Annotated in this window: 61 protein-coding genes and 1 riboswitch (1 of these 62 running past the window's edge); of the genes, 40 read left to right on the top strand and 21 right to left on the bottom strand. The window is 41.2% G+C overall.

Annotated features, from left to right (window positions below; translation table 11 throughout):
- From ACFPZG_RS13330 to ACFPZG_RS13290, 9 genes are all read left to right on the top strand, one after another.
- A protein-coding gene (locus ACFPZG_RS13330) for a YecA family protein (RefSeq protein ID WP_317940967.1) crosses the window boundary here: on the top strand, positions 1-825 show its 3' portion. The gene continues 165 nt to the left of window position 1, outside the view; the window shows 825 of its 990 coding nt (coding positions 166-990); the start codon falls outside the window, past its left edge; the stop codon is at positions 823-825.
- Positions 826-934: 109 nt separating this feature from the next.
- Positions 935-1,417, top strand: a complete 483-nt coding sequence (locus ACFPZG_RS13325) for an NUDIX hydrolase (protein ID WP_317940966.1) — start codon at positions 935-937, stop codon at positions 1,415-1,417.
- A 312-nt stretch (positions 1,418-1,729) separates the two neighbouring features.
- Entirely contained in the window at positions 1,730-2,803 is a 1,074-nt protein-coding gene (locus ACFPZG_RS13320) for a metallophosphoesterase (protein ID WP_317940965.1), read from the top strand.
- 145 nt (positions 2,804-2,948) lie between these two features.
- Positions 2,949-3,629: a VanZ family protein gene (locus ACFPZG_RS13315; RefSeq protein WP_381427586.1), complete on the top strand. Its 681-nt coding sequence runs from the start codon at positions 2,949-2,951 to the stop codon at positions 3,627-3,629.
- Positions 3,630-3,848: 219 nt separating this feature from the next.
- Positions 3,849-4,928, top strand: coding sequence for a ribosome small subunit-dependent GTPase A (gene rsgA / locus ACFPZG_RS13310; RefSeq protein ID WP_283734584.1), 1,080 nt, complete (start codon positions 3,849-3,851; stop codon positions 4,926-4,928).
- 191 nt (positions 4,929-5,119) lie between these two features.
- Positions 5,120-6,019 (top strand): ABC transporter ATP-binding protein, encoded by a 900-nt coding sequence (locus tag ACFPZG_RS13305; protein WP_317940963.1) that lies wholly within the window; start codon positions 5,120-5,122, stop codon positions 6,017-6,019.
- Positions 6,020-6,757: an ABC transporter permease gene (locus ACFPZG_RS13300; protein ID WP_317940962.1), complete on the top strand. Its 738-nt coding sequence runs from the start codon at positions 6,020-6,022 to the stop codon at positions 6,755-6,757. It abuts the gene before it with no gap.
- A 2-nt stretch (positions 6,758-6,759) separates the two neighbouring features.
- On the top strand, positions 6,760-7,878 hold the full coding sequence (locus tag ACFPZG_RS13295; RefSeq protein ID WP_283734049.1) for a sensor histidine kinase: 1,119 nt from the start codon (positions 6,760-6,762) through the stop codon (positions 7,876-7,878).
- Positions 7,875-8,477 (top strand): response regulator transcription factor, encoded by a 603-nt coding sequence (locus ACFPZG_RS13290; protein ID WP_283734050.1) that lies wholly within the window; start codon positions 7,875-7,877, stop codon positions 8,475-8,477. Before ACFPZG_RS13295 ends, ACFPZG_RS13290 begins: the two co-directional genes overlap by 4 nt.
- Before the next feature lie 251 nt (positions 8,478-8,728).
- On the opposite strand, the gene ACFPZG_RS13285 is transcribed toward ACFPZG_RS13290, so the two are convergent.
- Positions 8,729-8,932 carry a hypothetical protein gene (locus ACFPZG_RS13285; protein WP_283734051.1) on the bottom strand — a complete coding sequence of 68 codons (204 nt, stop codon included), beginning with the start codon at positions 8,930-8,932 and terminating at the stop codon, positions 8,729-8,731.
- A gap of 81 nt (positions 8,933-9,013) precedes the next feature.
- Positions 9,014-9,121, bottom strand: coding sequence for a hypothetical protein (locus ACFPZG_RS13280; protein WP_381427636.1), 108 nt, complete (start codon positions 9,119-9,121; stop codon positions 9,014-9,016).
- Between the two features lie 205 nt (positions 9,122-9,326).
- Between ACFPZG_RS13280 and ACFPZG_RS13275 the strand changes: the two genes are divergently transcribed.
- Together ACFPZG_RS13275 and ACFPZG_RS13270 are read left to right on the top strand one after the other, a co-directional pair.
- Entirely contained in the window at positions 9,327-10,127 is an 801-nt protein-coding gene (locus tag ACFPZG_RS13275; protein WP_317940960.1) for a 3D domain-containing protein, read from the top strand.
- Positions 10,128-10,252: 125 nt separating this feature from the next.
- Positions 10,253-11,104, top strand: coding sequence for an STAS domain-containing protein (locus ACFPZG_RS13270; protein WP_317940959.1), 852 nt, complete (start codon positions 10,253-10,255; stop codon positions 11,102-11,104).
- Positions 11,105-11,145: 41 nt separating this feature from the next.
- Here ACFPZG_RS13270 and ACFPZG_RS13265 read toward each other — a convergent pair whose 3' ends face one another.
- Positions 11,146-11,892 carry an arylamine N-acetyltransferase family protein gene (locus ACFPZG_RS13265; RefSeq protein ID WP_283734057.1) on the bottom strand — a complete coding sequence of 249 codons (747 nt, stop codon included), beginning with the start codon at positions 11,890-11,892 and terminating at the stop codon, positions 11,146-11,148.
- Between the two features lie 202 nt (positions 11,893-12,094).
- Here ACFPZG_RS13265 and ACFPZG_RS13260 point away from each other — a divergent pair, with 202 nt between their 5' ends.
- The 6 genes from ACFPZG_RS13260 to ACFPZG_RS13235 all read left to right on the top strand — a co-directional run bounded on the left by ACFPZG_RS13260 (position 12,095) and on the right by ACFPZG_RS13235 (position 18,253).
- Positions 12,095-12,928 carry a glycerophosphodiester phosphodiesterase gene (locus ACFPZG_RS13260; RefSeq protein ID WP_283734058.1) on the top strand — a complete coding sequence of 278 codons (834 nt, stop codon included), beginning with the start codon at positions 12,095-12,097 and terminating at the stop codon, positions 12,926-12,928.
- A gap of 179 nt (positions 12,929-13,107) precedes the next feature.
- Positions 13,108-13,806: an RluA family pseudouridine synthase gene (locus tag ACFPZG_RS13255; protein ID WP_317940958.1), complete on the top strand. Its 699-nt coding sequence runs from the start codon at positions 13,108-13,110 to the stop codon at positions 13,804-13,806.
- An 82-nt stretch (positions 13,807-13,888) separates the two neighbouring features.
- Positions 13,889-15,103: a carboxylate--amine ligase gene (locus ACFPZG_RS13250; RefSeq protein ID WP_317940957.1), complete on the top strand. Its 1,215-nt coding sequence runs from the start codon at positions 13,889-13,891 to the stop codon at positions 15,101-15,103.
- A 309-nt stretch (positions 15,104-15,412) separates the two neighbouring features.
- Complete coding sequence (gene fbpA, locus ACFPZG_RS13245) at positions 15,413-15,547, top strand: Fur-regulated basic protein FbpA (RefSeq protein WP_283734061.1); 135 nt, start codon at positions 15,413-15,415, stop codon at positions 15,545-15,547.
- Positions 15,548-15,565: 18 nt separating this feature from the next.
- Entirely contained in the window at positions 15,566-17,020 is a 1,455-nt protein-coding gene (locus ACFPZG_RS13240; RefSeq protein WP_317940956.1) for an amidase family protein, read from the top strand.
- Positions 17,021-17,086: 66 nt separating this feature from the next.
- Positions 17,087-18,253 (top strand): DEAD/DEAH box helicase, encoded by a 1,167-nt coding sequence (locus ACFPZG_RS13235; protein ID WP_283734062.1) that lies wholly within the window; start codon positions 17,087-17,089, stop codon positions 18,251-18,253.
- A 54-nt stretch (positions 18,254-18,307) separates the two neighbouring features.
- Here ACFPZG_RS13235 and map read toward each other — a convergent pair whose 3' ends face one another.
- Together map and ACFPZG_RS13225 are read right to left on the bottom strand one after the other, a co-directional pair.
- The gene (gene map / locus ACFPZG_RS13230; protein ID WP_283734063.1) at positions 18,308-19,054 is read right to left on the bottom strand and encodes a type I methionyl aminopeptidase; all 747 of its coding nucleotides are present in this window, start codon (positions 19,052-19,054) and stop codon (positions 18,308-18,310) included.
- A gap of 83 nt (positions 19,055-19,137) precedes the next feature.
- Positions 19,138-19,479, bottom strand: coding sequence for a DUF4870 domain-containing protein (locus tag ACFPZG_RS13225; protein ID WP_283734064.1), 342 nt, complete (start codon positions 19,477-19,479; stop codon positions 19,138-19,140).
- Between the two features lie 89 nt (positions 19,480-19,568).
- Positions 19,569-19,670, top strand: a riboswitch (TPP riboswitch).
- A 211-nt stretch (positions 19,671-19,881) separates the two neighbouring features.
- On the opposite strand from ACFPZG_RS13225, the gene thiT reads away from it, so the two are divergent.
- A complete protein-coding gene (thiT, locus tag ACFPZG_RS13220; protein ID WP_317940955.1) occupies positions 19,882-20,442 on the top strand; it encodes an energy-coupled thiamine transporter ThiT in 561 nt (186 codons plus the stop codon).
- A 24-nt stretch (positions 20,443-20,466) separates the two neighbouring features.
- Here thiT and ACFPZG_RS13215 read toward each other — a convergent pair whose 3' ends face one another.
- Positions 20,467-21,216, bottom strand: coding sequence for a tryptophan-rich sensory protein (locus ACFPZG_RS13215; RefSeq protein WP_317940954.1), 750 nt, complete (start codon positions 21,214-21,216; stop codon positions 20,467-20,469).
- 162 nt (positions 21,217-21,378) lie between these two features.
- On the opposite strand from ACFPZG_RS13215, the gene ACFPZG_RS13210 reads away from it, so the two are divergent.
- Both ACFPZG_RS13210 and ACFPZG_RS13205 read left to right on the top strand, forming a co-directional pair.
- Positions 21,379-23,184 (top strand): M3 family oligoendopeptidase, encoded by a 1,806-nt coding sequence (locus tag ACFPZG_RS13210; RefSeq protein WP_283734067.1) that lies wholly within the window; start codon positions 21,379-21,381, stop codon positions 23,182-23,184.
- A gap of 7 nt (positions 23,185-23,191) precedes the next feature.
- Positions 23,192-23,737 (top strand): GNAT family N-acetyltransferase, encoded by a 546-nt coding sequence (locus ACFPZG_RS13205; protein WP_283734068.1) that lies wholly within the window; start codon positions 23,192-23,194, stop codon positions 23,735-23,737.
- A gap of 175 nt (positions 23,738-23,912) precedes the next feature.
- Here ACFPZG_RS13205 and ACFPZG_RS13200 read toward each other — a convergent pair whose 3' ends face one another.
- The 3 genes from ACFPZG_RS13200 to ACFPZG_RS13190 form a co-directional block, all read right to left on the bottom strand.
- Positions 23,913-24,488, bottom strand: a complete 576-nt coding sequence (locus ACFPZG_RS13200) for a beta-class carbonic anhydrase (RefSeq protein ID WP_283734069.1) — start codon at positions 24,486-24,488, stop codon at positions 23,913-23,915.
- A gap of 80 nt (positions 24,489-24,568) precedes the next feature.
- Positions 24,569-24,706, bottom strand: coding sequence for a hypothetical protein (locus tag ACFPZG_RS13195; RefSeq protein ID WP_283734070.1), 138 nt, complete (start codon positions 24,704-24,706; stop codon positions 24,569-24,571).
- Positions 24,707-24,811: 105 nt separating this feature from the next.
- Positions 24,812-26,044: an aminopeptidase gene (locus tag ACFPZG_RS13190; protein WP_317940952.1), complete on the bottom strand. Its 1,233-nt coding sequence runs from the start codon at positions 26,042-26,044 to the stop codon at positions 24,812-24,814.
- Positions 26,045-26,237: 193 nt separating this feature from the next.
- On the opposite strand from ACFPZG_RS13190, the gene motA reads away from it, so the two are divergent.
- Together motA and motB are read left to right on the top strand one after the other, a co-directional pair.
- Entirely contained in the window at positions 26,238-27,053 is an 816-nt protein-coding gene (gene motA, locus ACFPZG_RS13185) for a flagellar motor stator protein MotA (RefSeq protein WP_317940951.1), read from the top strand.
- Positions 27,037-27,795, top strand: coding sequence for a flagellar motor protein MotB (motB, locus tag ACFPZG_RS13180; protein ID WP_317940950.1), 759 nt, complete (start codon positions 27,037-27,039; stop codon positions 27,793-27,795). The genes motA and motB overlap by 17 nt, the downstream gene beginning before the upstream one ends.
- Before the next feature lie 214 nt (positions 27,796-28,009).
- Here the strand turns inward: motB and ACFPZG_RS13175 are convergent, their stop codons facing one another.
- Complete coding sequence (locus ACFPZG_RS13175; RefSeq protein ID WP_283734071.1) at positions 28,010-28,234, bottom strand: DUF1128 domain-containing protein; 225 nt, start codon at positions 28,232-28,234, stop codon at positions 28,010-28,012.
- A gap of 42 nt (positions 28,235-28,276) precedes the next feature.
- Positions 28,277-29,659, bottom strand: a complete 1,383-nt coding sequence (locus ACFPZG_RS13170) for an alanine/glycine:cation symporter family protein (RefSeq protein WP_317940949.1) — start codon at positions 29,657-29,659, stop codon at positions 28,277-28,279.
- A 224-nt stretch (positions 29,660-29,883) separates the two neighbouring features.
- Here ACFPZG_RS13170 and ACFPZG_RS13165 point away from each other — a divergent pair, with 224 nt between their 5' ends.
- Positions 29,884-30,276 (top strand): YtxH domain-containing protein, encoded by a 393-nt coding sequence (locus ACFPZG_RS13165; RefSeq protein ID WP_381427569.1) that lies wholly within the window; start codon positions 29,884-29,886, stop codon positions 30,274-30,276.
- Between the two features lie 23 nt (positions 30,277-30,299).
- Positions 30,300-31,316 carry a YihY/virulence factor BrkB family protein gene (locus ACFPZG_RS13160; protein WP_317940948.1) on the top strand — a complete coding sequence of 339 codons (1,017 nt, stop codon included), beginning with the start codon at positions 30,300-30,302 and terminating at the stop codon, positions 31,314-31,316.
- Between the two features lie 351 nt (positions 31,317-31,667).
- Here the strand turns inward: ACFPZG_RS13160 and ACFPZG_RS13155 are convergent, their stop codons facing one another.
- The 5 genes from ACFPZG_RS13155 to ACFPZG_RS13135 all read right to left on the bottom strand — a co-directional run bounded on the left by ACFPZG_RS13155 (position 31,668) and on the right by ACFPZG_RS13135 (position 37,232).
- On the bottom strand, positions 31,668-32,105 hold the full coding sequence (locus ACFPZG_RS13155) for a hypothetical protein (RefSeq protein WP_283734073.1): 438 nt from the start codon (positions 32,103-32,105) through the stop codon (positions 31,668-31,670).
- A 518-nt stretch (positions 32,106-32,623) separates the two neighbouring features.
- Positions 32,624-34,528 (bottom strand): heavy metal translocating P-type ATPase, encoded by a 1,905-nt coding sequence (locus tag ACFPZG_RS13150; protein ID WP_317940946.1) that lies wholly within the window; start codon positions 34,526-34,528, stop codon positions 32,624-32,626.
- Between the two features lie 229 nt (positions 34,529-34,757).
- The gene (locus ACFPZG_RS13145) at positions 34,758-36,320 is read right to left on the bottom strand and encodes a fumarate hydratase (protein ID WP_283734075.1); all 1,563 of its coding nucleotides are present in this window, start codon (positions 36,318-36,320) and stop codon (positions 34,758-34,760) included.
- 20 nt (positions 36,321-36,340) lie between these two features.
- Positions 36,341-36,514, bottom strand: coding sequence for an SE1561 family protein (locus ACFPZG_RS13140; RefSeq protein WP_283734076.1), 174 nt, complete (start codon positions 36,512-36,514; stop codon positions 36,341-36,343).
- A 331-nt stretch (positions 36,515-36,845) separates the two neighbouring features.
- Entirely contained in the window at positions 36,846-37,232 is a 387-nt protein-coding gene (locus ACFPZG_RS13135; RefSeq protein WP_283734077.1) for an OsmC family protein, read from the bottom strand.
- Positions 37,233-37,297: 65 nt separating this feature from the next.
- Here ACFPZG_RS13135 and ACFPZG_RS13130 point away from each other — a divergent pair, with 65 nt between their 5' ends.
- Positions 37,298-38,473, top strand: a complete 1,176-nt coding sequence (locus tag ACFPZG_RS13130; protein ID WP_283734078.1) for an MFS transporter — start codon at positions 37,298-37,300, stop codon at positions 38,471-38,473.
- Between the two features lie 15 nt (positions 38,474-38,488).
- Here the strand turns inward: ACFPZG_RS13130 and ACFPZG_RS13125 are convergent, their stop codons facing one another.
- Positions 38,489-39,292, bottom strand: coding sequence for a polysaccharide deacetylase family protein (locus ACFPZG_RS13125; protein ID WP_283734079.1), 804 nt, complete (start codon positions 39,290-39,292; stop codon positions 38,489-38,491).
- Between the two features lie 94 nt (positions 39,293-39,386).
- Here ACFPZG_RS13125 and recX point away from each other — a divergent pair, with 94 nt between their 5' ends.
- Both recX and ACFPZG_RS13115 read left to right on the top strand, forming a co-directional pair.
- On the top strand, positions 39,387-40,202 hold the full coding sequence (recX, locus tag ACFPZG_RS13120) for a recombination regulator RecX (protein ID WP_317940945.1): 816 nt from the start codon (positions 39,387-39,389) through the stop codon (positions 40,200-40,202).
- A complete protein-coding gene (locus tag ACFPZG_RS13115) occupies positions 40,189-40,521 on the top strand; it encodes a YfhH family protein (RefSeq protein ID WP_283734080.1) in 333 nt (110 codons plus the stop codon). Before recX ends, ACFPZG_RS13115 begins: the two co-directional genes overlap by 14 nt.
- 32 nt (positions 40,522-40,553) lie before the next feature.
- On the opposite strand, the gene ACFPZG_RS13110 is transcribed toward ACFPZG_RS13115, so the two are convergent.
- Positions 40,554-41,537: a metal-dependent hydrolase gene (locus tag ACFPZG_RS13110; RefSeq protein ID WP_317940944.1), complete on the bottom strand. Its 984-nt coding sequence runs from the start codon at positions 41,535-41,537 to the stop codon at positions 40,554-40,556.
- 101 nt (positions 41,538-41,638) lie between these two features.
- On the opposite strand from ACFPZG_RS13110, the gene mutY reads away from it, so the two are divergent.
- The 9 genes from mutY to nikC all read left to right on the top strand — a co-directional run bounded on the left by mutY (position 41,639) and on the right by nikC (position 51,230).
- Complete coding sequence (gene mutY / locus ACFPZG_RS13105) at positions 41,639-42,721, top strand: A/G-specific adenine glycosylase (protein ID WP_381427562.1); 1,083 nt, start codon at positions 41,639-41,641, stop codon at positions 42,719-42,721.
- Between the two features lie 36 nt (positions 42,722-42,757).
- The gene (locus ACFPZG_RS13100) at positions 42,758-42,958 is read left to right on the top strand and encodes a gamma-type small acid-soluble spore protein (protein ID WP_283734081.1); all 201 of its coding nucleotides are present in this window, start codon (positions 42,758-42,760) and stop codon (positions 42,956-42,958) included.
- Between the two features lie 157 nt (positions 42,959-43,115).
- Complete coding sequence (gene ntdP, locus ACFPZG_RS13095) at positions 43,116-43,664, top strand: nucleoside tri-diphosphate phosphatase (RefSeq protein ID WP_283734082.1); 549 nt, start codon at positions 43,116-43,118, stop codon at positions 43,662-43,664.
- A 63-nt stretch (positions 43,665-43,727) separates the two neighbouring features.
- The gene (locus tag ACFPZG_RS13090; protein ID WP_317940942.1) at positions 43,728-45,473 is read left to right on the top strand and encodes an ABC transporter ATP-binding protein; all 1,746 of its coding nucleotides are present in this window, start codon (positions 43,728-43,730) and stop codon (positions 45,471-45,473) included.
- A gap of 142 nt (positions 45,474-45,615) precedes the next feature.
- Positions 45,616-46,638: an ABC transporter ATP-binding protein gene (locus tag ACFPZG_RS13085; RefSeq protein WP_317940941.1), complete on the top strand. Its 1,023-nt coding sequence runs from the start codon at positions 45,616-45,618 to the stop codon at positions 46,636-46,638.
- Positions 46,610-47,623 (top strand): ABC transporter ATP-binding protein, encoded by a 1,014-nt coding sequence (locus tag ACFPZG_RS13080; protein WP_317940940.1) that lies wholly within the window; start codon positions 46,610-46,612, stop codon positions 47,621-47,623. Before ACFPZG_RS13085 ends, ACFPZG_RS13080 begins: the two co-directional genes overlap by 29 nt.
- Entirely contained in the window at positions 47,620-49,200 is a 1,581-nt protein-coding gene (locus ACFPZG_RS13075; RefSeq protein WP_283734083.1) for an ABC transporter substrate-binding protein, read from the top strand. Before ACFPZG_RS13080 ends, ACFPZG_RS13075 begins: the two co-directional genes overlap by 4 nt.
- 111 nt (positions 49,201-49,311) lie before the next feature.
- The gene (locus tag ACFPZG_RS13070) at positions 49,312-50,316 is read left to right on the top strand and encodes an ABC transporter permease (protein WP_283734084.1); all 1,005 of its coding nucleotides are present in this window, start codon (positions 49,312-49,314) and stop codon (positions 50,314-50,316) included.
- A gap of 17 nt (positions 50,317-50,333) precedes the next feature.
- Complete coding sequence (gene nikC, locus ACFPZG_RS13065) at positions 50,334-51,230, top strand: nickel transporter permease (protein WP_317940939.1); 897 nt, start codon at positions 50,334-50,336, stop codon at positions 51,228-51,230.
- A 36-nt stretch (positions 51,231-51,266) separates the two neighbouring features.
- Here the strand turns inward: nikC and ACFPZG_RS13060 are convergent, their stop codons facing one another.
- Positions 51,267-52,349, bottom strand: coding sequence for an FUSC family protein (locus tag ACFPZG_RS13060; RefSeq protein ID WP_283734085.1), 1,083 nt, complete (start codon positions 52,347-52,349; stop codon positions 51,267-51,269).
- 73 nt (positions 52,350-52,422) lie between these two features.
- Complete coding sequence (locus ACFPZG_RS13055; RefSeq protein WP_283734086.1) at positions 52,423-53,727, bottom strand: glutamate-1-semialdehyde 2,1-aminomutase; 1,305 nt, start codon at positions 53,725-53,727, stop codon at positions 52,423-52,425.
- A gap of 127 nt (positions 53,728-53,854) precedes the next feature.
- Between ACFPZG_RS13055 and bcp the strand changes: the two genes are divergently transcribed.
- The 3 genes from bcp (at position 53,855) to perR (ending at position 55,844) form a co-directional block, all read left to right on the top strand.
- Entirely contained in the window at positions 53,855-54,331 is a 477-nt protein-coding gene (bcp, locus tag ACFPZG_RS13050; protein ID WP_283734087.1) for a thioredoxin-dependent thiol peroxidase, read from the top strand.
- 19 nt (positions 54,332-54,350) lie between these two features.
- Positions 54,351-55,295: a D-2-hydroxyacid dehydrogenase gene (locus tag ACFPZG_RS13045; RefSeq protein WP_283734588.1), complete on the top strand. Its 945-nt coding sequence runs from the start codon at positions 54,351-54,353 to the stop codon at positions 55,293-55,295.
- Between the two features lie 123 nt (positions 55,296-55,418).
- Positions 55,419-55,844 carry a peroxide-responsive transcriptional repressor PerR gene (perR, locus tag ACFPZG_RS13040; RefSeq protein WP_283734088.1) on the top strand — a complete coding sequence of 142 codons (426 nt, stop codon included), beginning with the start codon at positions 55,419-55,421 and terminating at the stop codon, positions 55,842-55,844.
- Between the two features lie 61 nt (positions 55,845-55,905).
- Here the strand turns inward: perR and ACFPZG_RS13035 are convergent, their stop codons facing one another.
- Positions 55,906-56,274 (bottom strand): YgzB family protein, encoded by a 369-nt coding sequence (locus ACFPZG_RS13035; protein WP_283734089.1) that lies wholly within the window; start codon positions 56,272-56,274, stop codon positions 55,906-55,908.
- Positions 56,275-56,433: 159 nt separating this feature from the next.
- Between ACFPZG_RS13035 and ACFPZG_RS13030 the strand changes: the two genes are divergently transcribed.
- The gene (locus tag ACFPZG_RS13030) at positions 56,434-57,300 is read left to right on the top strand and encodes a nucleotidyltransferase-like protein (RefSeq protein ID WP_317940937.1); all 867 of its coding nucleotides are present in this window, start codon (positions 56,434-56,436) and stop codon (positions 57,298-57,300) included.
- The last annotated feature ends 371 nt before the right edge of the window (positions 57,301-57,671 follow it).

Genomic DNA, 57,671 nt, shown 5'->3' with positions numbered 1-57,671 from the left:
TACTTGAAGTTAGCTAATGAATGGAAAAGCTCTTTAGAAAAGTATTTACCAGAGGAAATGATAGAAGCGATTTGTTTGGACGAATTCTTTTTCCATTATCGTTCCGATATCTGGCTCGGATATTTGGATAAGCAGAAGAAGAAAATAGTCCGTCCCTCAGTATTACGAGTTGTTGACGCTTGGCAGCAACCCCGCGCATTTATCGGGGAAGTAAAAGAAGTGGATGAAGCTTACATAACCGTTCAAATGATCTTTACGGATGAAGTGATCCGTTTACGGCGTGAAGGAGAGAAACCTGTACCGGAAGGCGTTCACTTATACTGCTTCATCTTGCCTGACGGAACAGGGAATGAAAATCACTACTTAGCTGTTTCAAGCCTAATTTTCTTCCCGACAGACCATACGAACGTGATCAATGAATTTGCTAAGCGATATTTACCAGAGGAACTGGTTTCCATATTTATAAAGGAAAATTCCTTAGAGTTCTGGAAGAGTCTCGGTGAATCTGGCTATGCCGGTGGAGAGTTTACAAATTTTGAATCCGGGGTTTTATTATCAGCCATGGAGTTTTTGGAAAAACATGATCGGGATCCGAATAAATTACTTGACGTGATTGAGGACTTTTTAGTGGAGCAACAACCAAATGCCAGGAAGGAAGTGGCCATTGCGGCAGGTGCTATCCGTTTCGGACAGGAACATTCATTTTTCGAGCCGTTGTCCATGACGTTGAAAGAGATTGCTGAATGGTTCGAAGTGTCCCCTTCGTCCATGAATAAGTATTATAAGGAATTGGACGCTTATTATAGTGACGTGGTAAAGGCTTAACATCTTTAGCTTTTGATTCGAATAATCGAATCAGAAGCTTTTTTTAATGGTGGAGAATTGCTACTATTATAAATGTATAGGGATTATCTAAAAGAATGGGGATGGGAACATGGCGATGCCAACACATATTGTAGCCTGTGGGGGGCTTGTTGAAGATGGGGAAGGGAATTTATTAATCGTAAAAACGCATCATGGAGGCTGGGTATTCCCGGGTGGGCAGGTTGAAGTTGGGGAGAACCTCATGGATGGCTTGATCCGGGAGGTGAAAGAGGAAAGCGGCATCGATGTGGAAGTCAGTCATTTGATAGGCGTGTATACGAATTCTGCGATTTACAAATGGTATGACGGAGTGACGGATGTACCTACGAAAGTGATGTTCGACTTTGCATGCAAGCCAATTGGCGGGGAATTATCCACATCTGATGAAACGACGGATTGCAGGTGGGTTCCTAAGGAAGAAGTGATCGAGTATATTAAGCAGCCAGCGATTCGGGCTCGCATCGAGGAGTATTTAAAGTTCGACGGCAAAGTGGAATACCAAGAATATGTGACACATCCGGAATTCGACGTGAAATTGAGCAGGAAAGTGTAAGTGAAGTTGACATTTATGCGTGAATAAATTCCCTTATGCGTCTTTGCGGCGATTTATGAGCAATTTATTACATTTATGCGCAGTTTCACGGAATTATACGCAAGTTTCCGAGTTTATGCGTGAATATCCAAATTTATGCTTATTTGCAAGAAAGTTTATCTACAATATGGACGAAAGAGCGAGTTTGCAAGATTTCATTTCTTTTTTACGAGGGGTCCCGTTTGTGTGGGACCCTTTTGCCGTTCATTTCCATATGGTATAGTCATTCTTATAGAAATTCTGATAAACGTTCAGAAAAGGGGAAATCGTATTATGATCGAAATAAGGGAATTGAAATTGGAGAAGGACAGACGGGTTATCATTACGTCCGATGTTCACGCAAACCTTCTACTGTTTCAACAATTGCTTAAGAAAGTGAACTACACGACAGATGATTATTTATTCATCAATGGCGATCTATGTGAAAAAGGGCCAGATAGTCTATCGACGGTGGCGTTTGCACGAAAACTTTGCGAAGAATCGGATCGGGTGTTTATCACGAAAGGGAATTGCGATGTCGTCCATAATTATGTTTTTAATAATGTTGAAGGCATTAAAAACTATATGACGAAGCGAAAACATTCCGTTTTGAATGAAATGCTTGAACGGCATGGGAAAGCGCTGGAGGATTTTGCGACACTTCAAGAACTTGGGGAGCATTATCGAAAGCATTTTCAAGATAAACTGGAGTGGCTGGACCAATTGCCAATAGCCTATGAAACTGAAGACTTTATTATCATCCATGCGGGGATTGAGGATATTCCCGATTGGAAAGGGACGAGTCATGAGTTTGCTTTATATACCCAATCGTTTTATGAGAAAGAACATCAAGCGGATAAAACCGTAATCGTAGGACATTGGCCCGTCGTCAACTACCGCGCTACTACTGCAAGCTCCAACTCACCAATCATCAATTTGGAGAAAAAGATAATTGCCTTAGACGGCGGCAATCAAATTAAAAGAGACGGGCAGTTAAATGCGCTCATAATTAACGGGGACGATATTGCTTATACATATGTTGATGAATTGAAAGAGAATATTATTACACGTAGTCATGTGGATGAAACAAATCGTGTTGGAACAGTCACCTATCCGAACTATGAAATACGTGTTTTAGAGAAAGGTGAGTACTTCACCCTTTGTGAAAATAAGAATCTTGGAATTCAACAGTGGATTAAAAATGAGTATATTCAAGAGAATATGTGCAAAAATGATTTGAGCACAACCTTCTTATCTGTTGAAAAAGGAGAGACCGTCTCCGTAGTTGATGACTGTCACGAAGGATATGCATTAGTAAAGTTGTGCAGTGGAGAAGTCGGTTGGATTCCGAAGGATTGTTTGTTGTAATTTTAAAAGCTTCGATGGCATTTGCCAGTCGGAGTTTTTTTGTGTGAGTCAAAGGTCCTGAAACGACGATAAAACTTGAAAAGTGACCGATAACTTCCTGATAGTGACCGATAAGCCTCGGTAAGTGACCGATAATTTTCCACAGGTGAAAAAAATCAAATGGAACAACTCCAAGCTTGATTACGTCATGTTTAATAAGAAGAATTCGAAGTCAAAAGGAGAAGCTATGTGGTTAATTAGCATGTATGTCATAGAGATGCTCTCGTATATGGTTGTTGCACTGCCAATTTACGTACTTATACGAACGATCATCATCAAAAGAAAGAAGCTTCCCGTAAACAAGTTGCATGAATTGCTGCTTGCTTTATTCATCCTCTACTTAGTCGGTCTTGCTTCCCAGACTATTATTCCGAAGTGGAGTTTGAGCGTGGACGGGAGTACGGGAAAGTTCTATTTTGATGTTTATAGCATTAATCGTCTATCGAGTGTCAATCTCATCCCGTTGCGAACGATTTTGAATTATTTTCAAGTTAATGAACATGTGAGCGGCTGGAGCAGCGTTTCGCTTGTGAATCTTCTTGGCAACATGTTCGTGTTTTCACCAATTGGATTTTTCATTCCTTTGTTGTGGAGTAGGATGGATTCATTTAAATCAATCCTGTTCATAGGATTTGGCGTCACTTGCTTCATCGAAGGCACTCAATATTTCATCGGTCGTAGCACAGATATTGACGATATCATCTTGAACACAATCGGTGTAATTATTGGGTATGGCGTCTATCTTGTATGGAAAATCCTTTCAGTACGTGAAAAAACTGTTGACTAAAAATAGTCACTTTGTTATGATAAAAACAACTTTCAGAAAGTAGGTGATGTTTTATGGCGAAAATCAATATGGCTATTGTACAAATGATCGGACCCATTCCATCACCCGCGAGACTTGCCAAATAGGCATGTCTATTCTGTTATGCGCGTGAAAGCATGGTGTCCGATCCGGAACCATGCTTTTTTATATTCACGAACATAATAGGAGGAATACCATTTGATTAATTTGAAAGAGTACGGCTGGAATGAAACACATGAAATGAACTTCAATGCACTAATAGATGAATTGAAAGCAGACAGCTACGTGGCAGGCCGTGTCACGCTTGAACATAAAAGGATGTATCGGGTAATGACTGAGGAAGGCGAATGGCTTTCCGTCTGTTCAGGAGCATTTCAACATGCAGCGTTTGAAAGACGGGATTTCCCAGCGGTAGGGGACTGGGTGTTAGTAGAGAGAATGCCCGGAGAAGATAGGGGCATCATTCACGCAATCCTTCCAAGAACATCACTTTTTTCAAGGAAGTCGGCAGGGTCAACAATTTCCGAGCAAATCATTGCGGTGAATGTCGATATCGTTTTCCTTGTCATGTCGATGAATCACGATTTTAACGCAAGAAGACTTGAACGTTACCTTGTCGCGGCATACGATTCGGGCGCAACACCAGTTGTTGTGCTGACGAAGAAGGATCTAAGTGAAGCCCCACAGTATTATATCGAACAGGCAGAAATTATCGCACCTGGTGCGGATATTTATTCTGTGAGCAATACTACTGGTGAAGGGATCGAGCCGCTCACTGACTTATTAAAGGGTGGTAAGACCGCGGCGTTATTAGGTTCTTCCGGGGTCGGAAAATCATCGCTTGTCAATGCGATTTGCGGAGACGGAACGATGGCGGTACAAGGCATTCGGGAAGATGATGCAAAAGGCCGTCACACGACGACACATAGGGAACTACTGAAGATACCGACGGGTGGCGTTCTGATCGACACGCCTGGGATGAGGGAGTTCCAATTATGGAATGAAAGCGAAAGTTTAGACTCCGGATTTAAAGATATTGAGGCTCTTTCCGAGACTTGCAAATTCAATGATTGCCGTCACATAGGGGAACCAGGTTGTGCAATACAGGAAGCACTTGATACAGGTGTTTTGTCCGCGGAGCGTTATGCTAACTATGTGAAACTGCAAAAAGAGATTGCCTTTCTTGATCGCAAAATGAACCGTCAAGCGCAGGCAGCTGAACGAGATAAATGGAAAAAGGTAACGAAGAGCATGCGAAAGCATCCTTCGAAGAAGAAGTAAGATGAAGTAGTGCAGTAGCAGAGGAGAAACTTCCTTTGCTACTTTTTTTATGATAGAAAAATTACTTTGCGCGTCCAAAGCAGGCTACCACCGCTCAACTATTCATGACAATTGTCATCTCATTCTATGACAGAGCATACTGAAAGTAATGTTCACAATTCCATATGATTGTAGTAAGGGAGTGTGAGCGTATGGAAACGGTTATCGACATTATAAATCTGACAAAAGAATTCAAAGGGAAGAAAGCAGTTGAGGATGTCTCTTTCTCCATCAAAAAAGGTGAAGTCGTAGCAATCCTTGGGCCTAATGGTGCGGGGAAGAGTACAACGATCCTTATGATGCTTGGCCTGCTGAACCCGACTTCAGGAAAAGTTTCGCTCTTCAATCAGCAGCCACAAGTTCAAAAAGTGCGGGAACGAATAGGAGTCATGCTTCAGCAAGTTAGTCTCATGGATGCGTTGAAAGTGAAAGAGGTCCTTGCCTTATTCAGGAGCTATTACCCAAGCCCGCTATCATTGGAAGAGATGATCCGCTTGACCGGACTCGGGGAAAATGAGTTAAAGAAAAGAACTGAAAAGTTATCCGGCGGACAAAAGCGTCGCGTCAGTTTTGCCCTCGCAATGGTAGGAAATCCGGATCTCGTATTTTTCGATGAACCGACAGTAGGCATGGATAGCACCGCACGGAGGGAGTTTTGGGCAACTGTCCGACAGCTTTCTGAAGCGGGAAAAACCGTGATATTTTCCACTCATTATTTACAAGAGGCGGATGATGCAGCGACTCGAATTCTTTTATTCAACAAAGGGAAATTGGTAGCGGATGGCAGCCCTTCAACGATCAAACAGCGATTGCTGAAAAAGACGGTTTCATTCAAAGTGCAGAAAGAATTCCCGAAGGAACAGTTTCTCACAATGGACCATATATCCGTAATCTCAGAGGAGAAGGGAAGAATCGTCATTCAGACAGAAGACACCGATCGTGTGATAGCATCCCTGTTCACTGAGGGATTACAAATATCGGATATCTCGATTGATAAAGGAAGACTGGAAGACGCTTTCGAACAATTGACAGTCGAACAGGGGGTATCGTGAATGAAGATGCTTTTGAATGAATGCAAAGTTGAAATGATCCGGATTTTCCGGAACCCTTATTTCGTCTTTTGGTCACTGCTTATGCCAATCATATTCTATTTCATCTTCACGAAAGTCGTTAACACAGGGGTAGATGATCAGGAGCTGTGGAATAAACATTTCCTTATGTCCATTGCGGTATTTAGTGTAATGGGGAGTGCGATTATGACACTTGGCATTCGGATGGTTCAGGAAAGGAATGAAGGGTGGACAACGTGGATTAAGGTGACGCCTCTACCAAGTTCAAGTTATTTTATCTCCAAGATGATTGGTCAGTCTGCGGTTCATGTTTTTTCGATAGGTGTCATTTTTTTAGCCGGTATTATTCTGAATGGTATCAGGATGACTTTCGCGGAATGGATATTATGCGCCATTTGGATAATGATTGCATCCTTCCCGTTCCTTGCGTTGGGCGTTCTTGTTGGCACGATGAAACGGGTGGATACTGCTTCCGGCGTGAGTAACATTGTCTATTTAGCGTTGGCGATTACAGGCGGTTTGTGGATGCCAATGGAAATCATGCCGAAGACGATTCAACTAATCGGGTCATGGCTACCAGCATACCATTATGGGAATGGCGCCTGGGGAATCATTCGAGGACAATTCCCGGAATTTAAAAGTATTGCAATACTGGCATTCTATCTTCTTTTATTTATGGTAGTATCAATATATATCAGAAGGAAACAGGAAGCGGTGTAAATATGAAGAACTTTAGGGTGTTTCCAAAAAAGTTTGGATTTATTCCTTATATATTTTTAGTCTATCTGGTGATGCCGCTTTACCAAGTGAACAAAGAAGTAGGAGTGAAAGCGGTAATCGGCTATGTCCTGTTACTGCTTTTTTTTATTTCGTACCGGCAGTGCTATCAACCGATCCATATAAAGAAATTTTACACGTGGCTATTCATTCAGGTGGCAGTCACTGTCATCTTCGTTGTCTTCTATGATCCATACAGCATATTTTTAGGTTTTTATACGTCTCACTTCATCGGCTGGATTGAGGATAAAAAGAGATTCGATATAGTCTTGAAGCTATTTGCGAGTATCGTTTTACTATGCGCCGGTTGGATTTGGTTTCACAATGGATTTTCTGGCTTTGTTGCTCTCTTGCCTTTTATAGTTGTAATCATTCTTTCCCCATACGGCGTCAGACATATGAATGAACGAATGGAATTGAAAAGCCAATTGTATGAAGCGAATGAACAAATCAAGACGCTTATTAAACAAGAGGAAAGGGTTCGGATTGCCCGGGATTTGCATGATACATTGGGGCATACATTGTCACTAATCACTTTGCAAAGCCAAGTAATTCAACGTATTGCCGAGCATCCCGATAAAGTTAGGACTGAAGCGAAAGGGATTGAGCAGACATCGAGGTCCGCACTTCAACAAGTTCGTGAGCTGGTGGCAGATATGCGAGTCAGCACAATCGAGGAGGAACTTGTTCATATAGAACAAATTTTGATGGCTGCAAACATCGAATTTCATTGCAGTATACCTGAAGTCATCACGGAGCTTTCCCCGCTTCAACAAAATATTGCGGGGCTTTGTTTGCGCGAGGCTTCAACCAATATTGTAAAACATAGTAAAGCATCAAAATGTTTGGTGACTGTCCAACAGGATTCAATTGGGCTCACTATAGAAGTTCAAGATAATGGTATTGGAATCGCAGACCGTCCGTGGGGCAATGGATTAAAGGGGATGGCCGAGCGACTTTCATTAATTGAAGGAGAACTGAATGTGTCGTATTTGGGTGGAACGATGATCGAAATTTCCATACCAATTGTAGTGAAGACGAAGGAAAGGGCGGTTGCTTTATGATCCGGATTGTAATTGCTGAAGATCAGCGTATTCTTCGAGGGGCATTGGGCACGCTTCTTGATTTTGAGGAAGATATGAGGGTAGTAGGCCAAGCGGAAAATGGTGTGCAGGCATTGCAACTTGTTCGTGATTTGGGTCCGGATATATGCATTTTGGATATTGAAATGCCGTTGAAAAGCGGGCTTGAAGTTGCAGATGAATTACAAGCATGTGGCTCTTCATGCAAAGTGATCATCTTGACGACATTTGCAAGGCCGGGCTATTTCGAGCGGGCGATTAAAGCGAAGGTACATGGATATATGTTGAAGGATGGTTCTATCGATGATTTGGCGGTTGCAATCCGGAATGTGATGCAAGGGAAAAGGGAATTTGCAGCTGAATTAATCATGAATTCCTATCATGAGGAGAATCCGTTAACAGATAGGGAGCAAGATGTGTTAAAACTATCTGCTGACGGAATGACAGCGAAGGAGATTGGCGCAGAGCTTTTTTTATCACCGGGCACTGTTCGCAACTACATGTCCGAAATCCTGCAAAAAGTTGAAGCGAAAAATAAAGTAGAGGCAATCTCCATCTGCCGAGAAAAAGGATGGATTTAACGAGCGGTTAAAGAAATAAACGAGCACTTCTACGAAAGAACGAGCGGATATCGGAATAAACGAGCGCTTCTACGAAAGAACGAGCGGATATTGGAATAAACGAGCGCTTCCGCGAAAGAACGAGCGGATATTGGAATAAACGAGCGCTTCTACAAAAGAACGAGCGGATTCAGAGATAAACGAGCGTTTGTGAAAAACATAAATAAAACAGACTGCGGATCATCGGAACTCGATGGTCGCAGTCTGTTTTTTTATCCCCGCGGATTTTTATGAATCCGCTCTTTACGTAAATCTTCCTTCTGATCATCCAAGTTAATGGTATCTACTGTTTGCATGTCCTCGTGCATATCAAATAAACTCACTCCTTCAGAAGGAATTCCCTCGGGATGCGCCAAATAGCGAAAGTCGATATCCTTTCGATCTTTTTTGGACATGTTGCTTTTCAACTCTGACATCTTCACTGCCTCCCCATTGTGTACTCACCAATAGGATGGCAATATCAGCCCCATTTATCCACAAAAGGCTTCCCAACACGTCTATCGTCTACGCGACGCCGCAGTCGTTTTTCCTTTGGAAAGTAATTTCCGTACAATCGGATAAACGACTGGAGCCCATTTAATAGCTGTTTTAATAAATCTTCCTATTTTCATTTTATTACGCTCCTTTTATTTATTAATTTGCCCTCTCTTACAGAAAGATAAACAAAACATTCACCTCTATAACTGTTGCAGAATGCCAATCAATTTCTTGTTTAGCATTTTTTATACTTTCTTTTTTAAAGAATATGTTTGATTTTAAAAGTTTTGGGGCAGGATGGGGGAAATTGTAAGAGAGGAGAACTACTTTCCAATGAAAATGAAAATGATTTTTTTAACTGTTGTTCTGACATTTTCTTATAGTGTTTTAGCTGAAGCAGCCCCAGTCAGCTCAACAGAACAGGCAGAATTTAAAGGGGACATAGTTAGTGTCAATTTTGAAACGCAAGAATCTGTTGAAGATATAGAGACTATCCAAAATGACGTTCCATTTATGGAGTTATTGGCGGGGGAAATACCACATATTTATCCACCGCTTGAGATTTTGGATGATGTACCCCAAACGTATACGGTAGTGGAGGGGGACAATCTATTTCGGATAGCGATGAATCATAATGTCTCTCTTCTTGAGCTAATGAGTTGGAATGACATAACCGGTGATCTAATCCATCCGGGGGAAGTCTTGGTGGTTGGTGGGGGGAAATCTGTTGAAGATGTAGGGATTGTCCAAGTCGCATCGATCACACCTGAAACAGTCCCGGAATCAAAAGAACCAAAGGAACCAGCATTCCAAGCCTCAATTTCAACACCGCCCGCAAGTGTTGGGGACGAATTTATTGTTACTGCTACTGCATACACAGCGTATTGCGCAGGTTGTTCAGGAACGACTGCATTTGGAATTGACTTACGGTCCAATCCAGATCAGAAAGTAATTGCAGTAGATCCGAAACTCATTCCACTTGGAACAAAAGTATGGGTTGAAGGTTATGGTGAGGCGATTGCGGGAGATACTGGAGGAGCTATAAAAGGACATAGAATTGATGTCTTCATCCCTTCCTATGACAGCGCTATGGAGTGGGGAGTAAAAAAAGTAAAGATTATAGTTTTGAATTAAGTAGACATGCATTGGGAGTCAATTGTCCCCCAATGCGTGTTTTTTAATTCCAATAAGTCATAACTGATTCAAGTTTCTCTGTATGGTACAATTATCTAAAAGGGCATAAAATTGGGGGAATTATTATGATAGATATGAACCGTGAGCTTTACAATTTCTTATGCGAGAATACAGACTTGATAACTGAGAAATGGCTATTGGATCGAGAAGACCTGAAAGGATCCATTTACTCAATAAACGCGGGTGAGTGGGCTGAAAAGCTAATAAGTGAACAAAATACATTGACCAATCTGACTGTCGCAAGCAGTTTGTTAAATGATTGCAGCGTGTTTCAGAAAAATAAAATAAATTGGGCTTTAGTTATTACAGAAAGTAGAGTAAATACCAATACACCAATTTTTGAAGTCTTAGATGCACTTTCTAAGCTTAGATCGACATATTGGTTCTATATTGAGCAATTTGTTGAAAGAGAAGGGGAGAGGGTTCTTCGTTCGGACATCATGGGCTGGGGCATTACCATTCATAAGGCATTGGACGAACTAATGGTAGAGTTTTCAAAGAGATACGATGACTTGATGAATAACAGATTAGATGCACAACAAAGCCTGATTGAAGAACTGAACGCGCCAATTATTAAGCTGAATTCTTCAATTGGTGTGTTGCCCCTTATAGGAGATGTCGATACGACACGGGTTCAGTCCATATCGGACTACGTTCCCTATAAATGTACTGAGCTTGATGTAAGCAACCTTTTCATCGACTTATCAGGAGTATCCATTCTTGATACAATGGTGGCGAATCATATCTATCAACTTACCCAGGTTCTTGGCTTGCTTGGTATTGAATCGACGATAACAGGAATCAGGCCAGAAATCGCACAAACTTCAGTCCAATTAGGATTGGATTTCTCTAAAATCCATACAACGAGTTCATTGCAATTAGCCTTAAAGACTATGTTTAAAGAAACAACAATATAAAACAAATAAGAAAGCATCCGGCATTACGACCGGATGCTTCTTTACTTTATCTCGATACCAAATAGATCTTTCATAACAGAAGGTTTTTCAGTATGTGTGATTACTCTATTTTTCTTATTTCCTTTTTCATAAATGGATAGTTCATCATCATATAATGAAATCCGACCAGTTTCAGTCGCCCTCGTAATAATATCCACATGAGTGAATGTTGAATCCGCAGAAACTTGATTGAAAACACAGCCCTCATGGAAATCTTCAAGGCGCTTCTGTGTTGCTCTGAACTTATAAATCATGCGGGATTCCCCATTTCTTGTCCGGTTAAGTACATACATTAGATTATCGAATTTCTTAACATCGTAACTTCCGCCTGCATCAGTACATAAATCACCATTTAACGGGATTGGAAGGATTGTAGAATCTCCAAAACCGACATCTACAAGATACGTTTCATCCAAATGAACGAGTATAGCCGCATGTGTCTCGGGCTTTGCCCATTTCCCATTCGGTCTGAAGACGGTTGCTGCGACCAAGGATGCATCATATCCGAGTTCGACCAATAGCCAATGAAAAAGTCCGTTTAACTCGTAGCAATAGCCCCCACGTATTCGTGTGACGATTTTCTCATAGATTGTAATCAAGTTTAGATAAATAGGAACTTTTCGGATGACATCTAAATTTTCAAATGGAATGTTAGTCATATGCAAAAACTGCAGTTCCTTCAAGTTCTTTAGAGAAGGATCCGTCAAATGACTTGCGTTAAAACGCATTAGGTACTTGTCAATATTCATTCCCCTGACCTCCTTGCTTATTTATTCCTATCCTATCATGTTAGGAAATTATTGTGAATGAAATAAAAAGTCGCATAGAACTGGGACATTTTACATATAAGATAAATGGAAAAAAGGGGTATTCAAGTCTCATGAAATATGTTATTCTAATAGAGAGATAATTCGGATTATATAAATCTGATGAGAGATATGGGGTATTTATATGAGAAAACATAATCTTGTTTGGATTGCAATTGTTGGAGCTTGTTTATTACTTCTAGTTGGGTACAACGGCCAGACAAAACGGGTACATCAACCGAATATGATGAGTATTGCTCATAGGGGCGCCTCCGGTTTTGCGCCAGAAAATACCCGATCAGCCTTTTTAAAGAGTGTCGAACTTCAAGCGGACTATTTGGAGTGCGACGTTCATCTATCAAAAGATGGAGAGCTCATTATCATGCACGACGAAAGAATCGACCGGACAACGAATGGAAGCGGTTTCATAAGTGATTATACATTGGCCGAATTAAGGGAGTTTGATGCTGGAATTACGTTCAGTGAGGAATTCAAAGGTGAGTCAATCATGACCCTTAACGAGTTATTGGATGAATTCTTTGACCAAATCGGTTTATTAATAGAATTGAAAAATCCCGAAAAAAATCCGGGTATTGAAGAAAGTGTTGTATCGTTATTAAGTAAATATGATGATTTAAGTTCAATCATCGTCCAGTCATTTGATATCGAATCAATGAGGAAAATGCAATCCTTGCTGCCAGAACTAAACGTAGCAGTCTTAGTTCGTCCCGCAGAATCATTTTTATCTGATAGTAAATTGGATGATTTAACATCCTTTGCATCTTTCGTAAATTTCAATGTCTCCTTTGTAAACAAAAGCATGGTGAATAAAGTCCAACAGCGAGGAAGCAAGGTCCTTGTTTGGTCGAAAAGTGACAAGAAACTCGTCTCGAAAGCCCATAAGTATGGAGTCGACGGAATCATTTCCGATTATCCTTCATGGCGCATCAGCGAACAGATCTATCTCGTACAAGAATAAGTAAGTAATCAAAACCGGAATACTGCATTCCGGTTTTTTGCTTGCATAAAACACTTTATTCCAACGGATTAACTGAAAATATATAGTATGATAGACGGACTGGAGGAGATATACTATGAAAAATGGAAAATCATATAGAATTATTTGTCGAACAGTCTCTTTGAAGGGAGCTGTGAAAGATGATCATACACATTTTATATGAAGACAATCATTTGCTTGTTGTCGAAAAACCCGTGAATTTACCCGTTCAAGCCGATGAAAGCGGCGATGCAGACCTACTTACTCTATTGAAAGAGGATTTGAAAAAGCGCTATCAAAAGCCTGGAAATGTCTATCTTGGATTGGTTCATCGACTGGATCGTCCGGTAGGGGGTGTTATGGTGTTTGCCAAAACATCCAAAGCTGCTTCTCGCTTATCCGATGTATTACGAAAAAGGGAAATGGAAAGGACTTACCTAACCGTTGTGCGTGGAAGTTTGAAGAAGAATTACGATGTATTGGAACATCATTTATGGAAAGATACGAAAAAGAATAAAGTGCATACGGTTAAAGCTGGACATCCGGATGGAAAAAAAGCCATCCTTCAGTATGAAGCAATTGAAGAAATGGACGGTATGAGCCTATTGAATGTCCGTCTACACACAGGCAGATCCCATCAAATCCGCGTTCAATTGGCTGCAGTTGGTACCCCTCTTTACGGAGACCAAAAATACGGGCAACAAGTGAATAAACCTGGCCAGCAAATTGCTTTATGGGCAAATACCCTCGAATTCCCTCATCCGACAACAAAGGAATTAATGAAATTCGAATCGATACCTCCTTCCGTGCATCCGTGGACTATTTGGGAGAGAATAAGTGATCGAACTGTCACCGTATAAAGTTAAAGCAGGTCATCCGGTTGATTGACATAGAAATTCCATAACCCTACACTTAGAATGAGAAAATTAGTTGGAGGAAATTATGACAAATCCGTTTATCCCGATTATTGTAGGAACCGATATTAATGCATACAATATGGCAATCTCCTTTCATGAGGCATATGGAATACACCCTATCCTCGTTGGAAAAGAACCACTATCCTTTACAAGCTTAAGCACAATCCCCGGAGCGATTGAACTGTTTCCGAAGCTTGGGGAAAAGAAAGAATTTGCAGCTATTCTGAAACAAGTCGCATCTAAATACAAAACTCCGGGGAAAAGATTGCTCCTGATCGGCACAAATGACCTTTATGTACGCCTCATTATTGAGAATCGAGATGCCCTCTCCAAAGACTTTGTATTCAATTATATCGATGAAGCGTTAATGAATAACTTACTTGTAAAGAAAAATTTTTATAAACTATGTGAAGAGCATGGAATCGATACGCCAGCAACTTATTTTTATTCCTGTAAAAATGACGACCGCTTCACAGATGAAGTCATGTTCCCAGTTATCATCAAGCCAAGCAACGGCGTAGAGTATTATAAACACCCGTTTACAGGTATGCAAAAAGTCTATAAAGTCGACTCGTATGGGGAAATTCAAAAAGTAATTGAAACGATTAAAAAGAGCGGCTATCAAGATGACTTGATCATCCAGGATTTCATCCCAGGTGATGATACATACATGTGGGACTCCGTTTTTTACATTAACAGCAAAGGGAACACTGAGCTGATCACATTTGGACAAGTTGTACTTCAAGAGCATACTCCTACTGCTATTGGAAATTACACAGCAGTCATAACGAGATACAATGAAGAGATGATGTTGAAGCTGAAGGGCTTTTTAGAGGCGCTCAACTATGTGGGATATGCGAATTTTGACTTGAAATATGATCATCGTGACGGCAAATTCAAAGTGTTTGAAGTGAATATCCGTCAAGGACGTTCAAGCTATTATATAACGTCATGCGGTCATAATATGGCGAAGAATTTTGTCGATGACCTCATTTATAATGTCGAAAAGTCTCTAACATTATTGGATGAAAAATTCCTCTTTACGGTCGTTCCGAAAATTGTTCTTAAGAAGTTCGTTGACAATAAAGAAGTCCGGGAAGAGATTAAGAAGTTGTTAAGGGCGGGTAAATACACCAATCCATTGTTCTATAAAAGGGATAGAAGCTTCAAAAGAAAACTATATCTTTTATTGAGACAAATTAATTACTACCGTAAATATAAAAATAATAGCTGGGAATAAGAAAAGCGGAGGGCGGTGTTTAGCCAATCAAACAGCGAAGGGTTTGATTTGCCGTATTTCTGCGGATCTTTGCAGAAATTAAGGCATCCAACTGTGCTCCTAACGCTTCGCTTTTACTCGCAAAACCCGTTCTTCGTAACGGCTTTGGCTGCCGACCGAAGCTGGCCAAAAATATCTAAAACCCGATTGCAATCATGCAATTGGGTTTTTTTTAGTAAAGTTTACAGTGTTGTAGGTGGTGGAATAGAAAGGTGAATAACTCAAGGAGGAATTTTTCATCATGAGAAACCAAAACATCAAAACCACCAAATGGATTCAAAAAGAAACACAATCATTGAGAAACTTGTAAGCAAAGGCGTTTATAAAATTAATGGTAAACAATTATATGAGCTTTCCTTATATGAGTTGCTAAAACAGTATACAATGGGAATAGAGATAGAGTGAATCATTGGGGGGATAAGCTTGAACGGGAAATTGGAGAAATTTCGCAAGGAATGGTTAGAGGAAGCGACTATTCGTCAAATGCAACAGAAGATGGGGGACAATGAGATAAGTTCTGAAGAACTGGTGATCATGTATTTACAAAGAATTTCAGAGGTAGATCAAACGGTTAACGCTATCCTGGAAATTAATCCACAAGCACTCCAGACAGCTCGTTCACTCGATGAGGAGAGGCGTTCTGGAAAAGTACGCTCTCTTTTGCACGGAATACCGGTGCTGCTAAAAGATAATATGGATACTTCCGATAAAATGCATACAAGCTGTGGTTCATTGGCTATGAAAGATTATTTTGCAGAAGAAGATGCGTTTTTAGTAAAGAAATTACGTGAAGCGGGCGCAGTCATCCTTGGGAAGACGAATATGACAGAATGGGCGAACTTCATGTCTGACAGGATGAGGAATGGGTGGAGTTCCCGTGGAGGGCAAGTGAACAATCCGTACGGTCCTTTCGACGTTGGAGGTTCAAGTTCTGGAGCAGCTGCCGCAGTCAGTGCCAACATGGCAGCGGTTTCCATTGGAACGGAGACAAGTGGATCCATCATTAACCCATCCGCACAGAACGCACTTGTCGGTATAAAGCCGACAGTAGGTGCAATCAGTAGAAGCGGTATAATCCCGCTATCATTCACCCAGGATACCCCGGGGCCAATGGCGCGAACAGTAGAAGATGCAACGATAACGTTCAGTCTGATGATAGGTCATGATTCTGATGATCCGGTTACGAAAGGATCCGATTGTTATGCCGGAATAGACTGGCTATCGTTATTGGATCCTAAGGCGCTTATTGGTAAAAGAATCGGTATTGCCCGTTCTATTTTTGAACGTGAAATTTCGACAGAAAGAAAGGCGCAGTTCGATACCGTCCTAACTCAAATGGAAGCATTGGGCGCGGAAATTATCGATTCAATCGATTTAGGGGCGATGGAGGATGATTTAGGGTATAATGTCCTACTCTACGAATTCAAGGCCGCGTTGAATGCGTATCTTGGAAAAACCCCGATGACGAACCCGGTGCGAACCTTGTCCGATGTCATTCGATTCAATAAAGAGCATTCGGAAGAAACGCTTAAATACGGCCAAGTGATGTTGGAAAAAGTGGACCGAACAAGTGGAACATTGAAGGAACCTGCCTATATCGAGGCTTTAATTAAAAACCGTCATTTGGCAGGGGAAGTAGCCCTTGATAAAGCTTTCAATGAACACCGCATTGATTTTCTATTATTTCCGCAAGACCATGGATGCAGCTTCAGTGCAGCGGCTGGTTATCCGGCAATCACAGTTCCCGCATCTTTCACGGAAAAAGGAGAGCCTTTTTGTATTACAATGTGCGGACGGGCATTTGCCGAGCCGGAATTGATAGGGTATGCATATGCATTCGAACAACAAACATTGGTAAGAAGCAAGCCAAACGTATAAAAAATGTTGAAATGAAATGGAATCCAGTCCATTATGAGATAAGGTATAAGGAAAGCAGGGATGAGAATGTCCTTCTTGGAAAAAATGGACGATGTATTTAAGAACAAGTGGAAATTTGAACATGAGACGCCGATACAGTCACAAATGATTCCTGAATTGCTGAATGGCAAGGATATCGTAGCGGAATCTCCAACAGGAACAGGTAAGACACTGGCGTATGTATTGCCGATGCTTCAACAGGTAGATGGCGATAAAATGAAAACACAGGCACTGATCATGGCTCCCTCACAAGAATTAGCGATGCAAATAGTCAATGTCATTCGTGGTTGGGTGGAAGGAACAAGCATATCCGTCACTCAGCTAATTGGCGGTGCGAATATGCAACGACAGATTGAGCGGTTGAAGAAAAAGCCAACCATCGTCGTTGGAACACCTGGTCGATTAGTCGAACTTGTTAAAGCGAGACGATTAAAAATGAGTGATATTCGGTATATTGTCTTGGACGAAGGGGATCAGCTTCTTTCTCGTGAGTACAGAGTCATCGTTAAAGATCTGATCGAAGCAGCCAATACAGATCGCCAAGTGGCGGTTGTATCCGCAACCATTACAGATGAAATTGAAATCGTTGCGAAGAAGCTTATGAATGACCCGGTTCGACTAAAAGTATCCCTTGAAGATATGCCGTTGTCAGGAAAAGTGATACATTCATTTGTTAAAACGGAAGCCCGTGACAAAACTGATTTATTACGCGGCCTATCACATCTACCCGATATTAGAGCTCTTGCATTCATGAACAATGTCGATCAGCTTCGGATGAAGGAACTGAAATTACAATACAATGAGGCTCCAATCGCGGTTTTATATTCATCTATGAAAAAATTCGAACGCCAAGAAACGCTTGAACGTTTTCGTAAAGGTGAAATTCGTATTCTAATCGCGACAGATCTTGCAGCAAGAGGATTGGACATCCAAGGATTGACCCATGTCATCCACGTCGACGTCCCTCATACAATCGAGCAGTATTTACACCGCTCAGGACGTACCGGACGCGCTGGTGAGGACGGGGAAGTCCTTACGCTACTCTCTTACCCCGAAGAACGTTCGTATCGAAAGCTTGCAAAGGACTTCAAACCCGTTCAAAAGGTATGGTACAAAGGAAACCTTGCTGAAGGAAATTCAAAAACAGTCAGCGGTCAAAAACCAGTAACTAAAAAACCAAACAAAAAACAATAAAAAGGGCAATGCCAACTCCATCAAAGTGAATTGGCATGCCCTTTTTTGTATAGCTTATAGCTGAGTCAAAATAATTGGCTCATCCTTCGTAACAATAATCGTATGCTCAATTTGTGCAACAAGGGACTTATCCGGCGTAACAAACGTCCATCCGTCACCAAGCTCAATAATATGCTCGGCCTTCTCGGAAATGAATGGCTCAACCGCCAATACCATCCCTTCCTTCATCAACGTCTTATCCCACGCATCATAATAATTTAAAACATGCTGCGGATCTTCATGCAAAGAAGTGCCAATACCATGCCCAGTCAAATTCTTAATCACCTTAAGCCCATTATCCTTCGCTTCTCTTTCAACAGCTTTTCCGATCTGATTCAGACTGGAACCCGCTTTCACCTTCGTCATCGCACGGTCAAATGCACGTTTCGCAACATCACAAAGCAACTGTTTCTTTTCATCGGGTGTACCTACAACAAATGAAATGCCCGTATCCGCGAAATAACCGCCAAATGACCCTGAAACGTCAATATTGACTAAATCGCCATCTTGAAGGACACGCGATCCCGGAATCCCATGGGCAACTTCATGATTCACACTAATGCATGTGTATCCAGGAAAGTCATACTGATCGATAGGAGCCGAAACAGCCCCGCGTTCAGCAAAAAGACGTCCGCCAAGTTCATCAAGTTCTTTAGTTGTAATTCCAGGAACAGCCGCTTCCTTCATTGTCTCGCGTACTTCCGCGACAATCCGTCCAATTTTTTTCAACGCTTCAATTTCTTCATTGTTTTTAACAATCATTCTTTACAGGTCCCTTCTTCGAAACATACTTTTTCATCCGATTATATCATAACTATTCTAACCTGATGGCCCGTATGCTTAAATCATTTTAGGACTTTTACACCTTGGAAGACATTCCAAATGACGACAAATAAAAAGAGTAGACCATACAAAAGCATGAACAGGAAAGGAGCCAACCCCCAAAAGTCAAACTGTCCCGTCATCATCGTATGTATTCTGGATTCATATGATATGATTGAGAACGAAAAAAGGATAAACCCTGCAATCAGCAGTACAACCGGTGCCAAATGTGAAATTAGCGAGCGTTTGGCATGTCCTTTTACTTCGTGATCATCTGTGATGAAATAGACAATGGCTGGAAGTAGAAGAGGCGAAAAAAATATGCTGAAATAACATAATGCCGGTAGGATTTTATTGTTGGACATTGGCAAACCTCCCATAGTTTTCAAAAGCTTATAGAATCATCTTGCTATTATGTACCTTAACATATACAATGTATACGACAATTGAATTACACGACCACAAGGGGTGCCTTCATTGGCTGAGATTGGACATCTGTCCGGACCCTTCGAACCTGTAAGTTCATACTTGCGTAGGGATGTGGATGGAAACTGACATGTATTAACGATGTCTCGGTTCTATCCGGGATGTCGTTTTTTGTTGTAAAGAAAAAGTGACTCTGCTTTAAACGTAACCTTGATTGGCCCTTATTAAACTGTTGGCTCATATATTTTGCCTAACTTTTACTGATGGTCATCATGTGGAAGCAGTTCGATGTCTTTTCTTCTTCCGTATCCCTCCGACAAAAAAAGAGGAGGAATTTCAAATTGGATCGTAAACGTCTTCAGTTTTTATTAGAGGTTGCTATTTTTGGAGCATTATCATTCGTCTTGGATTTACTAGTACTTTTCAAAATGCCTCAAGGTGGATCAATCACATTATCTATGCTGCCAATCATCGTCATCGCATTCAGATGGGGAATACTTGGCGGAATGTTAACAGGGTTAATTACTGGACTGTTACAGGTAATTAGTGGGGCATATGTGTTGAATATCTACCAAGCGGCACTCGATTATTTTGTTGCTTATTCGCTGGTAGGGCTTGCTGCAGTTACTTTAGGCTGGTTGCTTAGCAGTAGAAAAACGGGGAATAAACAATCAATGGTTTCTGCCATAATAATAGGTACCGTCATTGGGGGCGTACTACGATTCCTTGCCCATTTTATCGGTGGAGTTATTTTCTTTGCCGAATTCGCGGGGGATCAACCAGTATGGTTGTATTCACTCGTGTACAACGCCTCGTATATGATACCTTCAATTATACTTTGTGCAGTTGTAGCAGTTCCCTTATTCACAACCGCTCCACGACTTATTCAAAGGGCGGCATAAAAAAAGGAGTAGGCGCTTGAAAAATCATGCGCCTACTCTATTTTTGATTTCCGTGTTTCTTCCTGAGAACAAGAAGATGCATGTAATGATTGTTGCACATAAGAAAATAGCAGCCGCTGATATGAACAACTCCTCGGTTCCGTTTTTAATAGCAATTCCAATGAATGCCCAAACAAAAACAAGATTCATTACATAATCTCGGTGATGGTACATAAAATGTAGTGCGAACGCAGTAGAAATGGTTAAGTAGATGACGGTCCAAAGTGGATCGCTCAGCCCCATCCCAGACCAATCGTTAATAATAAGTGTATAACTGACATTCATTATGGTAGATATGAAGCCCCATCCAACTAACAGACTGAACGGAATTCTCCCTAGTAATCGGTTGTCCCTTTTCGGATAGGAAAAGTAAAAAGCGAGCAATAAAAATAGAAGTGCAAGCTTTACAATGACCGCCCAGTTGAACAAACCGTAGTGCCATAAAAAAATCCAAGTGATGTGCAAAATGCTACATAGTATAAAAAGTGAAGCGACACGGTTTTGATACCTATAACTTAACTTTCGCCCCGCTTTATTGAAATTGAAAATCCAGTAAAAAAGCAGGACAACTACTACGCCCAAAATAAGCAGCACATAATCAGCAGGGATAAAGAGAACAGGTAATCTATTCGCGATTTCGCTTGTTGTAAACCCATTCAATGAAAAAAATCTTGCTATTACATTCACAATAATGACTGCGATTAAAGATAGCGTCATCATAATGGTTTTAGACATAATAAATCCTCCCTTTGAACAGTATACATAGGTTTTGTGGATCATGCGAAAGAAAGTATGAAATTTCCGTCACAAATCTAATATTTCGAATCCCGAAGATTCATGTTATAATTAAAAAAGCACTAATTACAAATTTTTTAGACGATTAGGGGGAATCAATCAATGAAGACAAAAGAAGAATATTCACAGGTATGGGATTTAGACGTTTTTTTCAAAGGGGGAAGTGCTTCAGAGGAACTTCGTCAACATCTTGACGCTGTAAAAGTACAAATTGGTACATTGGAAGAGCTTGCAAATACAACACAGACACCGGTATCCAAAGACGAAGCGGTTCAAGTTTTAAACGTTCTTGAGGAAATCACGAATACGGGTAAAAACTTAAGGGAAGCTGGAGCTGTTATTGGCTGTTTCACTGCAGCTGACATAAAAGACAAAAAAGCGCTTGTTCTTCAATCAGAAATGGGCTCAATGGGTGCACGATATTCAACAGTAATTTTGAAATTCCAACAAACGATTACAAAAGCAGAAGACAATGTGTGGAATGAATTATTGGAATCAGAACAGTTATCTCCATTTGCATTTGTTTTAAACGAGTGGCGCGAACAAGTAAAATTGAAGTTATCTGAGAAAGAAGAAAGTCTGATAACGGCGTTAAGCGTTGATGGATACAATGGATGGGGACAACTTTACAATCAATTAGTCGGAGACATTAAGATTGAAATGACTGTTAACGGAGAAGAGAAGAAACTTTCCGTAGGGCAAGCGAATAACTTAGGCTCCCATCCGGATGCGGCAGTTCGTAAGGAAGTATTTGAGAAACTTGAAGAGGCTTGGGAATCGAAAGAAGATTTCTTTGCTTCGACATTAAATCATTTGGCTGGCTTCCGTTTGGCGGTCTATGAAAAACGAGGATGGGATAATGTTTTAGCCGAGCCGCTAATGCGTAACAGAATGAGCCAAGAAACATTGGATGCAATGTGGGGAGCTATCGGCGCCAATAAAGCTCCATTCGCTGACTTTTTGAAGTACAAAGCGAATATGCTTGGTAGTGAAAAGATTAATTGGTACGACATGAGCGCACCTGTTACATCTTCAACGAAGGAAATGTCCTATCAGGAAGGGGCAGAATTTATACTTGAGCATTTCGGTAAATTTGGTCCTGAACTCGAGGCGTTTTCTCGTAAAGCATTCGAAGATAGCTGGATCGAAGCAGAAGATCGTGCGGATAAACGTCCAGGGGGCTTCTGTACAGGAATGCCGGTTTCTGAACAATCCCGTATCTTCATGACATATAGCGGTTCTATGTCGAATGTTGCTACACTTGCTCATGAACTTGGACACGCTTTCCATTCATACGCATTACGCCCAGTGCCTTATATGAATCGTCAATATGCAATGGGAGTAGCGGAAACGGCTTCAACATTCGCTGAAATGATTGTTGCAGATGCCTCTGTAAAAGCCGCTGAAACAGAAGAAGAAAAACTTGCATTACTTGAGGATAAAATCCAACGAAGTGTGGCATTCTTCATGAATATCCATGCGCGTTTCCTATTTGAAACTCGTTTCTATGAAGAGCGTAAAAATGGTGTAGTACCAGCTTCACGCCTCAATGAATTAATGGAAGAAGCACAACATGAAGCTTATGCTGGTGCACTTGATTCAACTCATCCGCATTTCTGGGCGTCCAAGCTACATTTCTACATTACAGGTACGCCTTTCTATAACTTCCCGTATACATTTGGCTACCTATTCTCCTTAAGCATCTATGCGAAGGCGCTAACAGAAGGAGAATCGTTTGAACAGAAGTATATGGCATTATTACGTGATACTGCTATCATGTCCGTTGAGGATTTGGCTATGAAGCATCTTGGTGAAGACATCACTAAGGAGGAATTCTGGGCTAAAGGTGTAGCTCTTTGCGTAAAAGATGTCGAAGAGTTTTTGAAAATAGCTTCCGAAGAAAGGTGAAGAAGCATTGATTCTGCTTGAAGGGCGAACTTGTTATTTACGTGTTTTGACAGAAGAAGACGCCGTCATTTTTACTGAACTTCTTATAGCGAATAAAGAGTATTGGACGGTTTTCGAGCCGCGACATGATCCGGGCTACTATACGGTTTCTGTCCAGCGAAATAAAATTAGGGAATCCCTCTATCAAATGAGAGACCGGCGTGAATATAACTTTGGGATATTTGACGCCGAAACAAGCAGGTTAATTGGCCATATTTCTCTTTACAGCATCAAAAGGCTTCCATTCTCAAGCGGCTTTGTCGGATATTCAATCGATGAACGGGAAACGGGTAGGGGCCTTGCAACGGAAGCGGTTCAAATTGTGACAAGATTCGCGTTCGAAACCGTTTCATTGCATCGGGTTGAAGCTTTCGTTTCCCCGAACAATATCGGCTCTGTCAAAGTCCTTGAAAATGCAGGTTATGTCCGCGAAGGCTTGCTTAGAAAGCTATTGTACATTAATGGGTCCTGGGAGGATCACTTTATGTACGCAAGCCTGGCCGATGATTATTGAAAGGGTAAGGCCGCCTGGCGGAAACTATTAGCTAAAATGAAAAGCCGATTCTTCTAGGGGTGAAGAATCGGCTTTTGTCTATAAATAGGAAAGACCTGTCGCCACTTGGCAGCTAACGTCCTTCGTATTTGTCTATCCATAGGAAATATTTAGATTCCCCGGGAAATATGGAATGTCATTTTCCGACAAGATACTCATATCCATTGGTAATAATATCTAATTGACCAGTGTGTGGATGGGCTACGAGACCATGTACAGGTACTTTTCGGTCCATGAGCGGGTGATTACGTACTTGATCAACACTACTCTTCACGCTTTGCGTGACATCATTAAAGCCACGCAACCAATCCTTCATATCAATTCCGGAGTACTTTAACGTGGTGAAAAGATTATTATCAATTCCACGTCCTACCATACTTTCAATAATACTATCTGTATCGATTGAACTCATACCGCAGTCATGGTGTCCAATAATGTAAACTTCATCAGCCTTTAATTCATAGATGGCAATTAAGATGCTTCTCATTACACTACCGAATGGGTGGGTAACAATGGCACCTGCACTTTTAATGATTTTGGCATCGCCGTTCTTTAAGTTCATTGCCTTTGGAAGTAGCTCTGTCAGCCTTGTATCCATACAAGTCAGCACAACGATTCGCTTATCGGGAAATTTCGTTGTTTCATATTCTTTAAATTCTTCATTTTGGACAAATTCTTTATTGAAATCAATGATTTCAGATAAAATCGTCATAAATACACCTCCAAATAGTAGCCTTTAACATAGTTTACATAAAAAAAAAAGGACTGCCAAGCGGCAACCCTTTTCATAGATTATTTTACTTCCGGTTTAGGATCGATTGTTACTGCATCGGAAGAATTAAGAGCTTTACTCAAATAGTGCATTGTAAAATAAGCTGAAATACCAAGGATAACAGCGTAACCGATAACTGTAGTGTACATTAAGCCCATAGTGAGACCCCTCTCTACAACGATTGTTTAATATACACCCATTATACTATAAATCAGAAATAATTAAAGAGTAGATTGAAATGTTTTTAGTAATTGTGACGGATATTAGAATGCCCAATTTCCATTACGGAATACAGGTTCAACAGTTCCATCTGGTAAAACACCATCAATATCCATTTCAGCAGAACCAATCATGAAATCGACATGTGTAATACTTTGGTTTAGACCATGTTTCTCCAAGTCTTCTGTAGACATTGTTTTTCCGCCTTCTAAACAGAATGAATATGCACTTCCGATGGCAAGGTGATTGGATGCATTTTCATCGAACAATGTATTGTAGAAAAGCAATCCGGACTCGGAAATTGGGGAAGCATGTGGAACAAGGGCCACTTCACCAAGATGCTTAGCACCTTCATCTGTATCGATTAGACGTTGAAGAACCTCTTCGCCTTGTCCAGCACTGATTTCCGTAATTCGACCATCTTCGAAAGTCACTGTGAAATCATCGATAATATTTCCGCCGTAGCTAAGTGGCTTCGTGTTCTTAACATAGCCATTCACTCCGTCCTTATGTGGAACCGTGAATACTTCTTCAGTCGGCATATTTGCCATGAATGCATTACCGTCTACGTTGACACTACCTCCACCGCACCAAATATGGCCTTTTGGCAAATCGATTGTCAGATTAGTACCTGGAGCTCTGTATTGCAAAGTTGCGTACGCTTTTTTATTCAAGTAATCGGCTTTTTCATTTAATGTTTTGTCAAGCTCTTTCCATGCTGCAACTGGATCTGCCACATCCGCTCGCACCGCACTGAAGATGGCTTCCCATAATGCAGGGACTTGTTCTGTTTCCTCAAGTTCAGGGAACATTTTCGCAGCCCATGCTTTTGAAGGTGCTGCAACGACAGACCAGCTGAATCGGTCGGCTTGCAACATTTTTCGGTAATTGCTAAGTGCTTTGCCTGCCGCTTTTTGAGCATTGGCAATGCGTGAAGGTTCAATACCCTTCAGTAAATCCGGACTTTGGGATACGACACTGACAAATGCAGCTCCACCTTCAGCCAACTTTTCACGTTCCATCACTTTCCACTCAGGGAAATCAGAGAAGGATTCTGCAGGTGCCTTTTCATAGCGTAGTTTTACTAACTCCTCATCCGCCCAATCTACGATAACTTGACGTGCCCCTAAAGAGTACGCTTTGTCAGCAACTTTCCTTACAAGTTCCACTGTTTCAATGGATGCACTGATGAAAAGTGTTTGATCCTTTTGGATATTCGCTCCTACCTCTGCAATTAAACTTGCATAATTCTCCAATTTTTGCTCGAATGACAACAAATAAAAAACCTCCTTCATCTTTATGTATTAATAGTACTCCAGTGTAATAAAACAGGCAAAGGATAATTAAACAATGACTTTGTCTATCTTTGTTTAAATTCTTTTTATTATTAATGGGATTTATCATTAAAGAACTAAAGAATTGTATGATTATGTCGAAATAAGAAGAAGAAGAGAAGACGGGGGTACTATTATGGATTTATCAACCATTGTTGGACTTATTCTTGGCATAGTCGCATTATTTGTTGGTATGGCGATGAAAGGCGTAACACCAGATAATTTACTTAATCCAGCTGCGATTCTTATTATCATTGCAGGTACAATTGCTGCTGTTGTCATTGCATTTCCAATGAAGGAAATTAAACGTGTACCAAAGTTATTCGGCATTCTATTTAAAGAACAGAATTTGAATTCCGATTCGGATTTGATAAGGATGTTTTCCAAATGGGCCGATATTGCAAGACGTGAAGGCTTATTATCATTGGAAGCACAAACTGATGAAATTGCAGACCCTTTTTTGAAAAATGGACTTGACCTAGCCATAGACGGTCAAAACGCTGATTATATACGTGACGTCCTTACCGAAGAAGTGGAGGCAATGGAAGAAAGGCACTCGGCTGGTGCCCTTATTTTCAGTCAAGCGGGTACATATGCCCCTACATTGGGTGTTTTAGGGGCAGTTGTGGGTTTAATTGCTGCACTAAAGGATATGAACGATATTGAAGCACTCGGATATGCCATTTCGGCAGCATTTGTCGCGACATTGTTGGGGATTTTCACCGGATATGTTCTTTGGCATCCGTTTGCAAATAAATTAAAACGAAAATCAAAGGAAGAGGTCCGACAGAAGATGATGATGATTGAGGGAATCCTTTCTGTTCTTGAAGGTGAAGCACCTCGGACTATCGAGCAAAAACTGGTTTCCTATCTTTCAATGGAAGAACGTCGTAAGTTCTTTAAAGAAAATAATAGCGACAAGGGGGAGGGCGAGCTTGTCGAGGAAGCGTAAGAAAAAACGAGACGACGGTCATGTTGATGAATCTTGGCTTTTGCCGTACTCGGATTTACTCACTCTACTTTTAGCATTATTTATCGTTTTATTTGCATCAAGTTCGGTCGATGAAAGAAAGTTAAGTCGGATGTCGTCTGTTTTCAGTGAGATATTCGATGGGGGGACAGGCGCTATGCAAAATACATCCCCAACACCGGTTCCTTCTTATAACACAAAAGGGATACAAGGAAATGCCAACCCAGCCTACTTGGAGGATCAGCAAACACTTGAGGAAATCAGGTCATCATTAGATGACTATATAGCAGTAAATGAACTGGAAAACCAATTTCAAACCAAGTTAACTGAAGAAGGCCTTTTAGTTACGATACGTGATAGCATTCTCTTTGAATCAGGGAAAGCGACGATCAAAGCGGAGTACACTAATTTAGCGAAGGATATTGGCAATCTCCTCAAATTTGAAAAACCAAGGCAAATTGTCGTTACGGGGCATACGGATAATGTTCCGATTAATAATGCTGAATTTCCATCGAACTGGGAACTCAGTATGATGCGTGCTCTCAATTTTTTAAAGGTGTTAATCGATACGAATAATCTTGACCCGCAACTTTTCAGTGTAAAAGGCTATGGTGAAAACAAGCCAGTTGCATCAAACGATACAGCAGAGGGAAGAAGTAAGAACCGTCGTGTAGAAGTGCTTATTCAACCCCTTGTCCTTGAAGACGGGACATCTGTTGAATAAGATAAATAAAAAGCCGATGCTTTAGGGGATACCCTGTTGCATCGGCTTTTCTTGTGTATAGCTGAGGCCACTTAGGCAAGCGCCCTCCGCTTTTCGTTATTTCCTTAGTGTCCAGCTGCGGGCGGCAGCCTCTCGGGTCGCTTCGGTCTTGAAGAAAAGGCAAAGACCGCCTTTTTTTCAAGGCCTCCATCGCCTGTCGAGGCTAAACGCCGCCCTACGCTTTTCTAAGTGAACCAAGTTCAGCGGCAATGGCTTGCATTTCGTTAGGAGTGATCTTATCCCTTTTCATGACCATCTCATACATGTAAACCAAGTCTTCATAACGTTCTGTATCGAAGTTATCCGCCTTCATAGCATCTACGTTTACCATCCGCAGTTTCTCTTTGATCTTATCAATCATATACGAAACATTTTCGGCTGTTGGTTGAGTTAAATCCATTGATTTCGTCCGCCCTTCGCTATCATCGGACTTATCATTGCATTATTTAGCTGTAGTGTCAACCGCTTTTCCAAGCTTTTCAGCTTCCTTCTCTTCGTCCATCTTCGCTTTGAATCGTTTAGTTTCCAATATGATGACACCAGACAATCCAAGAAGGCCAATCAAGTTAGGAATAGCCATCAAGCCGTTCAAGACGTCTGCAAGAGCCCAGACTACGTTTAAAGGTACTAAAGAACCTACAATAATGAATGCAACAAATGCAATACGGTATCCTAAGACTGCTCCATTTTTAGGGAAGAGGTATTGGAAACATTTTTCACCATAATAACCCCATCCAAGGATGGTGGATGAAGCGAAGAAAATGATACCAATTGCAACGATGATCGGCCCAGCTCCACCTAAGAATTCCCCGAAAGCTTGCGCAGTCAAAGAACCAGCTTCAATTGATTTATCTTTCCATTGGCCAGACATGACAATTGTGATTCCCGTAATAGAACAGATGACAAGTGTGTCAAAGAAAACTTGCGTCATGGAAATGAGTGCCTGACGACCAGGCATGTCTGTTCTTGCTGCCGCAGCCGCGATTGGAGCTGACCCAAGTCCAGCTTCGTTTGAGAAGAGACCCCGGGCAACACCGAAACGGATAGCCGCCCCGATTGCTCCACCTGCTGCAGCTTCCCCTGTAAATGCGAATTTGAAAATCGTTGCAAAAGCTTCAGGTACTAAATGGATATTCATCACCATAACGATTGCACCTGCAATGAAGTAGAAGAGTGCCATGATCGGTACGAAGAATGCAGTAACTCGTCCGATCGATTTGATGCCTCCAAGGATTACAAGTCCACCAAAAATTAGAAGTGCAAGCCCTGAAACCCAATGAGGGACGTTGAATGTGCTATTCATGACGTCCGCAACGGCCTTCGACTGTGTACCGTTCCCGATACCGAATGCAGCGAGGGCACCAAATATAGCGAATGCAACACCAAGCCATTTTTGTTTCAAGCCATGTTCCAAATAATACATTGGTCCACCGGCCATTTCGCCCTTGGAATCCTTTACACGGTATTTTACTGCAAGGATGGCTTCCCCATATTTTGTAGCCATCCCGAAAAATCCAGCGAGCCACATCCAGAAGACTGCTCCTGGTCCACCCATGTATACAGCAGTGGCGACACCGACGATGTTTCCGACACCGACGGTAGCCGCCATCGCGGTCATCAATGCTTGGAACTGCGAAATATCCCCATCCGCTTTTTTATCATGTTTACGAGAAAAAACTTGTTTTAATGAATAAGGTAATAACCGTATTTGTAAGAATCCGAGTCGAACTGTCAAATAGATACCCGTTCCCACTAACAGAATAAGAAGAGGTGGTCCCCAAACATATCCACCTACCGTGTCTAAAAAGCCAGTAATTGCATCCATCCTACTACCCCCTAAATTTGTTCTTTGTCCCAATCTCCCTTTCCCTATTCCTGCTTACATAATCCCGCCTTTCTACCTAATAGGTTAGACTATTGAGAATCAATAGTGTTATTGTTAATATTCCGAAACTTTCACACTTTAGTCAAGACCTAATTTTCATTTTCAGCAATATTGTTTGTTTTATTTTTTAGAGGGGTATAATAATATAAGCAAATTAGAAAGTTATGGAGGGTTTTTCTGTGGGAAATAGCAAATTTGGTAAATTTATTATTTTAGGGGCAATCTTAGGTGGGGCTATAAGTTTGTGCGACAAAAGCACTCGCCGCCAATTAAAGGGAAATACAGAAAAGATGGCTTCCCAGGTAAAGTATTATTCAAAAAATCCGGATGTGTTAAAAGAGAAGCTTCAGCAACAAAAAGATAAATACATGTCGATTTATGAGCAAATCTCGGGTGATGCAACATATATTAAAAACCAGGTGGCCGAATTGAAAGCACTGACTCCTCAAGTAAAAGAGTTAGTTGTTGATACAAAAGAGGCATTTGTTGAGTCGAAAGAGGAATACAAAGAAATTGTTAACGAACAAAAAGAGGGCATGGAAACAAAAAAGATATAAGTACCGAAAGGAGTGAGTCTAATGTGAGCAACAAGGACCAGTTTACTCCGAAAACGATGCAGTCACAAATGGGAAATGACGAGAAAGAAACGAAAACGACTGACGGGAAAATGGGCGGTTTTATAAAGAATTCATCCATCATGAGATTCATTGATGATGTGAATAACGGCGACCTTGAGAAGTTTGATGTTACAACGACAACAGGATTTTGGAAAGAGCTGCTTGTCAGGATAAAGAAAGTGGATATTACCGGTTTAGGATCACAACTGGCCTTCTTTTTCCTATTATCAATGTTTCCTCTATTAATCTTTATGATAACGCTTTTACCGTTTTTAAATATAGACGAAAATCAAGTGTTCCTATTCATACGGGATTATGCACCCGAAAGTGTTTTTAGACTTATCCAAGATACTCTTCAGGAGATACTAGCAAATCGGAATGGGGGACTGTTGTCCATTGGTGCCGTGGCGACAATTTGGTCTGCCTCTAAAGGTATGAATGCACTGACAAAGGCGCTGAACCATTCCTATTTTGTTGAAGAGTCACGTTCGTTCATCATTGCAAGGTCAATGTCCGTCGTTTTCACGATAGCCTTGATAGGCGTCCTAGTTATTGCTCTACTTTTACCTATTTTCGGTGAGCAAATTGGATATTTGGCTTTCTCTTACTTTGGTATGGAAGAAGGATTTATGAAATTATGGGGAAACTTACGCTGGAGCATTCCCCCAGTTCTTATCTTTCTTGTTTTTACAGTCCTTTACTGGGCTGTTCCTAATTTAAAGATCCGGTTGAAAAGTGCAATTCCAGGTGCGATTTTTGCCACTGCGGGCTGGATTCTTACATCATTAGCTTTCTCGTATTATGTTGGCAGTTTTGCAAATTTTTCCAAAATGTATGGTAGTATCGGAGCCATTATTGTGCTTATGCTTTGGCTTTACTTTTCCGCAATCATACTAATGCTTGGCGGTCAGCTGAATGCTGTTATGACGGAACGACAACAATTGAAATCTGCAAAAGAAAAAAGCAATGCCGTAGGGTAAACCGGCATTGCTTTTTTTGCACGAAAATAATTTATTGATTAATTATAGTGATATAAACTGTTGCTTTGCATTGCAGGCGGACGCTTTCCGCGGGCACGGCTTCAGCCTCCTCACTACGCTTCGCTTCGTTGCGGGGTCTTCAGCTCATGCTATTCCCGCAGGAAAAACTGTTACGAAGAACAGCTTTTGCGAACAAAAGCGAAGCGTTGAGAGCACATCTTTGCACGTCGCCGCCTTACACTCCAAGCAACGGAAATCCCTAATCCAAGTCCATTTTTACTAAATCACCCGTTCGTTGAAGAAGAAAAGTGACGGTTTATTCAACAATCTCTCCCGATTATTGAACAGACATTAATGAAATCTAAACCAAGCAAACCATTGCCCCTGTTTGTTTTTTGTAACAAAAATTTGCCTATGTGATGCATCATATGCTGGTAAATATTGTGGAAATAATACTTCTACAAACCAAGAATTATTAGCTAATTCTTCTCCGCAATAATTTTTAGCCATTTCATAATAAGCTTCTGGATGCGGTGACTTTGGAAGATGTGCTATGGTTTCCACTTTCCAACCTTTGTAATTTGAATCTTTATAAACCTCAGGAATAATCGTATTCAATGCATTTATAAGGCCTTCATCTGAACTCACAGGCCCGAAATTTTGCGTGTTAGGACATTTCCCATTGTTAATTAAAAATGGTACTCCTTCTTCTGTTTTAGCAAATAACATTTGGGGATATATCAAAATTCCTAATATACAAATGTAAATAATAACTCGTAAATGATTCATCGTATTACCTCCTGTGCTGTTATCATTCATAGGGCCACGTGTATATTATTTACCTCTTTTTAAAATGTATAACTGGAATCTGAAAAAACTTGTTATCTACATGACATTCATTCTATTAGGTTATTTATGTTAAAGTAAGAACTATATTGTGAAGGTTGACACTTAAACTAACGGGTGCAGGTTAGTCGAAGAGAGATGTTTAACTTGTGTTTAATCGGGCATTATGTCGATTTACGAGTAGCATAAAAAATCCTTTTTTTGGATAGGTGTCACTATCTACTTTACCTTTTCTTTTAACATAGCCAAATTGTTTGCCATTTAGAAACCTAAGGATGCCTTAATTTCTGCAAAAAGCGCAGAAATACGGCAAATCGAACTCTTCGTGGTTCGATTGGCTCAAGCCATGCCGGCGGAAAGCGTCCGCCTGAAACGGAAATCAACGGTTTCCTCACACTCTTTCGATAAAAGTTCACACTAAAAAACGCTCAGATTAGCCTCTGAGCGTTTTTAACTTGAAATCATTTCACATTATTTAATAAACGCAATCCGTTCAATATGACAAGGATTGTGCTTCCTTCGTGACCGATGACTCCAAGGGGAAGGTCCACGACTTGCATAAAGTTTGAAATAATAAGTACTACAATGACCGCAATTGAGAAGAAGACGTTTTGCTTTACGATCCTTTGCATTTTCCTGGACACTTTGACCGCGTATGAAATACGTGTCAAATCATTTTGCATAAGTACAACGTCCGCTGTTTCTAAAGCGACATCGGTTCCTTCACCCATCGCAATTCCGGATGTGGCTGTCGCAAGTGCAGGGGCATCGTTAATGCCGTCCCCGACCATACCTACTTCTCCATATTCCGTTTTGAGCCTCTTTAATTCCTCAACCTTCTTTTCCGGAAGACATTCAGCCACGAACTTATCGAGTCCAGCCTCTTTCGCAATGGCTTTGGCCGTCTTGTCATTGTCACCTGTTAGCATGATGGACTGGATTCCTAAATTCTTCAAATCCTTTATCGCCTGAACAGCTTCTGGGCGTAACGTATCTTTTAATGCGATAGCTGCAAGTATACCGTTTGAATCTTTCATGAAAACTACAGTTTTTCCTTCATCGGAAAGCTTTTGAACAATCCCTTCATGGAAGTCGTCAATCAATTCTTTACCGACAAATCGTGGATTGCCGACTAATACTTCACCAGTATCAGTAAATGCCCGAATACCGTATCCTGGCACATCCTCAATTTGCGGATTATCACGATTTACAATTCCATGTTCCTCAGCATGTTTTACAATCGCAATTGCGAGTGGATGGTTCGATTGAGATTCTATACTTGCTAGTAAGGCAAGTGAACTGTTAACATCCTCGCCATCGCGGACTATAAAATCAGTTACAACCGGTTTCCCGGAAGTCAATGTGCCCGTCTTGTCAAAGGCAATTGCTTTTAATGATCCAAGATGCTCAAGATGGACCCCTCCTTTAAAAAGGACTCCTCGCTTTGCACCGTTCGAAACAGCTGCCAATGTCGCAGGCATAATGGATGCGACAAGTGCACAAGGGGAGGCTACAACTAACAAGACGATTGCCCGATAGAACGTCGTTGTCCAGTCCCACCCAAATAAAAAATGGGGAAGGAACATCATTACGATGACAGCGAAAATGACAATTTTAACATACGTTCCTTCAAATCTTTCGATGAATTGCTGAGAAGGTGATTTTTCGCTTTGTGCATTTTGGACGAGTGTAATAATCTTTTGGAATAAAGTCTCCGAACTCGGTTTCGTCATTTCCATTTGGATGGCGCCGCTTATATTGACAGTGCCTGCAAATAATTCATCATTCAAGCCTTTTGTTACAGGAACTGACTCACCATTGATCGCTGACATGTCGATTGCAGTCGTGCCCTGTATAATAACCCCATCGACAGGAACGCGCTCACCCGGTTTAACAAGGATCTTTGCACCGACTGAAAGGGAAGATGTGGCTACACTTACTGTAGATCCATCTTCGTTGATAAGCCATGCGACTTCAGGTTGCAATTCCATAAGTGCGGAGATTTCCTTATGACTTTTATTTAAAGTGTACGTTTCAAGTGCTCCACTAATTGCAAAGATGAATATTAGAATTGCACCTTCTGCCCAGTAGCCAATAACAGCTGAACCAATTGCAGCAAATACCATTAGCATCTCGACATTTAGCTGCCGATCAGCAATTGTATCCTCGATTCCTTCCTTCGCCTTTGCAAAGCCGCCAATTAGAAAAGCGATAATGTAGAGGGCTATGGAAACCGATTGCGATCCGTCTTTTCCAATTAGCCAAGCCGCCAAAATCAAAATCCCTGAAAGAATCGCCGCAAAAAGCTCGATATGTGTTAACCACTTCATCGGTTCTTGTTGAATCTCTTTCGTTTCTGTTGTCATTTAAGTCCCTCCTAATTGAGAATGAATATCATCTTCAATTCGTGTTGTCTATCATGAAGTTGATTCTATGGCTGTTTATTGAAATCTCGATAGTCATTCCGATGTGATAATTATTCTAATTAATAGTATATCATGTTGTTGGGAAAAGTGACACTCGAAGTTTGTCGAAAGATAAATAAAAAAATAGAGGAGAGAATTTAGGGATTCTCTCACTCTACTTTTAATGGTTTTAGTTGAATACTTTTTCTTTGAATTGGGCTAATTTTTCAAGGGATGATTTGTCTACATCTGCATGTAGGCTGTTTCCGTGTGAATCCATTGTAACGACAGCAGTGAAGCCCTCGACTCTTAAATGCCACATCGCTTCGGGAATACCGAATTGTAGAAGGTCAACACCTTCTACAGCTTTAATACAATCTGCGTAATATTGAGCGGCTCCACCTATTGCATTCAAATAGACTCCACCATGCTCTTCAAGGGCAGCAAGGGTTTTTGGTCCCATTCCACCTTTTCCGATGACAGCCCGGATGCCGAATTTCTTCATAATATCGCCTTGATACGGTTCTTCTCGAATGGAAGTCGTAGGGCCCGCAGCTTTGATCTCGTAACCGCCATCTTCGTTTTTCAGAACGACAGGACCGCAATGATAGATGATTTGACCGTTCAAGTCGACAGGTGAATCGTTTTCAGATAGATGCTTATGGATTGCATCACGACCTGTATACATCCGGCCGCTAATCTTAACAACATCTCCCACTCGTAAATCGCGGATCTGTTCTTCTGTAATTGGGGCAGTCAATTCAACAGTTCGTGATGACTGTTTTACTTCTTCCTGTTGATCGTCTTGATCGAACTTAAGCTTTTCGCCATTGTCATAATGCCATTTTGTTACTTCGCCTGTTTCAGGATTAATGTCTACTGCCATACGGCGGTATGCCCAGCAATTATATGCTACAGATACGTAAAAGCTTGCTGGAATTCTGTGCATAACTCCAACTTTACAACCTAATAACGTTGCTTCTCCACCGAAGCCCATTGTACCAATGCCTAATTTATTTGCCGATTCTAAAATATAAGCTTCCAGTTTTGCAAGATCAGAATTTGGATTTACATCTTCCACATCACGGAAAAGCTGTTCTTTCGCAAGATCATAACCTGAGGCACGATCGCCACCGATTCCGACACCGATGAAACCTGCTGAACAACCTTGTCCTTGAGCTTGATAGACGGAGTGGAGGATACATTTTCGGATACCATCTAAATCGCGTCCCGCTCTTCCAAGACCTTCGAGTTCAGTTGGTAGACTGTATTGGATGTTTTTATTCTCGCAGCCGCCACCCTTTAGGATGAGCCTTACTTCGATATGATCGTTTTCCCATTGGTCGAATTTAATGACTGGAAGACCTTCGCCAAGATTATCGCCACTGTTTTCACCTGTTAATGAGTCAACAGAGTTCGGTCTTAGTTTTCCGTCTTTTGTAGCCTGGACAAGAGCACGTTTAATAGCCGCTTTAATTTCAAGCTGATTGACACCGATAGGCGTCTTAATTTTAAACGTTGGCAATCCTGTATCCTGGCAAATTGGAGATAGTTTATCGTCTGCCATATTGATGTTCTTCGCAATCGTATCAAGACTCATTGCCGCGCGAGTTCCAGCGTCTTCCTTTTCGCGCGCTGCTTTGACAGCACGACGGACGTCTTTTGGTAGGTTCGTCGATGTTTCACATACGAGGTCATACATACTTTTCTCAAGTGTTTCAATCATGCTTTTCTCAACTTGTTCTATGTACATTTTCATTTCCCCCTAAGGAATCATTGATCTTTTTTTATTTTATTCATTTGTTCTTCCAACTCATCGATTAAACGAATCAGTTGATCGATTTCATCGATATCTGTTGTTTCCGGCTCGATTGACTCAAGTTTTTCCAGAAATTGATGTAGGCGATTTTTTAATTCATCAACTTGTCCACTTTGTCGTTTTTCCAAGAAGTACACCTCTTTTCATCAGTATCATCGTATATGATTAATGGCGATTTTTCAATGTTAGAGTGACTAAATTGAATCGATGGAATATTCACCTAAACAAAACATTTGCAATAGGCGGATATCGTGGTATACTATATATAACCAATAAGAAAAGGAGGCCGTAGAGTAGAGACGAATCGAATCCTAATTAAAGGAGGGGATCCGTGAACGTTTAACGGCTAACCCGTTCGACGCCTACGATTTATATGCAAAATGATAGTGAAGGTTCTATTCATACGTAAAAGCCCAGCCGAAATCTGAACTGTAAAATCAGATATGGACTGGGCTTTTATTAGTTTATAAACTCAAATGTGCTTACTACTTCAATGGAGTCTTTGACCGACTGGAACATTGAGCAGTTCTTCTCGGTTACTTCCATAATCTTCTCCATCTTATCATCTTCGATTTTCGTACCGTCAATGATGAAATGCAAGTGGATCTTTTCAACTCTGTTTGCAACTGCCTCATTACGCTTAACTTCCTTAACCTCAATCGCAATATGATTTGCAGGGATGCGCTTCCTTTCGAGAATCTTGCGCAACACACCTCCACTGCATACCGCAATAGAAGAGACAAGCAATTGATACGGTCTGAATCCGAACTCATCATTCGCAGAAATCTGCAGTTTTCCATATGATGTCTCCGTTTCAAAGCCATTTTCAGTCATTTCGAATTTCATTAATATCAAACCTCCTTATGCTAAGATTATAGATGATTCATGAGATTTTAAGGAGCGTATTACAAATGAATATTTTAAATAGACCTGAACAACGAAGGTTTTGGATATTGGTGATCATCGTTTCGATATCAGGGTTTTCACAAGGCATGCTCTTGCCACTTATATCAGCCATCTTTGAGCGTGATGGGTTATCAAGTGCTCTGAACGGGCTGAATGCAACAGGGTTGTACATAGGTACGCTTCTGATTTCACCATTTATGGAAGCGCCGCTACGGAAATATGGATATAAACCTGTCATTATTTTAGGTGGGATACTCGTCTTTTCGTCTTTGCTTCTTTTCCCGCTGTGGAAGAATGTTTTCTTTTGGTTCATATTAAGGTTGTTGATTGGTATTGGGGACCATGCTATCCATTTTTCGACACAAACTTGGATAACGAGTACTTCCACGCAAGCGAGGTTAGGTAGGAATATTGCGATCTATGGTGTTTCGTTTAGTGTTGGATTTGCAGCAGGTCCTTTATTTGCCCCACTTGTTACTATTTTTGAGGGCTTGCCTTTCATCGTTTCAGGGCTGCTATGCATGACTGCCTGGCTGTTGGTATTCTTATTAAAAAATGATCGACCTGAATTGTTAAAGGGAAATGTCGGAACCGAAAGTTTTATGAAACGTGCAAAGATCACGATTGGTGTTGCGTGGATTGCATTTTTGGGTCCATTCGGATACGGATTCCTGGAATCTTCCTTAAATGCGATGTATCCAGTATACGCTTTACGAAATGGAATGGAACTCACTTCGGTCTCTATAATCCTTGCGACATTTTCAATCGGTGGCATTGTGTCACAAATACCACTAGGGATGTTGTCTGATCGAATCGGTAGGCATTCCGTTGTCCTCATTGCATATGGAGGCGGGGCAGTCGCATTTTGGTCGGCAAGTATGATGGGTAATTCAGTTCCATTGATAATCCTGACAATCTTCATCGCAGGACTATTCGTTGGTTCAATTTTTTCCCTTGGCATCTCGTATATGTCGGATTTGACCCAGAAAGATCTTTTGCCGACGGGGAATCTGTTATGTGGAATTTTCTTTAGCATCGGTAGCTTGACTGGGCCTTTTGCGGGTGGACTATTCCTTGAGTTTGTACAGAATGTCAGCTATCTGTTGATCATCTCGGTGTTATTCGGTCTTATATTCCTTGTTTCTTTGTTCGGTAAACCGAAGAGAAGCATCCCATCTTAAGGGATGCTTCTCTAATCATCTTAGGATTGCATCGACATTTTCATATTCAAGAACAAGATCGTCGAGTGTCCGGAATTCATAGCCTTGCTTTTTGGCATCTCGTATGAAGTCCGGGAGTGCCTCGGCGTTATCAGGAGACACAGTATGCATCAGGATAACAGCACCCGGGTGAAGCTGATTCATCAACTCTTTATAAGCATAAGCCTTTCCGCGTGGTTTATTGGCATGCCAATCTATGAATGCGACGGACCAAAATATATGACGATACCCTAATTCATTTCCCTTTCTTAAAACAGTATCATTGAAAATCCCTTCGGGTGGCCTTGCGTAAACGGTCCGTTTTACACCTGTCGTTTTATAGAGTAGTTCATCAAATTTCTTCCATTCCTCTTCCATTCTTTCTTCAGTAAGGTTGGCCATATTTGGATGGTCAAATGAGTGGTTGCCGATTCCATGTCCATCTTTCACCATACGATGGACAAGTGGGGCGGCACTTTTTAAATAGTGACCGGTCAGGAAAAAGGTAGCTGGTACATTTTCTTTTTTTAGTGTGTCTAATATATTTTCTGTGTAGCCGTTCTCGTAACCGTTATCAAATGATAAATAGGCAACTTTTTCATCCGGCTTTCCTTTATAGATAGCCCCGTGTTTTTCAAGCATTTCATTAAGAGCTGCCCCAGCATCAGGCGGAATTCCGTTTACCGATTTCTTGAAACCCCAATGGAATTCCTCAGCTTTTGCTGCAAATGGATTAAATAGTATCCCGACGACAATGATGAATGCGGCCATTAGAATACCAGGACCATGTTCTTCAACCATACTCACATCTCCTTTTTTCGTAGGTTGTGCGTAGTCCTCGGTTTTATACATCAGAACATGTATACTAATATAAAAGCGGGGAGGTTGAGCGTTCTTGCCTGTATTGACGAAAATAACACAACAAAAGCGTGATACCGAGCGTTATAATATATTCATAGATGATAAATATGCATTTAGCGTTCACGAATCGGTCTTAGTAAAGTTCGGATTGACAAAAGGAATGCAACTTGACGATTTTGCGATGGATGAAATTGCTTATGAGGATCAGATTGAAAAGGCCTTTAATCGTGCTTTACACTTCTTGTCGTTTAGAATGCGAAGCGAGTTTGAAGTGAAAAAGAAATTGCTGGATCTTGAGTATGGAGAAGCGGTTATCATGGAGGCAATTGTGAAGCTGAGAAGACTTGGCTTTTTAGATGATAAAGCATTTTCCGAGTCTTTACTGCAAACTAAAAAAAATGCATCGAGCCAAGGTCCGAAAGCAATTAAACAGGAGTTGCATAAAAAGGGAGTTGGAGTGGAGCTGCAGGAACAAGTCCTTGGAAACTATTCAGAAGAGGAACAATTCAAGGTAGCAAAAAAGTTGGCTGAAAAAGCAGCCTTCTCAAATAGATCTGTTGCACCATCACAATTAAAACAGAAGATCCAGAATGCGCTCGCTCGAAAAGGATTTTCCTTTGGTTTGATAAGCAGTGTGTTGGAAGAAATCGACTTTGGCAGGGAAGAGGATGAATGGGATTCAATTTGCAATTCCGTTGGTGAAAAGGCGTGGCGAAGGTATCATTCAAAGTATTCCGGATACGAATTAAAGAATCGTGTCAAACAATCGATGTATCAAAAAGGGATTCCGCTTGATCGGATTGAGAGATTCATCGAAAAAAAGGAGAACGAAGAAGATGGAGAACAGTAAAAAGTATAGCGAAATGAATGAGCATGAATTACGTTCAGAAATCGGAAGTCTCATGGAAAAAGCACGAAAAGCTGAACAAATGGGCATGATTAATGAGTTTGCTGTTTACCAGCGCAAAGCGTTAATGGCGAAATCCTATATGATCGATCCAAAAACGATCACCAAAGGGGAAATATATCGAATTGAAGGCGATGAAGGGGTCTTTTTCCATGTTGATTATTTAAAGGGCCGTTTTGCATGGGGATACCGATTAGGTGGAGAACGTGCAGAAGAAGCATTGCCGATTGCGATGCTGCAATCAGTGAAAAAGGGATTATAAGTAAAAGCGAAGGGGAGCGCCCTTCGCTTTTGTTAAGAATTGGGGACGAAGTTAAGTTTCTTAAGAAGCTTGTCTTCTGAAAAAATCCAACCGGTGTATGAATTGATGACTTCCATTTCGTTATTGATATGGGCGACTGCGACGAACGGGTAATAGCCTTTGCTTCGGTAGCGCAGGTCTATAAGCCTTACTTCGCATAGATCCCCGACATGGGAGACGGACCATCTGTAAATTGGTGAAAATGAAACGAAAGCCTGTATATTTCGGTCTTCCATCGCTGCATCGATATAAGGAGATTTCGGCATCGCTTCACGTTCGAAACGGTCATAAATATTAACAGAACGTCCATAGGCTCGTCCTACGAAGTGACATTCCTTATTAGAAGCGGCAACTCTCCATTGGAAAAAATGCATTGTCGGTGCGATGAATATATCATCAGCATCCGGAATGGTTACTTGGACAGCACGCTTTACTGCTGACTTCAATGCGAAGCGTAGTAAATAATAGAAGAAAATCACAACATAAAGAATCACAAACGTAAGAACCGGTTCGGCACCGAACATCCAGGCGGCAAGCGCAGCGATATGCAGTGCGAATATGATCGGGTCGAACGTATTTATGACTCCGATCGCTACCCATTGATCTGAAAAAGGTCTTAATGCTTGCGTACCATATGCATTAAAAATATCAACGAACACATGGACAAACACGGCTAAAAACGTCCATGCCCATAGATGGTAGAATTCGGTTCCGGGTATAAGGAAAGACAAAATAATCGAAATGACAAGCGGCCATAACAGTACAGCAGGAATTGAATGTGTAATTCCTCGGTGATTTCGTATATAAACTGCATTATTCCTCAATTTAAGTACAGTATCTACGTCAGGAATCAAAGAGCCGGACACTACTCCAATAAAAACCGCTGTCATTGTAACTGAATCGGATGCCACGACGGGGTCTGCCAATGTTAAACCGCAAATGGCGGCACCCATAACAATATGTGTTCCTGTATCCAAATAATCACTCCCTTACGTTGCTTAGACAATGGATGTGGAATGTTTTAACTATCTTTATTCATTATATACCCTATTTTTCATTAACGAAAAGCATATGCAATATGGAGGATATCATGCAACTGTTTGAAAGAAAAGACGAATTTAGAAAAGCATTACTATCATGGTATCAAAGAGAAAAGCGGGATTTGCCTTGGAGAAGGACAAGTAATCCCTATTATATATGGGTGTCAGAAGTGATGTTGCAGCAAACCCGTGTTGACACTGTCATCCCGTATTATGAACGGTTTATCAAAAAATTCCCAACACTATCTGATCTTGCTAATGCAAAGGAAGAGGATGTCCTTAAGATGTGGGAAGGTTTGGGCTATTATTCACGGGTGAAAAATTTGCAATCCGGAGTGAAAGAAGTCGTAGCTGAATATGGAAGTGAAATTCCGAGGAACCGAAAAGAGATATCCAAGTTAAAAGGTGTCGGACCTTATACTGCAGGTGCTGTTTTAAGTATTGCATTTGGAGTTCCTGAACATGCAGTAGATGGGAATGTCATGCGGGTTTTTTCACGCCTTCTTCTTATTGAGGATGATATTGCAATTCCTCGAAACAGGAAGATTTTTGAGGAAGTTGTAATGGAACTGATTGACGAAAAGGATCCGTCCTCATTTAATCAGGGTCTGATGGAATTAGGAGCGACAATTTGTACGCCGCGACCAAGATGCCTTCTTTGTCCAGTTCGGGATTTTTGCCAAGCATTTCACGAAGGAAGACAGGAAAGTCTTCCTGTGAAAAGTAAAAAGACGAAAACAAAAACGATACCGCTTTTTGCTTTTGCTATTCGAAATCCTGAAGGAAAATGGTTGATGAAGCAACGGCCATCTACAGGCTTATTGGCGGATATGTGGGAGTTTCCTATGGCGGAAAATACAGGCGTGGCATCTCCGGAAGAATTTCTGAAGATGAATTTAGGGATGAAATTCGAAGGCTTTGAATCTTTAATCCAATACAAACATGTTTTTTCCCATCTCGTTTGGGAAGTGGAAAGTTATTTGGCGACAGCGAACGACAATGCTTTATCTGGATACCGCTTCTTTTCGACAGATGAAGTGGAAGCATTGCCAAAAGCGGTCCCGGTTTTAAAAATCTGGGAGGAGTTAAAGAAAAAAATACCAAAGGATAAAAAAAACTGATTTGCATATCATATTGGTCACGGAGGTGAAAAATCCATGCCAAACAAAAATCAAAAAAACTTCGGTAAACAAGCGCCACAAGCTTCATTTACAAACGCAAACAAAGTGAAGCAGGAAATCATGGCTGAAGAGTTTGGAGCTGAGACTGACGTGAACGAAGTACGTAAGCAAAACCAACAGTCAGAAATGAACAAGACATCAGGTGGTGCTTTCGGTTCGGAAAATCAGTCTAAATAATGGATTTACATCTCAAAAGCCGGCAGCTTTAGCTGCCGGTTTTTAAATTGTATTCGAAATGTGATTACGTTTTAAGGTAAATCGTTTCAATTTTATCACTTCAATTGGTATAATATACGAATATTAAGTTTTGCGAATTTTAAAGGTGGTTTTACTGATGACAATACCTAAAGAAGGAGAAACGATACAAGTACACAGTTATAAACATGACGGAAACATTCACCGCGTTTGGCAGGAGACGACCGTCTTAAAAGGAACACGTAATATTGTGATTGGTGCAAATGAAAGAACGCTTGTGACGGAAGCAGACGGTCGGACATGGTTAACAAGAGAACCGTCCATCTGCTATTTCCATGCTGAACATTGGTTCAATATAATTTGCATGCTTCGTGAAGATGGGGTTTACTATTATGTCAATATGAGCTCGCCGTTCGTCTATGATCATCATTCATTGAAATACATTGATTATGATTTGGATGTAAAGGTGTTTCCTGACATGACTTATCTGATCCTTGATGAAGATGAATATGCGGAGCATAAAAAGAAGATGAATTACCCGGAAGTGATTGATCAAATTTTAAAGCGTAACCTTGATAAGCTGCTTATGTGGATAAAACAGCGCAAAGGACCATTCGCACCCGATTTTATTGAAGTTTGGACTTCGAGGTATCGGTTTTACAAACAGGTAAAAAAGAGTGAAGAATAAAAGCCTGTCTGCATTCCACAGCAGTTAGGCTTTTTATAATGCTTTTTTAGGGGGAAAGATAAATTGGGGGAAAGTATTAAACGATATCTTAAGTTTGTAAAGCCATATAACTGGCTTATTCTTTTTACGGTTTTAATCGGTGTCATTAAATTTGCAATTCCTTTATTCATTCCGTATCTTATTAAAATCGTCATTGACGATATTATCGGGGCGGAATTGCTGAGCGATGCGGAAAAGACGAAACAGCTATTCATATGGCTTGGCGGAACGGCGTTGGTATTTTTTATCATTAGACCGCCTGTTGAGTATTATCGACAATATTATGCACAATATGTCAGCAACAAAATCCTGTACGATATCCGTGAAAGTCTGTATGACCACATTCAAAAGTTGGGCCTTCGTTTTTACTCCAATACTCGGGCGGGTGAAGTCATTTCCCGTATTATCAATGACGTTGAGCAGACGAAGAACTTTGTTATGATCGGGTTAATGAATGTTTGGTTAGACTTTGCGACAATCATCATTGCAGTAATTATTATGCTATCAATGGATGTACCGCTAACGCTTGTTACGTTATTGGCATTCCCGTTTTATGCTTATAGTGTAAAGCACTTTTTTGGAAAACTAAGGACCTTAACAAGGAAGCGGTCACAAGCCCTTGCGGATGTCCAAAGTTATTTACATGAGAGGGTTTCTGGGATTAGTGTCATTAAAAGCTTCGCATTAGAGGAAAAAGAACAGAAACGTTTTGATGAAACGAATGGCAATTTCCTTGATAAGGCACTGGATCATACAAGATGGAATGCGAAAGCGTTCGCTGTTGTAAACACGATTACAGACGTTGCTCCTTTATTGGTAATTACATATGCCGGTTATCAAGTGATTAACGATGATTTATCAGTCGGTGTAATGGTTGCTTTCATCGCCTACATCGATCGACTTTATAATCCACTTAGACGATTAGTGAATGCATCTACATCATTAACTCAATCATTCGCTTCTATGGACCGGGTTTTTGAACTGATGGAAGAGCCATATGATATTAAGAATAAAGAAGGTGCAAAAGCATTACGGCAAATCAGTGGAGAAATCCAATTTGAGAATGTCAGTTTCACGTATAGTGAGGAAGACGATCCGGTGCTTCGGGACGTTAACTTTACTATTAAACCAGGGGAGACTGTGGCACTGGTCGGAATGAGTGGCGGCGGTAAATCTACAATCGTCAGTTTAATACCACGGTTTTACGATGTGACTGAAGGATCAATTCGAATTGACGGCCAAGACCTTCGGGATGTCCAACTGAAAACGTTACGTGACCAGATCGGGATTGTCCTGCAGGATAGCATTCTTTTCAGTGATTCTGTGAAAAGCAATATTTTAATGGGAAATCCGGATGCGACTGATGAGGAAGTATTTGCTGCCGCTAAAGCGGCAAATGCCCATGATTTCATCGAATCATTGCCGGAAGGGTATGATACAACAGTCGGCGAACGAGGAGTAAAGCTGTCTGGCGGACAGAAGCAGCGGATCGCCATTGCGCGGGTATTTCTAAAAAATCCTCCTTTGCTGATTCTTGACGAAGCAACTTCCGCTTTGGATTTGGAAAGTGAAGCGTTAATTCAAGAATCCCTTGAACGACTGGCCAGTGATCGGACAACGTTAATCGTTGCCCACAGATTATCAACAATCACCCATGCGGATAAGATTTTTGTTATTGATCATGGGGAGTTAAAAGAAGTGGGGAACCACTCAGAGCTAATGGATAAAAAAGGCATCTATTACAATCTGTTTCAAGTTCAATCAATATGATATATAAAGCAAAGCTACCGATTACTTCGGTGGCTTTTTTATTTTATTAAAACCCTAGGTTGATGGTTTATTGAGCATTTTTTCGCGTGTAGATCAATACACTATCTATTAATAGAAAGTATTAAAACGAAAAGGTGATCTGATGAATAATCGTAATCGAGTTCTTACTGTGAATGACTTACAGACAACCTTTTTCACAGATTCCGGAGAGATTCCGGCTGTCGATCATATTGATTTTCATCTACATGATGGCGAGATTTTAGGCATCGTTGGAGAATCGGGATGTGGGAAAAGTGTCACCTCCCTTTCTATCATGGGGCTAATACCCAGTCCGCCCGGAAAAATTGTCGGCGGAGAGATCCTTTATGACTCTCTAAATTTAACAAGATTATCGGAAAAAGAAATGCGGAAAATTCGTGGAAATGAAATTGCGATGATCTTTCAGGAGCCGATGACTTCACTCAATCCTTTATTCACAATCGGCAATCAGATGATCGAAGCGATATTGATCCACGAAAAAGGTTGGTCGAAGAAAAAGGCGGAAGAAAGAGCAATCGAGATATTAAAGCTTGTAGGCTTGCCCCGTGCAGATGGACTAATGAAAGAGTACCCCCATCAGTTATCCGGAGGAATGCGGCAAAGGGTGATGATTGCGATGGCACTCGTTTGCAATCCTAAAATACTAATAGCTGATGAGCCGACAACCGCGCTTGACGTGACAATTCAGGCGCAAATATTGAAACTGATGAAAGAATTGAATGTCCGTTTAGGGACTGCCATTTTGTTAATCACACATGATTTAGGCGTTGTAGCGGAAACTTGCGAGAGGGTCATCGTCATGTACGCGGGACAAATAATTGAAGAGGCGCCGACTAAGCTCATTTTTGAAAACCCACAGCATCCTTATACGAAGGGGCTGATTCAGTCCGTACCCGATATGCGATTTAAAAAGGACCGGCTACACTCCATTCCCGGAAATGTCCCGAAGCCTGGCTCCATAAAAAGCGGTTGCAGATTTGCCGCACGTTGTGAATTTGCATTTGATCGATGCTTGCATGAAAACCCTGAACTGTACAGCACTGCAGATGTTCATCAAACCCGATGTTTCTTATACGACGAGGAAAGGGTGACTGTGGATGAGCACAAAGCCATTATTGAAAGTTGAAAATCTGAAGAAATACTTCCCGTTGAAAAAAGGATTATTTGGAAGGACCGTAGGCTTCGTAAAGGCCGTCGATGATCTATCATTTCATGTGAATGAAGGAGAGACGCTTGGTATTGTCGGTGAAAGCGGCTGCGGGAAATCGACGACAGGACGCTTGCTAATGCGCTTGTTAGAGCCGACTGAGGGAGTAGTTGAATTCGACGGTAAAGAATTGACGTCTTTAACACAAGAAGAGATGAGGATTACCCGTCGTGACATACAGATGGTTTTCCAAGACCCATATGCTTCTTTGAATCCACGACATACGATAGGGAAAATACTGGAGGAACCTTTAATTGTTCATGGGGTTTTGGACCAAATAGAGAGAAAAAAGAAAGTGAAAGAATTCTTGGAAGTTGTGGGGTTGAATGAATATCACGCAAAGCGCTATCCACATCAGTTCAGTGGCGGTCAAAGACAACGCATTGGAATTGCGCGTGCACTGATGACAAATCCAAAATTGATAATCGCGGATGAACCAGTCTCTGCCTTGGACGTTTCCATTCAAGCGCAGGTGCTGAATCTCATGCAAGACTTACAAAAAGACTTCAACCTTACCTATATTTTTATCGCTCATGATCTTGGGGTAGTGCGGCATATTAGTGACCGCGTCGCCGTAATGTATTTAGGGAAGATTGTTGAAATTGCAGAAAGTGAACAGCTTTACGAAAGGCCTTTACACCCTTATACGCGAGCCTTACTTTCGGCTGTTCCCGTGCCGGACCCGGATTTTCAGAAAGAACAGATCATCATAGAAGGTGATATCCCGAGTCCTGCCGACCCACCCACTGGTTGCACATTCCATACACGCTGCCCTTTTAAAATGGATAGTTGTACAAAAGTCACACCACAGCTCAATGAACAATCTTTAGGTCATTCTGTCGCCTGCCATCTTTACGATAGTAAGGTTGACAATGATATAAAACAAATGGAGGGGTCTCTATGAGTAGAAAGAGAATATGGTCAGTTGCTCTGATGTTACTGTTGGTCCTGTCAACTGCACTTGCCGCCTGCGGAAAGGGAAGTTCCAGCAGTAAGGAGGATACATTAGTCTTCGGTCGTGGTGGTGACTCCACTTCACTGGATCCGTCAAGGGTGACTGAAGGTGAAACATTCAAAGTTACAGTAAATCTATTTGAGACATTATTGAACTTTGGAGAGCAAGACACAACAATTCAACCTGGACTTGCCAAGGAATGGAATACGGATGACGGCTTAACGTACACATTCAATTTGGAGGAAGGCGTAAAGTTCCATGACGGAACTGATTTCAACGCCGATGCAGTAGTTGCAAACTTCGAGCGTTGGGCTAACGGGGATGCGGATAAATTCCCTTATTACAACTCGATGTTTGGCGGTTTCAAAGGTGATGAAGGACATGTAATTGAATCTGTTACGGCAGACGGAGAGTACACTGTCATCATCAAATTGAAACGTCCACAAGCACCTTTCTTGAAAAACATCGCGATGAGCATGTTCGCAATTGCAAGCCCTACTGCATTTGAAAAAGGTGATGATCAATTCGAAAGAAATCCAGTCGGTACAGGTCCTTTCGAATTTGTTGAATGGAAAGCGAATGAGTCCATTACAATTCAAAAATTCGATGGGTATTGGCAGAAAGGGTTACCAAAGTTGAACAAAGTCGTATTCAGATCAATTCCGGATAACTCTGCAAGGCTGAATGCATTGATTGCCGGGGAAATTGATCTTGCGGATGGGATTAATCCATCTGATGCTGAGAAAATCGAAGGGGATGACAAACTCCAACTGATTAAACGCCCATCCATGAACGTCGGTTATCTTGGTTTAACGGTAACACGCCCTCCTTTCGATAAAAAAGAAGTCCGTCAGGCGTTGAACCATGCAATTGATAAGGAAACGATTATTAATTCGTTCTTCGAAGGGCAAGCGAACGCAGCGAAAAATCCAATGCCACCATCTATCTCAGGTTATAACGACGACATTGAACCGTATGAATACAACCCTGAAAAAGCGAAGGAATTATTGGCAAAAGCTGGATATCCGGACGGATTTGAAATGGAACTTTGGGCAATGCCTGTTCCGCGCCCATATATGCCAGATGGAGCGAAGGTTGCTGAGGTCATCCAAAGCAATTTGGCTGATATCGGTATTAAAGCAAAAATCGTGTCGTATGAATGGGGAACTTATTTAGACAAGGCAAGTAAAGGGGAAGCGGATGCGTTCATGTTAGGTTGGACGGGTGATAACGGGGATGCTGATAACTTCCTATATGTTTTATTGGATGAAGATAATATTGGCAGCAACAACTACACTTATTTCAAAAATACCAAAATGCATGATTTGTTCATCGAAGCACAAACAGAGGTAGACGAAGATAAGCGAGTCGAGCTTTATAAGAAAGCTCAAGTTATTATTCACGACGAAGCACCTTGGGTTCCACTTGCCCACTCGACACCATTGTTAGCTGCCAAGAAAGGATTGACGGGCTTCTTACCGCACCCAACTGGCTCTGATTTATTATCAAATGTCGAATTTAAGTGATGAATTCACTCTCCACTTCTGAATGAGTCAAAAAAGGGGGAGATCAATAGATTTCCTCCTTTTTAGATATTGGGACTACGAAAGATACTTTGTGCTTACGAGGTGAAGGTGATGCTTAGCTACATTGGAAGAAGGATCATGCAGCTTGTACCCGTGTTACTTGGTATGGTCTTCATTGTTTTCATGATGATTCGGGCTATACCCGGAAATCCTGCCCAGCTCATTTTAGGTCAGCAAGCAACAGCTGAAGCGATTGCCACTATGAATGCGAAATTAGGGTTGGATCAACCATGGTATACGCAATTTTTTAAGTACTTGGGTGGTATTTTGCAAGGTGACCTTGGGGAATCCATGCGGACACGCCTACCGGTTGCAGACGAAATATGGCCACATTTGGCTGCGACGATAGAACTCGCATTCTTTGCAATTATTATAGCTATCATTATTGGCATAAATGCTGGTATCATTTCAGCTTGGTTCCAAAATTCATGGTTTGACTACATAGCTATGATTTTGGCGCTTGTCGGTGTGTCGATGCCAATTTTTTGGTTAGGGTTATTAGGTCAATGGGTGTTTGCGATTGAATTTTCCTGGCTACCGACGACTGGAAGAGAGCAGGTGAGGGATCCTGTCCACGCAATTACGAATCTCTATATCATAGATACGATGATACAAGGGAGGTTCGATCAATTGTGGCAAGTCATGAGGCATCTTATCCTACCAGGAGTTGCATTAGCCACTATACCCATGGCGATCATTGCAAGAATGACCCGTTCCAGTATGCTGGAAGTGATGCGCTCCGATTATATTCGGACAGCAAGGGCGAAAGGGCAAAAAATGTTTTGGGTAGTTTATAAACATGCGTTTAAAAATGCTGTTATTCCGGTTTTGACGGTTATCGGGCTCCAAATGGGCATGTTGCTTGGCGGTGCCATTTTGACTGAGACGATTTTTGCTTGGCCGGGCATTGGAAGGTACATTTATGACGCCATTAACTTCAGGGATTACCCGGTAATTCAATCGAGCATTCTCGTAATCGCCTTTATATTTGTCATGATTAACTTGGTCGTCGATTTATTATACGGCCTGATCGATTCAAGGATTAAATATGACTAAGCGAGGGGGATTGCGGGATGTCTGGAAAAACGCCTAAACTGGACGGAATCATTGAAGATGAAAAAGAAAAGACGAATGGCCCGTGGCGAGAGGCATGGAGAAGCTTCAGAAAGAGTAAATCGGCTGTTGCTGGTATGATCATCATCATATTTTTCATATTGTTAGCTCTGTTTGGTCCCCTTATCGCAAAAGAGGGCATTAATGAACAGTTCGCACCGGACAGATTTCAGCCGCCATCCTCAGAATACTGGCTCGGAACAGATGACTTTGGAAGGGATATTTTGTCCCGCATCATCCATGGTTCAAGGATATCGCTTTCGGTTGGATTTTTATCCGTTATTGCATCGGTTATCGTAGGCAGCTTTTTGGGAATCGTAGCGGGGTATTATGGCAGATGGACAGATACAATCATATCCAGGGTCTTTGATATTATGCTTGCCTTCCCTTCGATCCTGTTAGCCATCGCAATTGTTTCGGTATTAGGACCCGGGCTTGAAAATGCATTGATAGCCATTGCCATTATTAACGTTCCGAATTTCGGAAGGTTGATACGATCTAAAGTGCTTAGCATTAAAGAGGACGAGTATATTATGGCAGCAAAAGCGATTGGGATGAAAGATGCCCGAATTTTATATTCGCATATTCTACCCAATTCCATGGCTCCTGTCATTGTTCAAGGAACACTTGCAGTGGCAACCGCCATTCTCGAAGCTGCGGCTTTAGGTTTTCTTGGCTTAGGCGCCCAGGCGCCTCAACCGGAATGGGGAAAAATGTTGGCGGATTCAAAAGCATATTTGCAATCTGCTCCATGGACAATGATTTTCCCGGGGCTTTCCATCATGTTAACTGTTTTAGGTTTTAACCTAATGGGGGACGGCTTGCGTGATGCACTTGATCCGAAGATGAAAAGTTAAAAAAAACCTCCTTGGGCCACTTGGACCCAAGGAGGTTTAAAATATTTCTTCGCGAAGCTCATTGCTCAGCTCATGTCCGTGCCTGCGTTGATTGGAGACGATTAAGCGATCGAGATGCTCAAGTTGTTCATCATAATTCAACAATGCGGACAGCACATGCAGGAGGTGGTATGCGGAAAATTCCTCTTCTTCCTTTGTAAGGGCAATTTCTTTTGCAAAAATGTCCATCACTTCTTGACGCTGTATATAGTCCTCGTTTAAGCTCTCTGTCAATTTCCCGGATTTTAACTTACCTACAAATTTCAAATGGATTTGCTCATGATACGTTAGTAGGGAATCGAGTCGTTCCTGTATCATCATTCGGAAATGCTCTGGAAGGTTCAGCAATTCATTTTCAAATTTATGAAGTCGGAAAAGTACTTCGTGACTGCTCTCTGAAGCGGCAATCATTTGTCTGTAAATGACAAGTTTTCGAGCTTTCACCATCGTATTTCTCTTAAAATAGCTTCGTTCCTCTTTGAATAAAGTATAAAGCTGATTAACGTTTGTAAGGCGCTCCTTCAACTTATCCAAAGATTTCTTAGTCGCAACATGCTCGGAAGCCTGCCTCCCTGCAAGACGGATCCATCGGATAATTTCGTCTTGTGCCTGATGAATCGCCTGGAATAATTTCGTTTCGTATTTGGGAGGCATGAAAAGCAAGTTTACGATAAATGCTGATAGGACTCCGATGACGATTGTTACAAATCGAAGGGTTGCAAAAGAGAGGAAAGCATCTCCTTTGATCTCCATAATTGCAATCATCGTCACAAGCGCAAGTGAAACTGATTTTTCGAGCCCTAATTTTAACATCACCAATATAATGATGACAGCGGCAAAACCGACAGTCACGATTTGATGTCCAAACACTAATACAAAAATGACTGCTGTAATCGCTCCGATAAGATTACCTTGTATTTGCTCTACTATCGTCAAATAAGAACGATAAATGGTAGGCTGAATCGCGAAGATGGCCGCAATCCCAGCGAAAACAGGATTCGGTAAACTCAGTACATCTGCGATAAACAATGCAAAAACGATTGCAATACCCGTTTTAAAGATGCGGGCACCAAGTTTCATGGGATTATCCTTTCTTATAGAAAAATAATATGTTACACATTTCCCGCGACTTTACCTTAACTGTTCAAATTGGTCAACTGTTTAATAGACGTTTGAGCTCTTTAAAAGATTCATCAACCGCATCTAATGTATGATTCACGTCATCCTCATTATGCGCGATTGTTAGAAACCAAGCTTCATATTTTGAAGGGGCAAGATTTATGCCTTTTTCCAACATCAATTTGAAAAACTTACCGAAGATTTCACCATCCGTCTGTTCAGCCTGCTCATAATTTTCTACTTTCACATCTGTGAAGAACAATGTTAATGCGCCACCAAGACGGTTAATCGTCATTGTGATGCCGTGTTTTTCTGCGGATTGAAGGATACCTTCCTCGAGCAATCCACCTAAACGGTCCATCTCTTCATAAATGCCGGGTTGCTGCAATACTTCCAAGCAAGCAATACCTGATAGCATAGAAGCAGGGTTACCGGCCATTGTTCCGGCTTGGTACGCAGGGCCGAGCGGGGCAACTGTATCCATAATTTCTTTTCTTCCGCCGTAAGCCCCAATTGGTAAACCGCCGCCGATAATTTTTCCGAATGCAGTTAAATCGGGAGTCGTGCCTAACATTGTTTGAGCAGCGCCATAGTGGAAACGGAAAGCGGTAATCACTTCATCATAAATAATGAGCGCACCTTTTTCATTTGCGATTTCATGGACCAATTCAAGGAATCCTTCATTTGGTTCGACGATACCGAAATTACCGACAATCGGCTCGACTAAAATACAAGCCAATTGGTCACCCCATTTATCCATAGCCTGTTTGTAACCTTCTGGATCATTAAATGGGATTGTAATCACTTCTTGTGCAATAGATGCTGGAACACCTGCTGAATCGGGAGTCCCGAGTGTAGCGGGACCTGAACCGGCCGCTACTAAAACAAGATCCGAATGCCCATGGTAGCAACCTGCAAACTTCATCACCTTTGTTCTATTAGTATAAGCTCTCGCAACACGGATTGTCGTCATGACCGCTTCGGTCCCTGAATTGACGAAGCGTACTTTGTCCATAGTAGGGATTGCTTCCTTAAGCATTTTTGCGAATTTCACTTCATGTGGTGTCGGTGTTCCATATAGAACCCCTGTAGTAGCAGCTTTTGTAATGGCTTCTGTGATATGGGGATGAGCGTGTCCCGTAATGATCGGTCCATAAGCCCCCAAATAATCGATATATTTATTGCCATCGACATCCCAAAAATAGGCACCTTGTGCACGCTCCATAACTGTAGGTGCTCCACCACCAACTGCTTTATAGCTACGGGAAGGGCTGTTTACCCCTCCTACGATATGTTCGCAAGCTTCTTGATAGATTTGTTCTGACTTCGTTCTTTTCATTTACAATTCCTCCGTTCAAATCACGTACATTTCCTATTTTAAACAAAATAACGCCGATACGCCAAAGAAATTGAAACCGGGCCGGCAGTCCGGTACGATGTAGTAAAGTAATAGGGAGGGATTGTACATGGAAAAGTTAGAAGGGTTGCAAGCACCACAATTCACATTACCAAATGAAAAAGGCGAAAAAGTTTCTTTAAGTGATTTCGAAGGGAAGAAATATGTAATTCTTTATTTCTATCCGAAAGACGCCACACCAGGTTGTACAACACAGGCATGTGATTTTAGAGATGCTTATCAAGACTTCAGCAATTTGAATGCGGTCATATTGGGAGTGAGTCCTGATAATGAAGCATCTCATCAGCGATTCATCGAAAAACAAGGTCTTCCGTTTTCCTTATTAGTCGATGAAAAGCATGAAGTGGCGGAGAAATACGGCGTCTGGAAATTGAAGAAAATGTTCGGCAAAGAATACATGGGCATTGAGCGTTCTACTTTCCTGATCGATCCGACAGGTACAGTTGTCAAGGAATGGCGGAAAGTGAAAGTGGCGGGTCATATTGAAGAAGCGTTTGCAACTTTGGAACAGTTGACGAAAGCATAAGGAAATGGCGGTGGGAATGATGAATGTATTATTCACTTTTAAAATTAAAGATGAGCAACTAAAAAACTTGCAGTCAAGGTTTCCGGAAGTTCATTTTGAATATAATAAAGAACTCGATGAATCCCCAATTGATAAATTCGAAGTAATTGTTACATACGGGGAGGATATCAATACTAGTGTGCTTGAGAAGGCGACATCCCTTAAATGGTTAATGGTAGCTTCAGCTGGAGTGGAAAAGATGCCTCTATCTGAAATTGCTGAGAGAGGAATTGTCATCAGTAACGTCCGTGGGATTCATAAAACCCCTATGGCTGAATCAGTGATCGGGCATATTTTATCACTAACAAGAGCTTTACCTTCATTATATGACCAGCAAAAGAGGAAAGAATGGAATACAAGAGTCAAACAGACAGAGTTGCGGGGATCAACAGCAATCATCCTTGGTCCAGGTGCGATAGGTTCGGAAATCGGACGCCTGCTCCAAGCATTCGGTGTACGGACAATCGGTTGCAACCAGTCTGGCAGACCAGCAGAAAGCATGGATGAAACAATTCAGTTCGATAATCTTATAGATAGATTACCGGACGCCGATTATGTCATCTCAATTTTACCAAGCACTGCAGAAACAAAAGGCCTATTAGATGAAAGGTATTTCAAGGCGATGAAACCGACAGCAACATTCATGAATTTTGGAAGAGGAGATTTGGTGAAGGAGTCAATTTTAGTTGACGCGTTGAAAAATGGCGAAATAGGTCATGCCGTTTTAGACGTTTTTGAAAAAGAGCCTATATTAGTTGATAGCGAACTCTGGAATTTATCGAATGTGTCGATTTCCCCGCATGTATCCAGCCATTCCGGGAAGTATATTGAAAGAGCATTGGAATTTTTTATAGAAAACCTGGAGAAGTGGCAAAACGGTGATGGAGAGTTAGTAAATTTAGTCGACCCGAAAAAAGGGTATTAAAGTGAGAAAATGATCACTTTAGTTGAAAGTGCGCATTGTATTTATTGACAAAACAGCATCTTCTTCAGTAAACTAATTATAATGATTATAAATAAGTAATCTTTATGGATTGGAGTGTTGGCGATGTCTGAAGTATTCTTGAAAGACGCGCTTGTCACATTGAAGGAAAGTGGTGTTCGGATTACACCACAAAGGCATGCTATTTTAGAATTTCTTATTTCTTCTGAGACGCATCCTACAGCAGATGAAATATATAAAGCACTTGAAGCTGATTTCCCGAATATGAGTGTCGCGACTGTTTATAATAATCTACGGGTTTTCCGTAATGCAGGGCTTGTTAAGGAACTTACTTACGGTGATTCATCAAGCCGTTTCGATTTTGTAACACATGATCATTACCATATCATTTGTGACGTCTGCGGACGAATCGTCGATTTTCATCATCCTGGCTTGGAGGAAGTTGAACACCTTGCTTCCCATGTTACAGGATTCAAAGTGAATTCCCACCGACTCGAAGTATATGGTACATGTCCTGAATGTGCATCTTAACTGTACAGTGGATATAAAAACAGAAAAACCGGTTCCGATATTGTCGGGGAACCGGTTTTTTTTATTTGTTTACTGAATTCTTGTTTTTAGTTGGGCGGTTATAAGATTCGTCAAATTCCTTACCTTCCAGCGAAGGATCCAAAGTTAATGGTTCTCTACAATGTCCGCACATATCAACTCTACCAAGCATTTTAGTTGCCTTGCCGCAATTCGGACAAATGATTTGAACGGCCCTCGTTGACAAAGTACCGATCCAAGCGTAAACAATTGTACTGCCGATAATAGAAAGAAGTCCAAGAACCATGAAAATCAGCATGATGATTTCATTCTGTCTGAAGAAAATCCCGAGGTACATTATGATAACCCCAAGGAAAATTAGGGATAGCGCAAATGAACGGATTCGGTTTATTTTATTCTTATAAGGTTTCAATCGTAATCCTCCTTAAGTGTAGATATTATTAACTGAAACGTATAAAGTAAGAAACGCAAAACGTTCCTCAATCAATATAGCATAAAATCGATATACATCATATTTTGTTGAAGGGTTTTGTGGAAGTACTGTCGAAGAAATAGGTGTGGAGGTGTCAATATGGAACAAGTTCTTAGACCAATTTATCAGGAACGCGCAAGCTCACCCGAAACATTAGGTGTTATTCTTGTTGAAAAAAGAGGCACGGGGGATCCGATAACAGACACATTTGATGAAATCATGTTAATCATAACTTCGAATGAAGAAACTCCTATATATACAAAACACTATTCAGATGGAAGCGGAAAAGCGGCAATGCATGTTATCAGTGAAAAGCAACTGAGGAAATGGCTTCTATTAGGGACGAGACGAAAAGTGGTCGACTGGCTTTTCTACGGAAAAATCTTCTTTGACCGCAATGAGTTTGTAGAAGGGTTGAAAAAAGAGTTAAGGGAGTATCCGTTTTATGGACGGAAATTGAAAATGGGGATTGAGCTTTCACGGTTAGTCAGGGTCTATATGGAAGGGAAAATGTTTTTCGAACAACTGAACTATATGGATGCTTATCATTATGCAATCCAATCTCTTCATCATCTCGCGAGACTGACTGTGATTGAAAAGGGTTATGCACCCGAGGTCACCGTATGGACCCAAGTGAAAAAGATTGATCCTGCAATTTATAAACTATATGAGGAACTAATCATGAGTGAGGAACCTATTGAGAAGAGACTTGAACTCCTTTTCCTTGCAAGTGAATTCTTTATTCATAATCGGACACTGGATGGTGCGCGACATATTATGGATGTCATGTCGGAGAAGGAAACATGGACCATACAGGAACTTCACGAACACGAGGAGTTACGTATGTATTCGATTAATCTTGAAGTGTTGATTGAATTTTTGATTGAAAAAGGGTTTATTAAGATAGTGGAAAGTGATTCGAAAAATGAGTATGTCTTCCATAGAGATTACAGTGTAGGGTACTAATCAATGGCTGAGGACGATTTATTCGTCCTTTTGCATTTTTGATGTTGACATACGAAATCAGCCCATGCTATTATAGTAATCGTCGCTGAGGGAGTTAGTTACCAAGCTTCGAAAAGGCTTGAAAAACTATTTTAAAAAAGTGTTTGACACTCTAACCACAGCGTGATATTATATAAGAGTTGCTTCTAACGGAGCTGCAAACAAATGAACCTTGAAAACTGAACAGCAAAACGTTAACAAATAAAGTTCTGAAGCCGACCCTGTCGGTGAAAAGAACAAAACGAATCTTCGGATTCGAAGTCAGCAAGAAACTCGAGCTATTCGAATTTCTCTTTTATGGAGAGTTTGATCCTGGCTCAGGACGAACGCTG

It is taken from the genome of Sporosarcina thermotolerans, from assembly GCF_042658975.1.
In the GTDB taxonomy this organism is placed as follows: Bacteria; Bacillota; Bacilli; order Bacillales_A; family Planococcaceae; genus Sporosarcina; species Sporosarcina thermotolerans.
Note: the sequence above shows the minus strand (reverse complement) of the source record. Positions and strands in the feature narration are given on the sequence as shown.

Excerpts from the sequence above, each read along its gene's own strand:
- bcp (WP_283734087.1), top strand. The coding sequence starts at position 53,855 with ATGGAAAAGTTAGAAGGGTTGCAAGCACCACAATTCACATTACCAAAT.
- ACFPZG_RS13250 (WP_317940957.1), top strand. The coding sequence starts at position 13,889 with ATGACAAATCCGTTTATCCCGATTATTGTAGGAACCGATATTAATGCA.
- ACFPZG_RS13260 (WP_283734058.1), top strand. The coding sequence starts at position 12,095 with ATGAGAAAACATAATCTTGTTTGGATTGCAATTGTTGGAGCTTGTTTA.
- ACFPZG_RS13235 (WP_283734062.1), top strand. The coding sequence starts at position 17,087 with ATGTCCTTCTTGGAAAAAATGGACGATGTATTTAAGAACAAGTGGAAA.
- ACFPZG_RS13155 (WP_283734073.1), bottom strand. The coding sequence starts at position 32,105 with ATGAATCATTTACGAGTTATTATTTACATTTGTATATTAGGAATTTTG.
- ACFPZG_RS13145 (WP_283734075.1), bottom strand. The coding sequence starts at position 36,320 with ATGTACATAGAACAAGTTGAGAAAAGCATGATTGAAACACTTGAGAAA.
- ACFPZG_RS13270 (WP_317940959.1), top strand. The coding sequence starts at position 10,253 with ATGATAGATATGAACCGTGAGCTTTACAATTTCTTATGCGAGAATACA.
- ACFPZG_RS13300 (WP_317940962.1), top strand. The coding sequence starts at position 6,020 with ATGAAGATGCTTTTGAATGAATGCAAAGTTGAAATGATCCGGATTTTC.
- ACFPZG_RS13125 (WP_283734079.1), bottom strand. The coding sequence starts at position 39,292 with ATGGTTGAAGAACATGGTCCTGGTATTCTAATGGCCGCATTCATCATT.
- perR (WP_283734088.1), top strand. The coding sequence starts at position 55,419 with ATGTCTGAAGTATTCTTGAAAGACGCGCTTGTCACATTGAAGGAAAGT.
- ACFPZG_RS13255 (WP_317940958.1), top strand. The coding sequence starts at position 13,108 with ATGATCATACACATTTTATATGAAGACAATCATTTGCTTGTTGTCGAA.
- motA (WP_317940951.1), top strand. The coding sequence starts at position 26,238 with ATGGATTTATCAACCATTGTTGGACTTATTCTTGGCATAGTCGCATTA.
- ACFPZG_RS13060 (WP_283734085.1), bottom strand. The coding sequence starts at position 52,349 with ATGAAACTTGGTGCCCGCATCTTTAAAACGGGTATTGCAATCGTTTTT.
- ACFPZG_RS13290 (WP_283734050.1), top strand. The coding sequence starts at position 7,875 with ATGATCCGGATTGTAATTGCTGAAGATCAGCGTATTCTTCGAGGGGCA.
- ACFPZG_RS13175 (WP_283734071.1), bottom strand. The coding sequence starts at position 28,234 with ATGGATTTAACTCAACCAACAGCCGAAAATGTTTCGTATATGATTGAT.
- ACFPZG_RS13030 (WP_317940937.1), top strand. The coding sequence starts at position 56,434 with ATGGAACAAGTTCTTAGACCAATTTATCAGGAACGCGCAAGCTCACCC.
- ACFPZG_RS13165 (WP_381427569.1), top strand. The coding sequence starts at position 29,884 with ATGGAGGGTTTTTCTGTGGGAAATAGCAAATTTGGTAAATTTATTATT.
- ACFPZG_RS13085 (WP_317940941.1), top strand. The coding sequence starts at position 45,616 with ATGAATAATCGTAATCGAGTTCTTACTGTGAATGACTTACAGACAACC.
- ACFPZG_RS13195 (WP_283734070.1), bottom strand. The coding sequence starts at position 24,706 with ATGGGCTTAATGTACACTACAGTTATCGGTTACGCTGTTATCCTTGGT.
- ACFPZG_RS13305 (WP_317940963.1), top strand. The coding sequence starts at position 5,120 with ATGGAAACGGTTATCGACATTATAAATCTGACAAAAGAATTCAAAGGG.
- ACFPZG_RS13325 (WP_317940966.1), top strand. The coding sequence starts at position 935 with ATGGCGATGCCAACACATATTGTAGCCTGTGGGGGGCTTGTTGAAGAT.
- ACFPZG_RS13265 (WP_283734057.1), bottom strand. The coding sequence starts at position 11,892 with ATGAATATTGACAAGTACCTAATGCGTTTTAACGCAAGTCATTTGACG.
- ACFPZG_RS13135 (WP_283734077.1), bottom strand. The coding sequence starts at position 37,232 with ATGAAATTCGAAATGACTGAAAATGGCTTTGAAACGGAGACATCATAT.
- ACFPZG_RS13070 (WP_283734084.1), top strand. The coding sequence starts at position 49,312 with ATGCTTAGCTACATTGGAAGAAGGATCATGCAGCTTGTACCCGTGTTA.
- ACFPZG_RS13215 (WP_317940954.1), bottom strand. The coding sequence starts at position 21,216 with ATGTCTAAAACCATTATGATGACGCTATCTTTAATCGCAGTCATTATT.
- ACFPZG_RS13200 (WP_283734069.1), bottom strand. The coding sequence starts at position 24,488 with ATGACGATTTTATCTGAAATCATTGATTTCAATAAAGAATTTGTCCAA.
- fbpA (WP_283734061.1), top strand. The coding sequence starts at position 15,413 with ATGGATTCAAAAAGAAACACAATCATTGAGAAACTTGTAAGCAAAGGC.
- nikC (WP_317940939.1), top strand. The coding sequence starts at position 50,334 with ATGTCTGGAAAAACGCCTAAACTGGACGGAATCATTGAAGATGAAAAA.
- ACFPZG_RS13210 (WP_283734067.1), top strand. The coding sequence starts at position 21,379 with ATGAAGACAAAAGAAGAATATTCACAGGTATGGGATTTAGACGTTTTT.
- ACFPZG_RS13295 (WP_283734049.1), top strand. The coding sequence starts at position 6,760 with ATGAAGAACTTTAGGGTGTTTCCAAAAAAGTTTGGATTTATTCCTTAT.
- ACFPZG_RS13225 (WP_283734064.1), bottom strand. The coding sequence starts at position 19,479 with ATGTCCAACAATAAAATCCTACCGGCATTATGTTATTTCAGCATATTT.
- ACFPZG_RS13130 (WP_283734078.1), top strand. The coding sequence starts at position 37,298 with ATGAATATTTTAAATAGACCTGAACAACGAAGGTTTTGGATATTGGTG.
- ACFPZG_RS13320 (WP_317940965.1), top strand. The coding sequence starts at position 1,730 with ATGATCGAAATAAGGGAATTGAAATTGGAGAAGGACAGACGGGTTATC.
- ACFPZG_RS13170 (WP_317940949.1), bottom strand. The coding sequence starts at position 29,659 with ATGGATGCAATTACTGGCTTTTTAGACACGGTAGGTGGATATGTTTGG.
- ACFPZG_RS13285 (WP_283734051.1), bottom strand. The coding sequence starts at position 8,932 with ATGTCAGAGTTGAAAAGCAACATGTCCAAAAAAGATCGAAAGGATATC.
- ACFPZG_RS13150 (WP_317940946.1), bottom strand. The coding sequence starts at position 34,528 with ATGACAACAGAAACGAAAGAGATTCAACAAGAACCGATGAAGTGGTTA.
- ACFPZG_RS13100 (WP_283734081.1), top strand. The coding sequence starts at position 42,758 with ATGCCAAACAAAAATCAAAAAAACTTCGGTAAACAAGCGCCACAAGCT.
- ACFPZG_RS13075 (WP_283734083.1), top strand. The coding sequence starts at position 47,620 with ATGAGTAGAAAGAGAATATGGTCAGTTGCTCTGATGTTACTGTTGGTC.
- ACFPZG_RS13045 (WP_283734588.1), top strand. The coding sequence starts at position 54,351 with ATGAATGTATTATTCACTTTTAAAATTAAAGATGAGCAACTAAAAAAC.
- mutY (WP_381427562.1), top strand. The coding sequence starts at position 41,639 with ATGGAGGATATCATGCAACTGTTTGAAAGAAAAGACGAATTTAGAAAA.
- ntdP (WP_283734082.1), top strand. The coding sequence starts at position 43,116 with ATGACAATACCTAAAGAAGGAGAAACGATACAAGTACACAGTTATAAA.
- ACFPZG_RS13115 (WP_283734080.1), top strand. The coding sequence starts at position 40,189 with ATGGAGAACAGTAAAAAGTATAGCGAAATGAATGAGCATGAATTACGT.
- ACFPZG_RS13080 (WP_317940940.1), top strand. The coding sequence starts at position 46,610 with ATGAGCACAAAGCCATTATTGAAAGTTGAAAATCTGAAGAAATACTTC.
- ACFPZG_RS13275 (WP_317940960.1), top strand. The coding sequence starts at position 9,327 with ATGAAAATGAAAATGATTTTTTTAACTGTTGTTCTGACATTTTCTTAT.
- map (WP_283734063.1), bottom strand. The coding sequence starts at position 19,054 with ATGATTGTTAAAAACAATGAAGAAATTGAAGCGTTGAAAAAAATTGGA.
- ACFPZG_RS13055 (WP_283734086.1), bottom strand. The coding sequence starts at position 53,727 with ATGAAAAGAACGAAGTCAGAACAAATCTATCAAGAAGCTTGCGAACAT.